Genomic DNA, 53,355 nt, shown 5'->3' with positions numbered 1-53,355 from the left:
CCTTCGGACCCCCGCCGGGGAGAAGAGGGAGCAAGCCGCTTTACCGGTTTCCACGATGGGCGCTTTGAGAGGAGTGGGGCGTTGCCGGATACCCCTTCTCCCCCGCGGGGAGAAGGTGGCCCGAAGGGTCGGATGAGGGGGCCGCACGGTAGGTCCGCCATGCCAATAACCGCCATCTCCCCGGTTCCGGCGCACTCACCCCTGCGCTATACATCGTCCCGAAAGGGAGACGAGAACCATGCTGACATTGTATTACGCTTCGGGAACCTGCGCGCTCGCAAGCCTGATCGCCCTGGAAGAATCCGGCTTGGCCTTCGAAACGAAGAAGCTCAGCTTCGCCAATAGCGAGCAGCGTTCGCCGGATTATCTGAAGATCAACCCCAAAGGACGCGTGCCGGCGCTGATCACCGACCGCGGTGTGCTGACCGAAACGCCGGCGATTCTCGGCTTTATCGCTGAAAGCGCGCCGGCCGCCAAACTGGCGCCGCTCGGCGATGTTTTCGAGATGGCGCGGCTGCAGTCCTTCAACAGCTATCTCTGCTCGACCGTGCATGTGAACCATGCCCATCGCCGGCGTGGCTCCCGCTGGTCCGACGATCCCTCAGCGATCGAGGCGATGAAGGCGAAGGTGCCGCAGAATATGGCCGATTGTTTCACCCTGATCGAAGAGACGATGTTCAAAGGCCCCTGGGTGATGGGCGAGACCTATTCGCTCGCTGACCCCTATCTCTTCGTCATAACCGACTGGCTGCCGACCGACGGCGTCGATCCCGCCCGCTTCGCAAAGGTCAGCGATCACCACGCCCGCATGCTGCAGCGCCCCGCCGTTCAGCGCGCGCTCGCTTACGATCGAGGTTGATGGCAATGCCCGAGGGTCGCGGGGCAGGCCGTTTGGTCCCGCAGCTCATGCCGAGGACTCCCAGGGGTCGATCACCGATGCGCCCGTGTCGTCGAAGTCTCCGACATTGCGGGTGACGACGATCAGATCATGGACGATGGCGGTCGCGGCTATCAGCCCGTCGATGTCGCCACGCGGCCGGATCGGGGCGATTCGGCCCCATTCCACGGCGATCTGATCTGTCACCGGCAGGATGCGGGCGCTGTGATCATGCCGCAGCTTGCGCAGCCACTCGGCTAGATGGGCCGCGGCTTTCGGGTCGGATCTCTGTTTGAGGGCAATGCCGCGCATGATCTCGCCAAGGCTCAGCGCGCTCAGGTGAATGCTCAGCGGATCGACGGAGCGTAGCCAGGAAACCGCCTGCGGCGTGCCGCGCCGCGCCTCCGAGACGATGTTCGTATCGATCAGATACATCAGAAGGTCACGCTGCGGCTTGGGATCTTGGCCCGCGCTTCCGCCGCACCGGTAAGGTCGTCGTCCCAGGCAGGGCCACCCAGCAGATCGTCGACCAGGGTCGGGCGGCCGGTACGCAAGGCGTCGTAATCGCGGGCGGACAAGACGACAGCCGTGCGCTCTCCGCGCAACGTGACCACCTGCGGCCCCTCATCTCGCGCCTTTTGCACCAATTTTGAGAACCGGTTCTTTGCGTCCTGCAATTGCCATTCCATGAGAGATCTACTGGCTAGACTGTCTAGCTATTTACACGTGAAAGGACGACGGGTCAACCCGGCCCAGCGGGAAGTGAGCCCAAGTTGAGTTTGGCGATCTCTTTGCTTCATGTCGGCGCGCCAACATCAGTCCGGGGCAAAGTCGGCGGCGGAAAGGGGAGCCGGCCTGTAGCCGTCGATATCCGCGATGCCGTATTCCCGCGCCAACGCCGCCGCTATCAGAGCGTGCCCGGATTTCAACATCAGCGCCGGGTCTCGCCACAACCCCGCTATGACATGGCCGATGAACTGAGGCGATTCCGAATTGCTCATGTCGAAATATTCGGCATTCTCAAGAACGGCTTCGGTACGGACCAGCCCCGGATAGAGAGCGATCGCCGCGACATTGTAAGAGCGCAGCTCATGCGCGAAATCCGCGGCCATCTTGTCGGCGGCAGCCTTGGCGATGCCGTAGATCGCATTGCCCTCGTAGAGCTGGGCTGCCCAGAAGGAAATGTTGACGATCAGGCCGCGTCGCGCCGGGATCATCAGCGGAGCGACCGCCCGCGACATCATGAAAGCGCCTCTCAGCGCAGTGCCGATCATCGCCTCCCATCGCCAGGCCGGCTGCTGCCAGAACGGCTGGGGCCAGGTGAAATCCCCGTCTTCGACCATGTTCTCGTAACCCGGCCAGGCATTGTTCACCAGAATATCGAGCCTGCCGCCCGCCCGTATAGCGTCAGCCACACGCTCGGTGTCGGGCGTCTTTGCCGTGATCGCATCGGTGGACGACGATGTGTCCAGGCAGTTTTGCCGCTTCAAGCTCGAGCCCCTCGAGTGAGCCCGCCGATCCGGCTTGCTCTGCCTCTGCCTCGAAACGCGTCCTGGCGGTCACATGCACCGTGAACCCTTCGGCAAGCAAAGCAAGGGCGATGCCGCGGCCAATGCCGCGGCTTGCGCCGGTGACCAAGGCGACGATGTCTTTCATGGTGGGCCTCCTGGATGGACTGTCGATCGACGCGGAGATGCGTATATTGACAGAGAGGCTCACCCTGCGCGATCGCTTTTTGCGACGCGCCGTCGCCTGAAACGGGGCGCAATTTTTCAGATTCGCTTGGCCTGCTTTCGCTTGTTGTTTTTACGCATGTCGCTGCTGCAAAACCGCTGCGCATGTTTGTGCGCTTCAAAAAGATCAGCGCCCCCACGCCCCCGGTTGCGGCGCTCGCCATTCAGCGCGCCCGCCTATGACTGCGGCTGACGCCCGAAACGATCGGCGAGCTTCTTCGGCGCACGGAACAGCCAGGCGCCGATCAGCCGCAGCCGCAATTCGTCGTCGCCGATCAGGGCGGCGCGCAGCGGCAGATGCGGCCAACCGACATAATGATCGGTCTGGAAGTAGATGTCGGGCGCCATTTCCAGGAGATGATCCTTGTCGTCGAGCGAAATCGAGATGACGATCGTCTCGGGGTTTTTCACCGCAACAAAACTCTTGCCGGCAACCTTCAGCGCCGGATTGCCGTAGGAGGTGCTCTCCTCGACGTCGGGCAGGCCGGCTTCCGCCGCCAGCCGCTTCAAGCGCTCGAAGATAAGGTCGACTTCGCCGGCCATTGTCCCGCCCTTTTTCCTCGGGCGAAACTTAGCACGATGTCACGCGCATTTCGCCAGGGGCGGTTTCGCCTCTGCATGAAAACCGGTCTCCGCCCCAAGCGGCAGATCGGCGATTTCGCGCAGCGACATACGCTCGATCTCTGGATGGCGCAGCGGATCCTCCTCGCAGGTCGGGCTATTGGCAGGTTGCGTGCTGCTGATACCAGCAATGGGCTTCAAGAAAAACTTCAGCAACGACACGGCAGGCCTCGCTTTCTCCAGCGGCGCTGGATCATGATCCTATGCTGCAATGTCGGCTTCCTCGGGCGGATTTTCAATTGAGTTTACCGCGGCTCTGCTATAGAAAAACTATATGAAGAACCTCAACACGGTCCATCTCAACGGCCTCAGGGCACTGGAGGCGGTCGGCCGTCTCGGCTCGCTGCAGGCGGCCGCCGACGAGCTTGGCGTCTCGGTCGGCGCCGTCAGCCAGCAGGTGATCAAGGCCGAGGCGCAGCTGGGGCAGGTGATCTTCGAGCGCACCGCCCGTGGCATGATCGCCACCGAAGCCGGCCGGCCGGTGCTTTCAGCACTCGACGAGGGCTTTGCCCGTCTTTCGGCGGCGGTATCGATCGCCAGCCGCAAGGACGATACGATCCTGACCATCTCGGTGGCGCCGGTCTTCGCCGCCCGCTGGCTCGTCTGCCGGCTCGATCGCTTCGCCGAGTGTCATCCCGACATCAAGCTGCGGCTGGATGCGACGACCAATCTCGTCAATCCGGCGCTGGGCGATGTCGATATCGGCATCCGCGTCGGTACCGGCAAATGGCCTGACGTGAAGGCCGAACTGCTGCTGCAACAGGAGGTCTTTCCGGTCTGCTCGCCCGAGATGGCGGCGAAATTGAAAGAGCCCGCCGATATCCTGGCATTGCCTGCCATCATCGATGGCCGCGCCATGTTCAGCTGGGAGGTCTGGATGCGGGAGGCGGGCCTGTCGGGCGCGACGCTTGCGACGCGCCACGTCTTCAACGACGCCTCTCTCTGCCTCGATGCGGCGATCGCCGGCCAGGGCGTCATGCTCGCCTGGCAGACGCTTGCTCACTTCGCACTTGCCGAAGGCCGGCTGGCGGCCCCCTTCGGCATTCGGGCGCGCACCGGCTTCGGCCATTATTTCATCACCGCCGAGGGTGCGCGCGAGCCGAAGAAGGTCAAGGATTTCAAGGCCTGGATCCGCGAGGAAATGGCCGGCACGCTCGCCTTGTTTCGATAGGATCTCGTAGCGGGTGTTCGCCTCATCCTTCCGGTTTTGATTTGTTAGGGGCGGCCTTCTTGCGACCGCGAACCTTGAAGTCCACGAGCAGCGATTTGAGTTCGATCTCGCGAACACGTCTTGCCGCCTCGTCGGGGCTGACCCATGCAAGAACCCGCTGGCCGTACTCCTTGAAGCCGTCGCTAACCTCGGTGACCTCGACCTGGAACACGTCGACGATGCAGGGGACGACGTCGCCGTCGTCCAATTCTTTCAGATAGGTATAGTGGCCGACCGGTTTCTTCCTCACCGCTCCGCTCACGCCGGCCTCCTCCCAGGCTTCGATTGCCGCCGCTTCGAAAGGCTTTTTGCCTTTCATCGGCCATCCCTTCGGAATAACCCAGCGCGCGCTTTCGCGCGATGTAATCACCAAGATCTCGATCCCGGCTCCACCTTTGGCGTGGCGGAAGCAGAGCGCGCCGTACTGTTGGCGGAAGGCACCGGAGAACAACTTGGCCGGGACGGCGGCAAGCTGCCGTAGCAATGGCTGAGACTTGTCCGGTCGGGGCTTGCTGCGTTTTTTTGCGGACTTCATGGCGATGAGTGTGCCGAATTTGCCTGTTGCTTCACCAGTCCGGGCGTGTTTATGACAGATTTATGACAATCAGCCGCACGAGGAAGGTCCGCTGGCATGATGAGCATTTTTCGCAGGCTGATGCCACGGGAAGATAAGTTCTTCGAAATGTTTTCCACCCACTCGAGAACCGTCGTTGCTGCGGCGCACGCCTTGGACGAACTTTTGAAAGGCAATGACGTCGAGAAGAACTGCGAACGCATCGTCACTTTGGAAAACGAAGCCGACGACGTCACTCGCGAGGTCCTTCTCGCCGTCCGTCGAAGCTTCATCACACCTTTTGACCGTGGCGACATCAAGGACCTGATCCAGTCGATGGATGATGCGATCGACATGATGCATAAGACGGTCAAGACCATCCGCCTGTTCGATCAGTCGAGCTTCGATCCGCTCATGCAGCAGATGGGCGGCGAAATCGTCAAGGCCGCGAAGTTGATCGCCGAAGCGATACCGCTTCTCGACAGGGTGGGCGCCAATGCGCAGCGTCTTTCCGCCATTGCGGAAGAGGTTACGCGGGTGGAAGGCCGTTCCGACGAACTCTATGATCAAGGACTGAAGGAACTGTTCTTGCATCATGGCGCCGCCGGCAATGCGATGGCCTACCTGATCGGCAGCGAAATCTACGCGGAGCTGGAGAAAGTCGTCGACCGCTTCGAGGATGTCGCCAACGAAATCAGCGGCATTCTCATCGAGAACGTCTGATGGATGCGTCTCTCGCTTTCCCGCTGCTCGCCGGGCTGGTTCTTGTCGCTCTTTTCTTCGACTTTCTCAACGGCCTCCACGATGCCGCCAATTCCATCGCCACCATCGTGTCGACCCGCGTGCTTCGACCACAATATGCAGTCGCCTGGGCGGCATTCTTCAACTTCATCGCCTTCCTGTTTTTCGGCTTGCATGTGGCCGAGACGCTGGGGACCGGCATCATCGACCCAGCGATCGTATCGCCGCAAGTGATCTTCTCCGCGCTGATGGGGGCGATCATCTGGAACATTCTCACCTGGATCTTCGGAATTCCATCCAGCTCGTCACATGCGCTTATCGGCGGACTGGTGGGCGCCGGTTTGGCCAAGGTGGGCTTCAGCGCGATTGTCTGGAGCGGCCTTCTCAAGACAGTCGGCGCGATTTTCCTTTCCCCGGCCATCGGCTTCTTTCTGGCGCTGCTGCTGGTGCTCACCGTCTCCTGGTCGTTCATTCGGCAGACGCCCTATGCGGTCGATCGAACCTTTCGCGTGATGCAGTTCGTTTCAGCATCGCTCTATTCGCTCGGTCATGGCGGAAACGATGCGCAGAAGACGATGGGCATCATCGCCGTGCTCCTGTTCAGCCAGGGATATCTCGGCTCGACCTTCTACGTGCCGTTCTGGGTGGTCATTTCCTGCCAAGCGGCGATGGCGCTTGGAACGCTTTTTGGCGGCTGGCGGATCGTTCATACCATGGGGTCGAAGATCACGCGGCTCAATCCGATGCAGGGGTTCTGCGCCGAGACGGGCGGAGCATTGACGCTGTTCGGGGCGACTTGGCTCGGCATTCCCGTCTCGACCACGCACACCATCACCGGCGCAATCATCGGAGTGGGCGCTGCACGCCGTGTTTCAGCCGTGCGCTGGGGGTTGGCTGGCAACATCGTGATCGCCTGGATCGTCACGATGCCGGCGGCTGCAGCGGTGTCTGCAGCCTTCTACGGTCTGGCATCGCTGCTGCAATAGAAGGTGGTGATGTCAGCTCGTGCCGGCCTGAATTCCGGATCGTGCCCGAGCGCACGGTACGCTGATTGCAAACCGTCGCCCTCAGACCTCGACCGGTTCCCTGCTGCGGGCCGCCTGCATTGCCTTGTAAGCGGGGCGGGACTGGCAGCGTTCGATCCACGCCTTGGTATTCGGATGCGCATCGAGAAGCTCCGCCTCGCTCTGGGCATAGCGCAGCACCTCGGCAATGTTGAGGTCGGCGACGGTGAAGCGGTCGCCGACGATCCATTGCCGGTCTGAAAGCTGGCTTTCGAGCGCCGCAAGTGGCCGGCGCAGGCCATAACAGGCGGCCGCGATCGTCTCCTTGCCCTCTGCGCTGTTTTCGAGGCCGTTGTCATAGGTCAGCACGATCTTGACCGAATGCGGCTCGACTTGCGAGGCCGCCCAGATCGTCCACATCGCCAGCAATCCGTCTTCTTCGACGGTTTGCCCGGCAAGCGGCCCGCCATGTTTGCGGGCGAGGTAAAGATTGATCGCCAGCGACTCGTGCATGACGAGGTCGCCGTCGCGGATGCTGGGGATCTGCGCCATCGGATTGACGGCTGCGAAGTCAGGCGAATGGGTGTTGAGCGGCGCTTCCTCGGATAGGGGCTCCGCGAGCCGCCTTGCCTGCAGCACCGGCACGGAGCGGAATTCGAGCCCCAGCTCATGCGCCATCCAGTAGACCCGCGAGGCGCGCGATCGATAGACTCCGTAGATTGTCAGCATGGCCATACCCCGTCGATGTGTCGGAGAAACCGTAAACGCCGGACCTCGCTCGAAAAAGTCCTCGCCGCTGATGGGACGATGAAAGCTTTTGATGCGGCTGCGTAATGCCGGAAATCGCCATCGGTCGGAAGCACATTTCCCCGGCCCGGGGAACAATGAGAAGGCCGGCGGGTTCGACCCTAAAGGCAGGGGCGCGCTGAGACAGGAGGAATGTCATGACGGGGAAGAAGACGCATGAACAGCAGCTTCGCGTCATCGAAAAACGCGAGAAAACGGCAAATGCCGACAAAGATTTCGACGCCGCAGCAGATCTGCAGCGCAGTGCGCAGGCGAGGCAGGCGCATCGGAAAGGCAATGATTTGAAGCCCGACCCGGATACGGGCAGCGACGATCGCACCATCATGCGCGGCCGCAATCAGGAAAGCGACCATAAGAAGGGAAGCGGTCGTCCCTGAAGGACAAAGGAGAAGACAAAGGAGAATGTCATGACTTTGACATTGATCAGCAAGGCCTTTGCGCAGGATCAGCCGATCCCGAAGAAATATGCGCGCGCGGGCGAGAATCTCTTTCCGCCGCTTGCCTGGAGCGGCGCCCCCGACGAGACTAGGAGCTTTGCTCTGGTGGTCGAGGATCCGGATGCCCCTCGTGGCACCTTCCGCCACTGCGGTATCGCCAATATCCCGGCGCAGTGGACTGAACTGGCCGAAAGCGTCGATACCGCACCCGAACAGGCGCCGCGCTTCTACAAGAACGATTTCGGCAATGCCCGTTACGACGGCCCGCAACCGCCGCAAGGCGATCGCCCGCACCACTATATTTTCCGCCTCGCCGCTCTCGACGTGCCGAAGCTTCTGACACCCGATGCCGCCGGCATCAGCGCCATGTGGGCGGAGGCAAAGAAACATGCCTTGGCGGAAGCGACCATCACCGGCACCTATCAGACGCAGTGACGACGCTATGAATTCAAGTGCGTGAGGTCTTATCGCCGGCAGAGCCGCTGGCGTTGAAAGCCGCCCGGTCCGTCAGGACATGCGGTTTCGCTCGATGGTGAGCTGCCCATAGGGCGAGCCGCCGTTCGCCAGCTCGCCGGAGACTTTTTTCTCCCACTCGAAGCCGAGAACCGCGCCGTCGGTGGTTTCCTGGAAGACGTTGTCGGTGATGACGGCGGTGCCGGCGCCGTCGGCGACCGAGACGGCGCAGCCGACCGGGGCCTTGCGCACCACATTGCCGCTGACGACGACATTGCGCAGATAGGCGCCCCAGCCGATCTGCAGTCCCCAGCGCGGCGCCCCTTCGATCACATTGGCCGACACCAGCGTATCGGCCTCCGCCGCGATGCCGATGCCGAAGCCGACCTCGTGCTGGTAGGGCCCCTTCAGCGTCAGGTTGCGCACGACATTGCCGGTGACGCTCGCGAGCCTGCCGCCTTCGTCGAAATTGGCGATCGAGATGCCATTGGCCGCCCCGTCGATCATGTTGGCGGAGACCACCGCACCCTCGAAGGCGAATTCGACATAGATCGCCGTCTCACCGGAGCGCCGGCACTGGTTGCTGCTGATCTGGATGTCGGAGGCGGAATTGGCGCGGATCGCCGTAAAGGCGCAGTCGGAAATATGGTTGTTCACCACCATCACCCCGTCGGCGCGGAAGATGTTGATGCCGTTGCCGTTCTGGCCGGTGCCGCCGTCATTGGCGCGGATGTTGGAAATCCGGTTGCCGGAAACGACCGTGCCGTCTTCCGACTTCTTCCAGCGATGCACGAGAATGCCGCCATTGCCGCAATCGGCGATCGTATTTCCGGTGACCGAAAGATTGGCGGAATCCACCGCGTAGAGCCCGGCTTGGGCCGCACCTGAGATGCGGCTGCGCTCGATCCGTCCGCCGCACCGCTCCAGCTGCAGGCCGTGCTTGCGGCTGCCGCCGATTTCGCAATTGTCGATCAGCACCTCGTCAACGCCGGTAAATTGCACGAGCCCGCCGGCATAATCGCCGAGCCAGCGGTTGCCGCCGTCGATGACGAGATTGGAAAGCTCGATGCGCCGCACATTCTCGGCCGCGAAGAGGTGGCCTTCGCCGGTGTAGACGATCCGTGAGGCGCCGGGCACGCCCGTGATGCGGGTATTGTCGGGCAAGGTGAGATTGGAGATCCGGTAGGTGCCGGGCGGCAGGAAGACCGGCACGTTCTCGGCCGCCGCCTGTTTGATCATCTGCTCCAGGTTGCGGGCCTTGCGGTCGCCGCTTTCGGGAATGGCGCGATATTCCACCGCGTCGATGGCGCCGCGCAGATCGGGCTGGGCGGCCGCCGTCAGCGGCGAGGCAAACGCGCGCGATGTCCCGCCCGCAACCGCCGAGGCGGCGAGAAGGAGAAGCATGTCGCGGCGTGAAGGCATTCTGGCGCTTGTCATGGCCTGCCCGTAGCAGGAAACGTGCCATCCCGCCTGTCCTCTTTTGGCACAGACTTTTCCGCCGCGCGCGAAATTGCGCTTGCAGGCGGGGTTGAGGGCAGGATCTCGCCGCTTATTTTGGCGTGTTGTTCACTCTTTCACTTAAGCAAGCCGAAGGACTTCAGGACTACTTTGAAGGGAAATGACGACTGCGGGGCCGGGGAGAATGGGGTTATGCACGAACCGAGTGCCAGGCGATGGGAATCGGCCGAAGCCCTGACGGCCGAAACGCGGCGCTTCGTCGCCGCGACGGAAGCGATGATGGCGTCGACCGCCCATCACCTCTCCGAGGGCGTCGAGAACCTGCGCCTGAAGGCGATTCTTCACGAGCTGCCGGATTTCCTCTACGTCAAGGATCGCGACAGCCGCTTCGTCTTCGCCAATGCCGTCACCGCCAGCAATCTTGGCTTCAGGAGCGCCGATGAGATCATCGGCAAGCGCGATTTCGACTTGTTCGATTTCGAGGTGGCGCGCCGTCATTTCGATATTGAGCAGCAGATCATGGCGACCGGCCAAACCCGGATCGACATGGAGGAAACGGTCGTTCTTCCAGGCAGCCCCAGGCCGGTCTGCCGGCTGACCTCGAAGATTCCGCTGCGCGATGATCGCGGCGAAATCGTCGGGCTGATCGGTGTTTCCCGCGATATCACCGAACGCAAGCTCCAGGAGGATCTCCATCGCGGCCAGGCGAAACTGCTCGAAATGATTGCCCGCAACGAGCCGTTGCCGATGATCCTCGAAGCGCTGGTGCTGATGATCGAGGCGCAGCTGAGCGGCATCGACGGATCGGTGCTGCTGCTCGACAGCGAGGGCACCAGGCTCTATCACGGGGCAGCTCCCAATCTGCCCGGCGGCTACAGCCGCCTGATCGACGGCATCACGATCGGCCCCAAGGTCGGATCCTGCGGCACCGCCGCCTGGCGCGGCCAGACCGTGATCGTCGAGGACGTGATGAGCGATCCGCTCTGGGAGGATTTCCGCGCGCTGATTGCCCCCTTCGGCTTCCGCTCCTGCTGGTCGACGCCGATCGCCACCTCCGAGAATAATGTGCTCGGCACCTTCGCTCTCTATTCCAGGGAAGTCCGCCGTCCGACCGAGCATGAAATGAAGCTGGTGGCGCTCGCCACCCACATCGCCGGCATCGCCATCGAGCGCAAGCGCGTCGATGACCGCATCCATTTCATGGCTCATCATGACGATCTCACCGGCCTGCCGAACCGCGCCTTCCTGAAGGAGCGGCTGGCCAGCATCCTCGATCAGGCGCGGCGCAACAACCGCAAGGTCACCGTCGCCTATATCGATCTCGACAATTTCAAGGACGTCAATGACGGCCGCGGCCACGCCGCCGGCGACGAGGTGTTGAAGGAGATCGCCACCCGCATGGCCAACAGCGTCCGCGCCTCGGATATGGTGGTGCGGCTCGGCGGCGACGAATTCCTCGTGGTGCTCGTCCACCAGTCGAGCCACGACGCCGGCATCGCGCGGCGCCTGCGCGAATTGCAGAAGGCGATCAATCGGCCGATGCGCGCCGTGAGCGGTGACATCGCCATCACCTCGAGCATCGGCGTTGCCGCCTTTCCCGTCGACGGCGCAACCGCCGAAGAGCTCCTCGCCAATGCCGATCGCGCCATGTACCGCGCCAAGCAGCTCGGCCGCAATACGCTGCAGCATCACGATGGCGCCGGCGCACCGGTCGGCATGCCGCTCGGCGAACAGGAGGAGCTCCACCAGGCGATAACAGGCGATCAGCTGTTCCTCGAATATCAGCCGCAGGTCGATGTCGCCACCGGCCGCATCACCGGCATCGAGGCGCTGGTCCGCTGGAACCATCCGGCCAAGGGCAGGGTGCCGCCGGTCAATTTCATCCCGCTCGCCGAGGAGACCGGCCTCATCGTTCCCCTCGGCCTCTGGGTGCTGAACGAGGCCTGCCGCCAGGCGCGCAACTGGCAGGATATCGGCCTGACGCCGCTGACGATCGCCGTCAACGTCTCGGCCAAGCAGTTCGCCGATCCTGATTTCGCAAGCCACGTCGCCGAGGCGCTGGAGCGCCACGGCCTGCAATCCCATTGGCTGGAGCTCGAGGTCACCGAAAGCGTGGTGATGCAGGATGCCGAACGCGCGCTTGCGATGATGGCATCGCTGCGGGCGCTCGGCGTGCGCCTGTCGATCGACGATTTCGGCTCCGGCTATTCCAGCCTTGCGGCGCTGAAGACCTTCCCCTTCGACCGGCTGAAGATGGATCGTTCGCTGGTCGAGGCGCTGCCGGGCGACAAGACCGCCGTCGCCATCGTCTCGGCGGTGATTTCGCTGGCGCAGACGTTGAAGCTTTCGGTGCTTGCCGAAGGCGTCGAAACCGACGCCCAGATGGATTTCCTGCGTCACGCGCGCTGCGAGGAGGCGCAGGGTTACCGCTTCTCGAAGCCCGTCTCTCCGGAAGAGATCCCGGCATTGCTGCAGGCGCGGGACCTCTGAACGTCATTTCATAAGCCTGCTGATCGCCGCGATCTAAACTCGAATGATATTGAGACGCAGAGCACTGACGACTGCCTGCGTTCTTGTCGTACAGCCGAGCTTCTTGATCGCGCTGCCGATGTGATTGTTGACCGCATTTTCGGTGAGATCGAGAAGCTTTGCAATTTCGTTGCCCTTCCTGCCGCCGGCGGTGAGCCTGAGACAGTCCAGTTCGCTCCGCGTAAACTCGATGGGTTCGTGCTTTTCGTTCAATGTCAGCTGCGAGAGCCGGTCATAGATGAGTGTGGCGATGAACAGGAGCTTCGCCATTTCGATCATGCTGAAATTCCGAGAACCCGAAATCGACATGGCGCCACGTCCGCCCGCCGCGTCGTGAACGGGGAAATAGGCCCCTTTTTCCATGCCATATCGGTTGAACAGCTCGATGACCGTCGACTTCTTGCCTCCTCCACGATTGGTATTGATCGCTTCGACATCATAGTTGAAGGGGCTGGTCGACCTCAGCATCCGGCGGATGACCGGACTGTCGATCATCAGATTATGGGCATCATAGTAATCCACCATTTCCGCCGGCCAATTGGTGATGATCTTGGCCGCGCCGATTTCGACAATGTCGACCGTCGGCAGCGTCATGAACAGGAAAGCATTCATTCCAAGGTCCTGTGTGAGGCCCTTCATATATTTGAACACTTCGTAATGCGTCTTGAAGCCTGCAGCGACTTCCTCAATTCGATTGAACTCATCCTCGAGCTTCATGTCTTTCTCCGATCAACAATCGCATCCAGCGCTTCGCGGTTGACGTGTCCTGCAACTGATTCTGCACGCTCGAAGGACGATGAAATATGCACTTGCAGCGGGAAAACAGAAAGGCCGTTCACCGCCGGAATACGAGGACAAGGGGCGGATGATTGCTTAACAAAGAGTAAACCGTTCTTAGAATTTTCAGGGCAGGTAAAGGTGAAAAAACGCTGTCTTCACGCTCGGAATCCCCGCCGGCACATGCTGTGCCGAAGCCGACCCTTCGGAAAGTGTCGTTCAAATAACTGATTCTATTTGTAATTCTTCTGTTCTTGTGCCCGGCAGCGGGGGCTCCTCTTGGGCAAAGGTGGGGTTAATGCAAACTTAAAGAATTTACCGGATTCTATTCCCAGATCGCTCCTCCAACGCAAGTCCGGTGGGGGCGCGGCAGTCTTTCCTTGAGCTGAGTTAGGGGGAACAGCATGAAGACACTAGGATTCGGCTTCGGTTCGGATGCGAAGGCCGTACTGGCGGCGATGAGCAGGTCACAGGCCATCATCGAATTTGACCTCACCGGCAAGATTCTGACGGCCAACGCCAATTTCTGCGCCGCGCTCGGTTACGAATTGTCAGAGATTGTCGGCCAGCACCACCGGATGTTCGTCCAGCCTGCAGAAGCCTCGTCGGCCGACTATCGCGAGTTTTGGGCAAAGCTCAGCCGCGGCGAGTTTGATCAGCGCCAATACAAGCGCATCGGCAAGGCGGGCAGGGAAATCTGGATTGAAGCTTCCTACAATCCCGTCTTCAGTGGCGGAAAGCCGTATAAAGTGGTGAAATTCGCGACCGATATCACCAAGCAGAAACTGCAGAGCGCCGAAGATGCCGGCAAGATAAACGCGCTGTCGCGCGCCCAGGCTGTTATCGAATTCACGCCGAAAGGAGAGATTCTGACAGCGAACGAGAATTTCCTGTCGGCGCTCGGCTATCAGCTTGCCGAGATCCAGGGCCGCCACCATTCCATGTTCTGCGAGAGCGCCTACGCAAACAGCGAGGATTATCGCCGATTCTGGGAGCGGCTGGCAGCGGGTGAATTCGTGGCGGATGAGTTCCTGCGCATCGGCAAGGGCGGCAAAAGGATCTACATCCAGGCCACCTACAATCCGATCCTCGACATGAACGGTAAGGTGTTCAAGGTCGTCAAATTCGCGACTGACGTTACCGCCCGCGTCAACAATGTCGATCAGCTTGCGGCGTCTTTGATGGGCCTGGCCGGCGGCGATTTGACCCAGGAGGTCGCAACGCCATTCATTCCGACACTGGAAAGGCTCCGCACCGATTTCAACGCCGCGGCCACCAAGCTGCGCACAGCGATGCAGGTCGTGGCTCAAAACGCGACGGGCATCGCTGCCAGCGCCCAGCAGGTTCGTTCAGCCTCGGACGATTTGTCGAAGCGTACGGAACAGCAGGCGGCTTCCGTCGAGGAAACCGCAGCCGCCCTTGAAGAGATCACCACAACAGTCTCCGATTCGAGCAACCGTGCCCAGGAAGCCGGCCAGCTGGTTCGAAGGACCCGCGAGAACGCCGAGCGTTCCGGCGCGGTGGTCCGCAGCGCCGTCGATGCGATGGGCAAGATCGAAACATCGTCCGCAGAGATCGGCAACATCATCGGCGTCATCGACGAAATCGCCTTCCAGACCAATCTCCTGGCACTGAACGCGGGCGTCGAGGCGGCGCGCGCCGGCGATGCCGGCAAGGGTTTTGCAGTGGTCGCGCAAGAGGTTCGCGAGCTTGCTCAGAGATCGGCCAAGGCGGCAAAGGAGATCAAGGAGCTGATCGGGGCCTCCAACGAGCATGTGAAGCGCGGGGTGACGCTGGTCGGCGAAACCGGCAAGGCTCTCGAAGAGATCGTCGCCCAGGTTCAGCAGGTCAACAGCAATGTTCTTGCGATCGTCGAGAGTTCCAAGGAGCAAGCGACGGGGTTGAAGGAAATCAACACCGCGGTAAACACCATGGACCAGGGCACGCAGCAGAACGCCGCTATGGTCGAGGAATCGACGGCTGCCGCACATAGCCTCGCCAAGGAAGCCGACGCGCTTTTCCAGCTGCTGGGCCAGTTCAATATCGGCGGCCCAGCCTCACGCCAGCAGCGCCCCGCCGTGGCAACTGCCGCTTCCAGGCCCGTCGCATCGGCGCCGCGGGCAATGGCTGCAAAGGTGGGCGCAGCCTTCCATGGCAACGCGGCAGTCGCCGGCGGTGACTGGGAGGAGTTCTGAGGCGGGTGGCGCTCCCTCATTCCAGGAGCCGTCCGATCGTCTCGATCTCATTCGTCCAAATGCCTGCCGCATAGTTTTGCGGCAGCCGCGCCAACTGCGCGGGGTCGTCGATACCGGTGGAAAATTCGCCGCCGCGATAAGGGCCGAGCACGAAAACTTCGGTGCCGGCATCCTGCATCCGGTTGAGGAAACGGTCCGGCCAGCCCCAGAGCCAGGGCGCGATATTGATCGGCACCAGCATCATCCGCTGCTTGCAGGCATCCGGTAGCAGGCCGGTCCAGCCATAGCCGATATAGCCGGTGAGGCAGCCCTTCAGGCTCTGGCGCGAGGCCGTTTTGATATCGGGCACGCGCCGGCGGATGACGTCGATCGGTTCGTCGCCGCCATAGACGATGATCTCGGCCCGTCGTGCCGCCGAAAGCCGGTTGAGCACGGCGGCGAGCTTTTCGCCCTCGAAAGGATCGCGGCTCTTGACGTTGATCAGGAAGCGCCGATCCGGAAAGGTCGACAGCACTTGCGCCAGCGTCGGCATCATGCCGATGCCGCGGCCGCGAAAGGGAAAGCTCTTGCCGCCATCGGCGGTGTAGCCATAGCCGATGTCGAGCTTCTTCATGTCGGCCATCGCATGCTCGCGGGTGACACCGTGCCCATCGGTGCGGCAGTCGAGCGTCCAGTCGTGGAAGACGGCGAACTGCCCGTCCGTCGTCGGATGCACGTCGATCTCGACGATATCGGCGCCGGCGGCAAAGCCCGCCTGCATCGAGCGGATGGTGTTCTCGAGATAATCGTGTTTCGGCTGCAGCATGCGGCTCGCCGTGCAGGTATCATTCTTCAAATCGGTCTCGTCGAAGCGTTGGGCGATGCCGCGATGGGCGAGCAGCACCGGGCTTCCCGGCCGATGCGCGGCAAGCAGGCTGCTATTGTTGAGGTAGATGCCGGCCGCGGCGAGCGCGATTGCGCCGGCGCAATAGAAAAGCATCCTGCCCATATTGCTCCCCCTGATTGCATCGAAGGACGCAACAGCTAGAAAGCGATTCTGGTTGTTCTTGGGCTGTTTTCCGGCTTTTCTATGCTGGCTGCCTATAAACCCGAAAGGACTGTCATCGCCATGGAACGACACGACGACGAGCTCATCCATTTCGAAGCCCAAGGCGCTGACCCCTTGCCGCCGGCCGCAGTCGAAGGCCATGTCGGGCGCGAGGGCGCCCGCATCTGGTATGCGAGCTACGGCGCCGGGCCGGCCGTCATCCTGCTGCACGGCGGCCTCGGCCATAGCGGCAACTGGGGCTATCAGGTCCCGGCGCTGCTCCAGAGTGGCCGCCGCGTTGTGCTGATCGACAGCCGCGGTCATGGCCGCAGCACCCGCGATGCCCGTCCCTATACCTATGAGCTGATGGCCGCCGACGTGCTTGCGGTCATGGATGAGTTGCGCCTGGAGCAGGCTGCATTCATCGGCTGGAGCGACGGCGCCTGTATCGCCCTAACCCTCGCAATGACGTCGCCGTCGCGTGTCGAGGGCGTGTTCTTCTTCGCCTGCAACATGGATCCGAGCGGCACGCTGGAATTCGTTGCGACCCCGGTCATCGACCGATGCTTCAGCCGTCACGCCAAGGATTATGCGGCCTTGTCCGCCACGCCGGACGATTTCAATGCCTTCGTCGAGGCGGTGAGCCTGATGATGCGCACCGAGCCGAACTATCAGGCCGACGACCTCGGCCGCATCGGCGTGCCGGTCGCAATCGTGCTCGGCGAACACGACGAATTCATCAAAGCCGAACATGCCGAATATCTCGCCCGCAGCATTCCGGACGCTCAGATGATCTACTTGCCCGGCGTCAGCCATTTCGCGCCGCTGCAGCGTCCCGCGCAGTTCAACGCCGCAATTTTATCCTTCCTCGACGGGATAAGGTGATGAAGCTCGCTTCCTCTGGCCTCGCGCCCTTTTGCCTCTATCTCTTGCTGCATGAGAGCTGACGCGCTGCTTTATCCCGCCCCGGAAGGGCTCTATTGCCCGGAAGGCGGATTCTATGTCGATCCTGTGCGGCCGGTGGAACGGGCGCTCGTCACCCACGGCCATTCCGATCACGCCCGGCCCGGTCACGTGAACGTGCTCGCCACCCGCCAGACGCTCGACATCATGCGCCTGCGTTACGGCGACGGTTTCTGCGCCAGCGAGCAGGCGGTCGGTTTCAATGAGGAGCTGCTGGTCAACGGCGTCAAGGTGAGCTTTCATCCTGCCGGCCATGTGCTCGGCTCGGCCCAGATCGCCATCGAGAAGAACGGTACCCGCATCGTCGTCTCCGGTGATTACAAGCGCCGCCCCGACCCGACCTGCGCACCCTATGTGCCGGTTGCCTGCGATGTCTTCATCACCGAGGCGACCTTCGGCCTGCCGGTCTTCCATCATCCCGATCCGCTCGATGAGACCGGCAAGCTGCTGGCCTCGCTCCGCCAATTTCCCGAGCGCACCCATCTCGTCGGCGCCTATGCGCTGGGCAAGGCCCAGCGCGTCATCCGGCTGCTGCGCGATGCCGGTTACGGCGAGCCGATCTATATCCACGGCGCCATGGAAAAACTCTGCGATTATTATATCGGCCAGGGCATCGATCTCGGCGCGCTGCTGCCGGCGACCATCGAAAGCAGCGACAAATCCGCCTTCAGGGGCGCCGTCGTCATCGGCCCGTCCTCGGCCTTCGCCGATCGCTGGGCGCGCCGCTTCAACGAACCGCTGCCGGCCTTCGCCTCCGGCTGGATGATGGTGCGCCAGCGCGCCAAACAGCTCGGCGTCGAACTGCCGCTCGTCATCTCCGACCATTGCGACTGGCCGGAATTGACCGAAACGATCCGCGAGCTGCAGCCGGCCGAGGTCTGGGTGACCCACGGCCGCGAGGAGGCGTTGGTGCGCTGGTGCCAGTTGCAGGGCATCAAAGCCAAACCGCTGCACCTGGTGGGTTATGAGGATGAGGCGGATTGAGATGAGCTGCGTGCGGGATCAAAACCCCTCCCCAACCCCTCCCCACAAGGGGGAGGGGCTTAACGTGTCGCGCCGTCCTGCCGCAAAATCACCGCCGGGAACGCTGAGGTTGAAAAAGGGCAGGGCAGTGCCGCGGATTAGTCCCTCCCCCTTGTGGGGAGGGGTTGGGGAGGGGGCTTTTTGCCAAGCCCGGAGGCCGACATGAAAGCCTTCGCCGACCTCCTCGACCGCCTCGTGCTCACCCCCAGCCGCAACGGCAAGCTGAAGCTGCTGACCGATTATTTCCGCGATACGCCCGATCCCGACCGCGGCTATGGGCTTGCTGCCATCGCCGGCACGCTGGAGGTGCGCAATGTCAAGCCGGCCATGCTGCGTGAACTGGTGCTGGAGCGCATGGACGAGGTGCTATTCCGTTATTCCTACGATTATGTCGGCGATCTCGCCGAAACCATCTCGCTGGTCTGGGACAATGAGCGGGATATCGACCGCTCCGCCCTTTCCCAGCCGCGCCTCGGCGAGGTCGTCACCCGCATGAACGGGCTCGGCCGCACCGAAGTGCGCGGCTATGTCCGCGACCTGCTCGACCGGCTGGATTCCTCCGGCCGCTTCGCCTTCATCAAGCTTGCGACCGGCGCCATGCGCATCGGCGTCTCCGCCCGTCTTGCCAAGCAGGCGCTGGCCGATCTCGGCGGCAAGGACGTCACCGAGATCGAAACCCTCTGGCACGGGCTGCAGCCGCCTTACGAGACGTTGTTTCAATGGCTGGCGGGCGGCGGCGAGAAACCGGCGCTGGCGACACCGGCGATCTTCCATTCCGTCATGCTCGCCAATGCGGTGGAGGAGGGCGACCTTACCGCTCTCGCCGCGGCCGACTATGCCGCCGAATGGAAATGGGACGGCATCCGCGTCCAGCTTTCCCGCTCCGGCGATCGGCGCAAGATCTATTCCCGCTCCGGCGACGATATTTCCGGCGCCTTTCCCGATATTCTCGATGCGATCAATTTTTCCGGGGTCGTCGACGGCGAGCTCTTGGTCGGCGGCACCGCCCGCTCCAACAGCCCGACGCGCACCTTCTCCGACCTGCAGCAGCGGCTCAACCGCAAGACGGTGACGGCGAGGATGCTCGATGACTACCCCGCCTTCATCCGCGCCTATGACCTGCTGTTTGACGGCGAGGAGGATATTCGCGGCCGCGCCTATGTCGATCGCCGCGAGCATCTGGCCGGGGTCATCGACCGCGCCCCCCATGACCGTTTCGATCTCTCGCCGCTCGTGCCTTTCTCGTCCTGGGAGGAGCTCGACGCTTTGCGCGCCGCGCCGCCCGATCCGGTTATCGAGGGGGTGATGATCAAGCGGCGCGACAGCATCTACCAGGCCGGTCGCATGAAAGGCCCCTGGTTCAAGTGGAAGCGCAATCCTTATAACGTCGATGCGGTGCTGATGTACGCCCAGCGCGGCCACGGCAAGCGCTCGAGCTACTATTCCGATTTCACCTTCGGCGTCTGGGCCGACGACGAGGACGGCGAACAGCTGGTGCCGGTCGGCAAGGCCTATTTCGGTTTCACCGATGCCGAGCTCGAGCTGCTCGACAAGTTCGTGCGCAACAACACCACCGAGCGCTTCGGGCCGGTGCGGGCCGTGCGCGCCGACAGGGATTTCGGCTTCGTCGTCGAGGTGGCCTTCGAGGGCATCAATCGCTCGACGCGGCACAAATCAGGGGTGGCGATGCGCTTTCCCCGCATCGCCCGCCTTCGCCCCGACAAGCCTCCCTACGAGGCCGACCGGCTGCGCACGCTGATCGCCATGATCGAGGCCAAGCCCGGGTGAGCGGTTGGCCTGCGCAACAATGACGCAGGGCGATATTTTCAACAGGATGTGTATTGGCGCCAGCGCGTTTTCCGGTGCAAATCTTGCGGGCCGGGGAAATGATTTGGGTGCTGCGTCATGAGCTCGCATGAACAAAATTCCTTTTTCCGGCAACGCCGTGCCGTGCTGGCGGGTCTTGCCGGCGCGATCATCCTGCCGCGCGTGGCGGCCGCTTTCGATGTCCCGGATGAACCACGCCTTGCCAGGCACGACTACGCCGAGGTTCGCCGCCACTTTCGTACGAAGCTCCTGCAGAAGGGCCCGGCGCCCGATAAATACGAACCGCTGACCGCGCCTGCCGATGCCGAGAAGATCTTCTACCGCTCCGGCTATGGCGGCGAGCTGGAGCTGGTCGCCTGGGTGTCGAAATACAAGCGCGAGCGCGCGGCGAAGCCCGCCGTGCTCTTCCTGCATGGCGGCAATGCCATCGGCATCGGCCATTGGCAGCTGATGAAGCCCTATATGGATGCCGGCTATGTCGTGATGATGCCGTCGCTGCGCGGCGAAAACGGCCAGAGGGGCAATTTCTCCGGCTTTTACGACGAGGTCGATGACGTTCTCGCCGCCACCGAGCGCCTGGCGCATCTGCCGGGCGTCGATCCCCAGCGCCTGTTCATCGCCGGCCATAGTATCGGCGGCACTTTGACCATGCTGACGGCGATGAGCACCCATAAATTCCGCGCCGCCGCGCCGATTTCCGGCAATCCGAACGCCTTCCGCTTCTTCAGCCGCTATCCTCAGGACATTCGCTTCGACGACAGCAATGCGCATGAATTCGAGGTGCGTTCGGCGCTCTGTTACGCCCACAGCTTCAAATGCCCCATCCGAGTGGTTCACGGCACGGAAGAGGCGCATTTCAACGACCGCGCCGACCTGCTCGCCCGCCGTGCCCGCGCCGCCGGCACCCATATCGAAACCGACACCGTCGCCGGCAACCACACCTCCGCGCTACCGGTCGAGATCGAACAGAGCATCCGCTTCTTCCACGGGGTGGCGGCCTGATTTCGCCGCCGCTTCAAATGGAGGGCAATCGGCCCTATATTGCTAGAATGACGACGGATGCAGAAACCATGATCGTGCCGAACGACTTCCCCGAACTGAGATCGCTCGCTTGGAATCGCGATCCCGCGCGCGCCATGCCTGCCAACGAGGCCTTCGCGCTTTATGAGCGGAATTGGCGTTTCATCGATACCGGCAGGTTGACCGAACGGGAGAAGCAGCTGATCCGCGATCTCACAGCGACATACGGCAACGGCGTCCTGCTCGTCTCCTGATTTTCCGTTTTTTTATCCTTCACCTTTAGGCTGGACGGAAATTGGGTGGTCATCATGGAATTCAGACGTCCGGAACATCGCACCATCGCTGCGGCCCTTCGGCTGGTGGAGGCTGATTTTTTGTTGGCCAACAAGTGTTGGTTTGCCGGCGGAACAGCCATTGTCATGCATCTCGATGAATATCGGTTGTCGCTCGATGTCGATTTTCTCTGCGCGGATGGCGAGGGATATCGCGTCTTGCGTATGGCGGCGGTCGAAAGCGGAGTAGGGGCTTTTTTTGGGGCGCCGGTCACAACGCTCAGGGACTTCAGGACAGACCAATACGGGCTGCGTACGGTCCTTACCCTCGAAGGCCAGCCTATTCGCTTCGAAATCGTGCGCGAGGCGCGGATCGCCCTTGAAGGTACTTTCGATTCGCGACTGAACGTTCCAACGCTGTCGCTGCCCGACACGTTCGCCGAAAAACTGCTCGCCAATGCTGACCGCTGTCAGGACAGGTCTGTGGCCTATCGCGATGCTATCGATCTCGGCATGCTTCTCGCCCGCTATGGGGAGATTCCCGCTATTGCCGTTCGGAAGGCGACGGAAGCTTATGGCCAGGACATTGAACGCAAGATCGGCTGGGTTCTCACCAGGCTTGAGGACGAGACGGAATTGAAACATGCCGCAAGCGTTCTGCAGATGGACGGCGATCTTGCGGTACAGGCGATCACCGCCCTTCGCGGCGAAGCGCAGCGGCTCTGGTCGTTTTAATCTCGCGGCTTTTCCCGCGCCCACACCAGCCTCGCGCCAGCCGCGCATGCCATCGTCGCGGCAGATATCGCTGTCTCGCCGATCGTTGATAAGGGTGGTTCGATGAATTTTCTGCGCCGGGTCTTCCCGATTGCCGGGCTCGTGATGATCGCTGCCTCGCTCAGCGGCTGCAACATCCTCATTCCCGATGTCGCCGCCGATTCGCCCGCCCGCTTCGTCCAGGAAACCTCGCCGGTCTTCTATCAGCCGCCCGGCGTTGATCCGCGCCGGGTGCGGCCGATCCCCGATCAGCCGGTGCCGCAGACGCGCGAGCTTTACAAGACCCAGTTCCACCAGACCTATGGCCTGCCGGTGACCAATCCGGTGCATGCGGCAATGTATGGCGAGCTGCGCGACGAGGATTTCACCCTGCCGTCGATCCCGGTCAGCCGCGTACAGCCGCAATTCTTGCGCCAGGAGGTCGATTACCAGACGACCGAGCGTCCCGGCACCGTCGTCGTCGATACCAAGGCGCGCTTCCTTTATTTCGTCGAGGCGGGCGGCAAGGCGATGCGCTATGGCGTCGGCCTCGGCCGCGACGGTTACGCCTGGTCGGGCCGCGGCGTCGTCCAGTGGAAGCAGAAATGGCCGCGCTGGACGCCGCCGGCCGAAATGGTCTCGCGCCAGCCCGATGTTCGCGCTTTTTCCGCCGAAAACGGCGGCATGAATCCGGGGCTCCAGAACCCGCTCGGTGCGCGCGCCATGTACATCTTCAAGGACGGGCAGGATACGCTCTATCGCATCCACGGTACGCCCGACTGGCAGTCGATCGGCAAGGCCACATCGTCCGGCTGCGTGCGCATGCTGAACCAGGACGTCGTCGATCTCTATGATCGCCTTCCCGCCAAGGCCGAGATCGTTGTGATGTAGCGCTGCAACAGCGCTGCCCATATCGTCGGCTCCATCAGGAACACGTCTGCGTGAAGCTATGGTTTATTTGGCGCAAGCCGATAGATTTCCTTATGTCGTTATCCCAGGATTCCCGCATCAAAAGGAAATCAGTCCCGCGTCATGAGTTCCGATAGACATCTTTCCCGCCGTAGCTTTCTTTCCCTTTCGGCTTTGACCGCAGCCTCTGCGCTCACCGGTTGCGCCTCCTCCGCCAACACCGTGACATCGGGCGGCACCTCGATCATCTACCGTTCGCCCATGCGCCTATTCCGGTCGCCGGGAGCGTCGAGCGTTCCGAGCGGGCCCGAACTTGCCGTCATGTACGGCCCGGTCGAGGACGGCGGTTTCCTCATTCCCGCCGTTCCCTATGAGGAGATCGATCCGCGCTACTATCGCCAGCGCGTCGTCGATCCCACCGGCCAGCCGCCCGGCACCATCGTCGTCGATACGCCGTCTCGCTTCCTCTATCTCGTCCAGGCCGATGGCATGGCGATGCGTTACGGCGTCGGCATCGGCCGCGAAGGATTTGCCTGGCAGGGATCGGGCGTCATTCAATGGCGTCAGAAATGGCCGCGCTGGAAGCCGCCGAACGAAATGGTCGCCCGCCAGCCGGAACTCGTCAAATATTCGATCGAGAATGGCGGCATGGAGCCCGGCCTGAAGAACCCGCTCGGTGCCCGCGCGCTCTATATCTTCTCGAACGGCGAGGACACGCTCTACCGCCTGCACGGCAATCCCGACTGGCGCTCGATCGGCAAGGCCGTCTCCTCGGGCTGTGTCCGGCTGCTGAACCAGGATATCATCGATCTCTATGACCGCGTTCCGACGAAGGCGCCGATTGTCGTCTGGCAATGATGCCGCCGGGGCGGCCGCCGGCCGGCCGCCTCTGCCTCTCTTTCGCCTGGCAATTCCCCGCTCGGAAAAGTTTTATTTCTGATTTAGCATTGCTTAATTCGACAAAAGGCCTACATGGTGCCTATCGAATTTTGCTTGTGACCTTTGCCCATGCGCCAAGAGCGCTTCGTCAGATCTCGTCTCAACATCGATATTGCCCGCGGACATCCTTCCCGGGCGCACACAAACGGTTGAAAGGAGATCGTTATGAATTCAGGCGTCGTCAAGTGGTTCAATGGTACCAAGGGTTTCGGCTTCATCCAGCCCGATGATGGTTCCACGGACGTTTTCGTCCACATTTCGGCAGTCGAACGCGCCGGCATGCGCGAACTCACCGAAGGTCAGAAGGTCCGTTACGACCTCGTCCGCGACAAGCGCTCGGGCAAGAACGCGGCCGACAACCTTCAGGCCGCATGATTTGTCATTCGCCCTACAGCGCCGCGCGTCTTTTTAAGACGGGCAAAGGACGCTGTAGCACTTTGGCTGGCCACGGATGTGACAGCGAGCTGACCACGGATGTACTGGCAGCGAGCTTACCAGACTGGCAGCGGAAGGGCTGAGTGACGGGAAGAGGTCGGGTCCGCGCCCGGCCTTTTTGCTTTGATCGCGGCCTTTGATCGACCAATTGAACAGCCGAAGAGTTGAGGGACACTGCAATGGGCAGGCCAAACTACAAAGTCGGCGACACGATCGTGCTGAAATCCGGCCTCACGCGCACCGCGAAAGCCGAGAAGCGATGCCGGATCGCCAGCATTCTGCCCAACGACCACGGGCATGTGCAATATCGCGTCCGGTTTGACGCCGAGAATTTCGAACGCCGCATCACCGAGGCCGACATCGATACCGGGAAATCACCATGCGAGGCGTCCCCCGAGGCGGTGGCCAAGTCGGACGGCGCCGGGTCCTGGCTCAAACTATCGAGCATCAGGATCGGGAAATAGCCCCGCGTTTTATTATGGACAGTGCGGCGTCGCCGCCGAAGAAAGGATATCATCTTGCAGGTACTCGTCAGGGATAACAACGTCGATCAGGCACTGCGCGTGCTCAAGAAAAAGATGCAGCGGGAAGGTCTGTTCCGGGAAATGAAAGCGCGCAGCGCCTTCGAGAAGCCCTCCGAGAAACGCGCCCGCGAAAAAGCCGAAGCCATTCGCCGCCAGCGCAAGCTTGCCCGCAAGAAGCTGCAGCGTGAAGGCCTGCTGCCGGCGCCGAAGAAGGTTCTTCGCGCCCGCTAATCCCCGGCCGCGGCATCGCGGCCAACGTGGAATCCCGGCCGGCCGTGGATTGCGGCCCGGCCAAGGAATCACGGCTCTTGCGCTACGGAGCCACGGCTCAAACACTGTCGTTACCTGGGAAAGGGGCACATGACCGCCACCAAGGGAGAATTCTTCAATCCCGCCAAGCTGTCGCCCCGCGACAAGGCGGAAGCCACCGATCACACGGCACGCGCCATTATCGCGGCCGAGGCCTCCGCCCGCGACAAGAAGACGGAAAAGCTGCGGGCGCTCCGTCTGCAGCAGGCGGCCGAAAACGGCGCGGAAGCGACGCCGGCAAAGAAGCGCCGGTCGCCGGCCAAACCCGCTCAGCCGCGGTCGTAATCTTCGGCGCGGAAGGTTCGGGAGGAGGGCTCAGCCCCCGGCGAGGCCGGCCCGGCCGAGATTGGCCCGCAGCCGATGCAGCATGTCGCGCATCTCACCCAGTTCCTCCAGCGTGCAGCCGGCGGCTTGTCCGATCGCCGTCATGATCGTATCGACCTCGGCCTTCATCGCCTGGCCCTTCGGGGTCAGCGACACGATCACCTGGCGCTCGTCGCGCAGGTCGCGGATGCGCTTGATCAGCCCGCCCTGTTCCAGTCGCTTCAACAATGGCGACAGCGTCCCGGAATCGAGATCCAGCTGCTCGCCGATCGTCTTCACCGGCAGTTCGCTGCGCTCCCACAGTACCAGCATCACCAGATATTGCGGATAGGTGAGGCCGACCCTGTCGAGGATCGGCTTGTAGGCGCGGGTGAATGCGTGCGCCGTCGCGTAGACCGCGAAGCACAGCTGCTTTTCCAGCCGCTTCTCCTCCTCCGGTATCTCCATCGTCTTTGCCGTTTGCGCTTTCATATCCACCATCCCAGAGCATGATGCCGAAAAGTGTGAGCGGTTTTCGGACGACATCATGCTCTCACTTTGACGTAGAGCAGGATTCAGATTTTAGGCCGAGCCTGCCTGAAATCATCCTGCTCTGAGGCTGCGATTGTCTTCCTTTCGACGTCCAAATGCAATTTGCAAAATTCACTTGCGTACAATTTAATTGTTCGATATTAAAAATCCAACCCCGATCGAAGGGCCAACCAAAGGAGATTGTCATGCCTATTCTCTATACGACCCAAGCCTCTGCCACCGGCGGTCGCGCCGGCCGCGCCGTTTCCGATAACGGCGTCCTGGACGTGACGCTGACCGTTCCCAAGGAGCTCGGTGGCGACGGTGCGACGGGCACCAATCCCGAACAGCTTTTCGCCGCCGGCTATTCCGCCTGCTTCCTCGGTGCCCTGAAATTTGTCGCGGGCCAGCAGAAGGTCAAGATTCCGGAGGAAACGACGGTCTCCGCCAAAGTCGGCATCGGCCCGCGCGAAGACGGCGCCGGCTTCGGCATCGAAGTGGCCCTGACCGTCAACATTCCCGGCCTCGACCGCGAAACCGCCGAAAAGCTCGCCGCCGCCGCCCACATCGTCTGCCCCTACAGCCACGCCATGCGCACTTCGACCGAAGTTCCGGTGACGGTTGCCTGATCCCGCTCAGCAAAACTGCGGCGACGGTCTGCGGCTTCGGTCGGGGCCGTCGCTTTCTTGCTGCTGACATGAAAGCAGGGCTCGCAGCATGGGTCCTCGGGTCAAGCCCGAGGACGACGGAGCAAGGGGAGGCCTCTCGCCTCCAGCCGATCCTGCTCCTCAATCTCCGTCGTGCTCGGGTTGACCCGAGCACCCACACTCCGGTCGCATCGCTGGAAACGAAGCGATTTCTCGACTCCAAGGCATGCTCAGTGAGCTCTACTCGGCCATCACGCGCGCTGTGACTCGGCCGGCACGGCGAGCGGCCGGCTTCGGCGTCTCGTCCGTCATCCCCGACACCGTCTGCAGATCCTGCCGCAGCCGCGCGGAACTTCCATCCGGGAGCTTTTGGTCGAGCGCCGCATGCGTCTCTTTCCAGATCGGCAGCGCCCTTGCCAGCGCCGCCTTGCCCTCGCCGGTGAGCACGAGCAGCCGGCCGCGCCTGTCCTTCGGATTTTCCATCACGCTCACCCAGCCCTTGCGCTGTAAGGGCTTCAGCGCCGCCGTCAGCGTCGTCTGGTCCATGGCGAGCAGGGCTGCGACCGGCCCCATCGGCGGCGGCTCCGGTCGGTTCAGCGACATCATCAGCGAAAACTGCCCGTTGGTCAGCCCCGCCGGCCGCAATGCGTCGTCGAACAGCCGGGCGAGCGCCCGCGCCGCTCGTTGCGCATGCAGGCAGAGGCAGGTGTCGCGCACCAGCAGCGTTGTAGAAAAAGGAATTTCAACCGAATTTGACATGGCCATTTTATATTGATATCAATCTTTCTAGTCAAGGAGAAGGAGATGGGCCGGCTCGCCGGCGACGCCGGAGGAGGGCGCATTCCATGCAGAACGAACTTGTTTCTCGCGAGCAATGGCTGGAGGCCCGCCGCGCCCTGCTCTTGAAGGAAAAGGAGGCGACGAAGCTGCGCGACAGCGTCAACGCCGCCCGTATGGCGCTGCCCTGGGTGAGGGTCGACAAGGATTATGTCTTCGATACGCCCGAGGGAAAGAAGTCGCTCGCCGATCTCTTCGACGGCCGCAGCCAGCTGCTGATCTATCATTTCATGCTCGGCCCGGATTGGGAGGCCGGCTGCCCCGGCTGCTCGTTCCTCGCCGATCACGTGGACGGCGCCCTGCCGCATCTGAACCATCACGACGTCACCTGGGTCGCCGTTTCGCGGGCGCCGCTTGAGAAGATCGCCGCCTATAAGAGGCGAATGGGCTGGAAATTTCCCTGGGTCTCGTCCTTCGGCAGCGATTTCAATTTCGATTATCACGTCTCTTTCACCCCCGAGGACCTTGCCAAAGACAAGGTCTTCTACAATTTCACTGCTATTGAGCCGGCAGAGGCCCACGACGAACTGCCGGGCCTCAGCGCCTTCTACCGCAACGACAAGGGCGAGGTCTTTCATACCTATTCGAGTTATGCCCGCGGGCCGGAGGAACTGATCAGCACTTTGATGATCCTCGACCGCGCGCCGAAGGGCCGCAACGAGCAGGGCACGATGGATTTCGTGCGCCGCCATGACGAATATGAGGACGCTCAAACGGCGCCATCCTGCTGTCACTGAGCAGGCACATGATGCCGAAATCCGTGGGGCGGTTTCCGGACGACGCATGCTCTAAGAACAGGCGTCGCCATCACCTGAAGGGAGAAGAGGATGATGAAGACGGCTGAAGTGCTGAAGGAACATTCCTTCCTGGAACGACTGGTCGGCGACTGGAGCGTCACCGCACCCGAGATGGGCGGCAGCGACGACTGGACGGAGACCGTCCGCTCGCTGCACGGAATCTGGTTCGTCGCCGAAGGGCACGGCCGCATGCCCGACGGTAAACAGGCCACCACGATCCTGACGCTCGGCTACAACGCCGAAAAGGGCAAGTATGTCGGCAGCTGGATCGGCTCGATGATGGACTTCATGTGGGTCTATGAAGGCGAGGTCGATGCCTCCGGCAACGTGCTCGACCTCTATACGACGGGACCCGACCTCAATGGCGAGGGCCTGGCCGATTACCGCGAGCAGATCACCTTCATCAACCCCGATCACCGCACCTTCACCTCCAGCGCCAGACAGGCCGACGGCTCCTGGAAGCAGTTCATGGAAGCGCATTACACCCGCAAGATCTGACAATCACGGCGCCGCAAGCATCGCAGAGGCGTCAGAAAAGGGAGAGTTCTATGTCGAAGACGCATGGAAAGTTTATCTGGTGCGAGCTGATGACCCCCGACACCGCAGCCGCCGCGAAATTCTACAGCTCCGTCGTCGGCTGGACCACCTCGGAAATGAAGGTCGAGGGCATGCCGACCTATACGGTCTTCGAGGCGAACGGCATCGGCGTCGGCGGCCTGATGGAATTTCCGGCCGAACTCGAAGGCCAGGGCATTCCGCCGAACTGGACGGGCTATGTCGGCGTCGATGACGTCGACCAGTCGGCAAAGGATTTCGCCGCCAATGGCGGTGCTGTCCGCCGTCCGCCGGAAGACATCCCGACCATCGGCCGTTTCGCCGTCGTTGCCGATCCGCATGGCGCGGTGCTCTGCATCATGACGCCGGCGCCGATGGAACAGAGCTGGCCTGAACTGGCCTTCGACGCGCCAGGCAACATCGGCTGGCGCGAGCTTTATTCCGGCAACGGCAAGGACGCACTTGCCTTCTATACCAAGCTGTTCGGCTGGACCAAGGACAGCGAGATGGATATGGGCGCGATGGGCGTCTACTACATCTTCGCCCATGACGGCCGGCAGACCGGCGGCATGATGACCAAGCCCGACAACATGCCGATGCCCTTCTGGTGCTATTATTTCATCGTGCCCACCCTCGATGCCGCGATCGAACGCGTCACCTCGGGCGGCGGCAAGGTCGTCAACGGCCCGATGGAAGTCCCCGGCGGCAGCTGGATCATCCAGGCCACCGACCCGCAGGGCGCCTTCTTCTGCCTCGTCGCGCCGAAGCGGTAATTGATCTACTTTTGATCGAAAGCGGCCCCCTCATCCGCCTGCTGGCACCTTCTCCCCGAGGGGAGAAGGGATATGCCGCGACGTCTCGATTCCCCTTCTCCCCACGGGGGTCCGAAGGACGGGTCGAGACGCGTGGCTCGACCCCGGCAAAGGTGCCCGTAGGGGGGATGAGGGGGCCACACGGCACGCCGCCAACAACAATCACGCTCCGGATCCCACCATCCATCACCCCGCCACCGAAGCAAAGAACCCTTCCGGGCTCTCCACTTCCACCAGCCGCTTCTTCTCGATCAGCCAGAAGCGGTTGCCCACCGCCCGCACGAAACTGCGGTCGTGCGAGACCAGCAGGCAGCTCGCCTCCCGCGCCATCAGCTCGCTTTCGAGCGCTTCCTGTCCCTCGATGTCGAGGTGGTTGGTCGGCTCGTCGAGCAGATAGAAATTCGGTTCCGTCAACCGCAGCACCAGCATGCCGAGCCGCGCCTTCTGGCCGCCGGAGAGCTGGCCGATCGGTTTTGCCTGCATGTCGATCGTCATGCCGGCGCCGGCCAGCAGGGCGCGCGCCCTCTGGTCGCCGACATCGAAACGGCGGATGATCGTGCCGATCGGCGTGTCGCCGTCGGCAAGATCGGCGAGCGCCTGGTCGCCATAGCCGAGAACCAGCGACGGCGTCGCCTTGATGCCGCCTGGCGTCTCCGGCCTTTCGATCGCTTGCTTCAGCATCGAGACCAGCCGCGACTTGCCGACGCCGTTAAGGCCGAGGAGCACGATGCGGTCACCCTGGCAGATGAATTGCCGGCCGGTCCTGAACAGCAGCGTTCCATCCGGCGTCGCCACCGCCGCATCCTCCAGCGTCACCAGCACCTTGGCATGCGTGCCGCGGTTGGCAAGCCGGATGGCGCCGGCCGAGCGCTCCAGATGCGCCGGTTTTGCCGTATCCTCCAGCTTCTCCGCCCGCTGTTTCAGCTGCTTCGTCTTGACGACGAGCAGGTCGCTGCCGGAATTGATGCCGATATTGTTGAGCTTGGCCGCCTGTTTGCGCAGCTGTTCCGCTGTCTTCATATCGCGCTCGTAGCGCCGCGCTTCGGCAGCGTCGGCCTCGTCGAGGGCGGCGCGCGCCCTGGAATAGGGGAGGGCAAAGACCGGCGATTGTTCCGGCCGCAGGAACAGCGTCCGGTTGGTCGTCGCATCGAGAAAGGCGCGGTCATGGCTGGAGAGGATCACCGGCACGTCGCGCGGAAGCGCATTCAGCCAGGCCTCCAGCTGCGCGATCTTTTCGAGATCGAGATGGTTGGTCGGCTCGTCGAGCAGAAGTACGTCGGGTTCGCTCACCCAGGCGCGGGCCAGCATGGCAAGCCGCTGCCAACCGCCGCTCAACTGCTGCAGCGGCCGCCGCCGCATGGCCTCCGGCACCTCGAGCGATTCCAGCACCACATCAACGCGCCAGCTCTCGCTTTCGGCCTGATCGGCCGGCAGAGCCTGCAGCACCGCATCGTAAAACGCCGTGTCGAAAAGAGCGGCCGGCACATTCTGGGCGACATGGCCGACGGTCAGCCCGCGCGCCTTGGTGATTTCGCCCTCGCTCGGCTCGAGCGCGCCGGTGATGCAGGCGAGCAGCGTCGATTTTCCCCGCCCGTTGGCGGCGACGAGGCCGATGCGGTCGCCGGCATTGACGACGAGGTTAAGCTTGGAAAACAACGGGTTGCCCAACGTCACGCCGAGATTGCGGATGGTGATGAGTGTCATGATCGTTCTCTGGTCTTGACCGGGAGCGGGGCATCCGGGGCATCAGCCATCACGGAATTGCGCCTTTCAGGCCCGGGACGTTACAGAAATGCACGCGCAGCTTGGAGACGGCGCCGCATTGGCCACGAAGGGCAGACCAGGAAGAGATGTCGAGAAACGGTCTCTGGTCAGCCCTGCAAACGCATTTGCAGGGCGTCGACGGGACCACGCTGGCGATGATGCCGGAAGTAAGTTTGCATAGCGTGATCCTCCTTTCTCGAATGGGTTGCAGGATTTGAAATACCATCGCCCGCAGGAAGAGGCAAGAGAACCCCGGTTCCCGGGATTTCCGGTGGCCAGGGTGCTCGATGCCCAAGAGAGACTCATCCTGAGGTGCCTCAGGTGGCCCCGAAGGGCGAGGCGGGTGCGTTGACGCCGATGGATGCAAGGAGCAGCGCAGGAGCGTGTCCTTCGAGGCTTCGGCCTTCGGCCTGCGCGCCTCAGGATGAGGGAGGTTGGTGGGTGCCGCGCCCTCTCTCCGACCTCATCTTGAGGTGCCCGGCAGGGGCCTCGAAGGACGAGGTCGACCACCGGCAGTTGATAGCTGCAAGGAGCATCGTTGGAGCGTGTCCTTCGAGGCTCCGGCCTCTGGCCTACGCACCTCAGGATGAGGGAGCTTGGAGGGTGCCGCCTAACCCACTGCATCACCCCCAACCAATTCCAGCCGCCGCTCTATCCCGATGCTCTCAAGAATTCTTTCGTCATGGCTGACGACGATGAGCGCCCCGTCATAGGCGCTGAGCCCGGCCTCGACCGCTGATATCGAGTCGATGTCGAGGTGGTTGGTCGGCTCGTCGAGGATCAGGAGCGGCGGCGGCGCGGCGCCGAGCGTGCAGGCAAGGCCGGCGCGCAGCAATTGCCCGCCGCTGAGCGTCGAGACCGTCTGCAGCGCCGCATCGGCCCGGAACATGAAGCGGGCAAGGGCGGCGCGGCAGGTGTTTTCATCGGAAAGCGGATTGATCCGGCGAAAATTATCGCGGATCGATGCCGACGGATCGAGAAGGCTGACCTTCTGATCGAGCATTGCAAAGCCGGTCATCACGGCGACCGTGCCGGCCCAGGGCTTCAACGCGCCGGTTACAAGCGCCAACAGCGTCGTCTTGCCCGAACCGTTGCGGCCGGCGAGGGCGATCCGTTCCGGCCCCGTCACATCGAAGGAGAGATCGCGGATGACGGGATCTCCCGGCCGATAGCCCGCCGTCACGGCCTCCATCTTCAGCACGACCTTGCTGGCGGGCAGCCCGGTTGGCGGCAGGTTGACCGACAGGGGCTGGAGGATCTCGATCTTCTCGCGCGCCGCTTTTGCCTCGTCCAGCGCCTCAGTGCGCCGGCGTTCGGCGAGCCGGGCATTGTCGCCGCCGGTCGTCTCGCTCCGCTCCTTCATGCCGCCGAGCAGGATGCGGGGAACGCCGCCCTTGGCCGCCTTCTTCCGCCCGGCGCTGTCCCGGTGCGCTTGGCGTTCCACCGTCGCCTGCGTCTTCCTTGCGACCTCGGCCATGCGCTTTTCGGCATCGGCGAGGTCATGTTCGGCTGCCGCAAGCTCCAGCGCCTTGCGCTCGCGATAATGGCTCCAGTTGCCGCCATAGCGGGTGGCGCCGAGCGAGGTCAGTTCGACGATCTGATCGACGCTTTCGAGCAGTTCCCGGTCATGGCTGACGATGATCGCGCCGGCCCGCCAGCCTGACATCAGCGCGATCACCGCCGCGCGGCCGTCGCGATCGAGATTGTTGGTGGGTTCGTCGAGCAGCAGGAAATCCGGCTCGGTGAATACAAGCGCGGCAAGCCCGGCCCGCGTGCGCTGCCCGCCGGAGAGTGCGGCAAGCGGCGTCTGCGGTTCCGCGTCGAGCCCGGTGCGGCCGAGTGCTGCGGCGATGCGCGCCGGGAGCATCCAGTCCGCCGACGCAAGCTCGTCGGCGGTTGCCTGGCCGGCTTCGGCACGGTGGAGAACAGCGAGCGCCTCGGTGATACCGAAGAGATCGGCGATGGTTTCCTCCGGCGCGACCTGCACGCTCTGGCGCAGAGTGCCGAGGCTGCCGCTGACCGATATCGTCCCGGACTGCGGCCGGAGCTCACCGGAGACGAGCTTCAGCAGCGTCGTCTTGCCGACGCCGTTGCGTCCGACAAGGCCGGTGCGGTCTCTGCCGAAACTGAGATCGAGATTTGAAAAAAGCGGCCGTCCGTCAGGCGCGGACCACGAGATCTGGGAAAGGGTGATGGATGCAGGCATGGATCTGAATATCCCCGTTGGCAAGGCGAATTGGCGTTGCGATCGGGTTGAAATCCATTGCGGCACACATCCTGTTGAAATGATCGATGGCAGGGAATTTAGGGAATGAAGGCGTCAGGTTCAAGGTAAGGCGCCGATCCGGCGGGAGGCTGCGATCCCGCTTTCCTCCCTCGGTCCGCCGTTAGCCTACCTCGCTGTGGCATTCGGGTGCTCTGCAGCTACACGGTCGGCTTCACGTAAATCTCAGGGTCAAAATCAACGCGCCTGGCTTTCCCGTCAGGCGTTTTCAAGACAAGCTCGACGCCGCCACCAAGAGAATGCATGTAACGCACGATTGACGATAGCAGGACATCGTCGGCGCTTTCGATTTTCGAAACAGTATTTTGCGTCATGGCGGCGCGCGCGGCAACCTCTTGCTGCGTGGTATCCATCGCTTTGCGTACTTCCGCCAAGGCCTTGCCCAGACGGCGCTGTTGCCGCTTCATGTCGAGCCGGGCGCGAACATCTTCAGGAAGTTCGGCGCGTAGCGTCTTCCAATCAGCGCTCATTTTTCTTCTCCTTCAGCCAGGCATCGAAGCGAGCGTCGGCCTTGTTGATCAGCTGTTTGTAAAAGAGCGCTTTATTCATGCCTTGCTTGTCACCTCCACAAAGAATGATGGCGCTTTGCGCGGGGTCGAAGGCGAATGCAAAACGCCTCTGCCGGTGCTAGTAATGCACATTTGGCTCGCTCTTATCCCAGCGAGGGAGAACGAAGCTACCGCTTCAAGCTCCCCAGGATCCCGCGCACCAGGGCCCGGCCGACCTGGGTCGCCACCGTGCGGGCCACGCTTTTCATCGCCGCTTCCACCACGGTTTCGCGCTGGTAGCCGGACGACCTGCCGCGCGACTGGCCGCGGCGCTGCTGACTGTCGTCATTGCCGCCGAAGCCCGGCAGCGTCCAGCCGGAGGTGCTGCCGGGCTGTTCGGCGGCTTCCTCCTGCGCCCGCTTGGCAGCGTCGGCTTCCGCCGCCTTCCTGGCGCGCGCCGCCAGCATCTCGAAGGCGGATTCGCGGTCGAGATCCTCGTCATAGACGCCGAGCACCGGGCTTCTGTCCATCACCTGCTGGCGCTCGGCATCCGTCACCGGGCCGACGCGGCCGGAGGGCGGGCGGATCAGCGTGCGCTCGACGATCGAGGGCGCGCCCTTGATCTCCAGCGTCGAGACCAGCGCCTCGCCGGTGCCGAGATTGGTGATGACGGTGGCGCAGTCGAAGGCCGGGTTGGGGCGGAAGGTCTCGGCCGCCGTCTTCACCGCCTTCTGCTCGCGCGGCGAATAGGCACGCAACGCGTGCTGCGCCCGGTTGCCGAGCTGGGCGAGCACCGTTTCCGGCACGTCGAGCGGGTTCTGCGTCACGAAATAGACGCCGACACCCTTGGAGCGGATCAGCCGCACCACCTGCTCGACGCGTTCGACCAGCACCTTCGGCGCGTCGTTGAACAGCAGATGCGCTTCGTCGAAGAAGAAGACGAGTTTCGGCTTTTCCGGGTCGCCGATCTCGGGCAGTTCCTCGAACAGCTCCGACAGCAGCCAGAGCAGGAAGGTGGCGTAAAGGCGCGGGTTCATCATCAGTTTGTCGGCGGCCAGCACCGAGATCTGGCCATAGCCGTTATTGCTGGTGCGCATGATGTCGGAGATCTTCAGCGCCGGCTCGCCGAAGAAATGCTCCGCACCCTGCTGTTCGAGAACGAGCAGCGCCCGCTGGATCGAGCCGACCGAGGCCCTGGAGATCAGGCCGTACTGGTTGGAAAGTTCGCTGGCATTCTCGCCCATATAGTTGAGCAGCGAGGTGAAATCCTTAAGGTCGAGCAGCGGTAGCCCGGCCTCGTCGGCGATCTTGAAGGCGATGTTGATGACGCCTTCCTGCGGTTCGGAGGCATCCATCAGCCGGGCGAGCAGCAGCGGCCCCATCTCGGCGACGGTGGTGCGCACCCGGTGGCCCTTCTGACCGAACAGATCCCAGAAGATCACCGGAAACAGGTCGAATTCATAATCGGCAAAGCCGATCTGCTCGGCCCTTTTGGTGAGGAAATCCTTGGGCTCGCCCCTGGCGGCGATGCCGGAAAGATCGCCCTTGATGTCGGCCGCAAACACCGGCACGCCGGCCCGCGAAAAACCTTCGGCCAGCACTTGCAGCGTCACCGTCTTGCCGGTGCCGGTGGCGCCGGTGACCAAGCCGTGGCGGTTGCCGAATTTCAGGTCGAGATATTCCGGCTTGTTGATGCTGTCGTCGGGATTGCGGCTCGCGCCGATGAAAATCTTGCCGTCCTCGATCATCCGCAACTCTCCCTTCGGCGCCGCCGCCATTTGTTGAGAAGGCTTGGGCTTGCGCCGCCTTCATCGAACCATCGTTTCCCTGTTATAAGCAGGCGGAAGGATGCGGACAACTGTTTGCATGGAAAGCAAAACCGCCGTTTGAAAGCGCAGCTTGAGTTGCGATCGAACTTCGAATAACGTTGACGTTAACGTCAATATAACAGGAGGCTGACATGAATGAAATTGTAACCCAGATCGCCGATCGCGTGGGTATTGCGCCGGATCTGGCCGAAAAGGCGCTCGGCATGATGCTCGGCTTCCTGCAGCGCGAGGCGGCCGACGGCCCTGTCGCGCGGATGATCGAAGCGATCCCCGGCGGCGCCGATCTCGTCGCCCAGTTCAACGGCGCCGGCGCCGGCGGCGGCGGCCTGCTTGGCGGGCTGATGAGCTCGCTCGGCGGCGGCGGCATCATGGGCCTCGGCCAGCAGCTGATGGGCGAGGGCCTCGGCATGGGCGAAATCACTTCGCTCGCCAAGGAAACCATCGCCATCGCCAAGCAATATGCCGGCGAAGAGGTCGTCGACGAGGTCGTCGCCTCCGTCCCCGGCCTCAGCCAGTTCGTCTGAACGACGGCGGCCAGAAGCCTCCGCGGCCTTGCCGCGTGTTGGCTTCTGGTCACCCTTGCCATGCAGCCTCTTTCGGCTAGTTAAGGATTTCCGTCGAAAAGAAGGAGAGCCGCATGACTGTCTGGCGTCCGCCGCAGCAGATCAGGGTGAAGGTGATCGGCCTTGCCTGGAGGCAAGATCGGCTGCTCGCCGCGGAAGTGGAGGATGACGGCGGCCGCATCAAGGGCATTCGCCCGCTTGGCGGCTCGATCGAATTCGGCGAGACGCGCGAACAGGCCCTGCAACGCGAATTCCGGGAGGAACTCGAAACGGCGATCCGCATCGCCGGCCCCTGGCATCTGCTCGAAAACATCTTCGAGCATCATGGCGCGACCGGTCACGAATATATCTTCGCCGCCGATATCGAACTCGCCGATGCATCGCTCTATGCGCGTGACGAAATCCGCTATGCCGAGCTCGACGAGACGGCGGCGACGGCGCGCTGGTTCGGCCGCGACATGGTGCGCGATGCCGACATCGATCTCTATCCGACAGGGCTGGAGAAAGTGCTGTCACGCTGGCGCGATTGAGCCTTAATGCATGTCGCCCGGAAGTGTGCAGCGGTTCTGGGACAACGACATGCATCAAAACAAAGAGCTTTAGAAAGCGTTTCCACACGCAGCCGGTAGTCTGTTCGCCAAACTTTGATCGCCGGCGCCCGTTCCATAGGGAACAAGCAAAGCCGGATCGCTGTTTCTGTCGCATCGCCGACACCAGAAGGAACAGCATCATGCGCAGGTTTATTGCAGCAACGTCGATCGCTCTCCTCAGCCTTTCCGCGCCGGTCCTCGCCCAGTCGAACATGGGCATGGATGCCAGCGGCCGGATCGACGGCACGCCGCCGCTCGGCACGTCGCCGGGCGCCGAGACACAAAGGGGGCTGGTCATCCCGCTCGATTCGATCGAAACCGGCAGCATCGACAACGGCGCCCCGAGCGGCCGCGTCGACTGGGCGCGCTGCCCGCCGCCGAAGGCCCGCGGCGCGCTGGCCACCGAAGGCGGCAATAGCGGCGCCTCCGTCAGCCCCGCCTGCCGTGAAGATCGATAAAGGAGAAGGGCGCTATTTGCCGTTCTTCGCCTGGCTGTGCAGGATGACGCCGAGTTCATGCCATTTGCGTCCGTCGCGCTCGATGAGGCGGTCGGCGCAGGCCGGCCCCATGCTGCCCGGGGCGTAAGTTTCGGGCACGCCCTCATCCTTTGCCCAGATGTCGAGGAAGGGCTGCACCGCCGCCCAGCCGGCCTCGATGCCGTCGGCGCGCTGGAAGAGCGTCTGGTCGCCGATGAAGAGATCGTAGAGCAGCGATTCATAGCCTGTGGTCTTGCCGATATCGAACTTGTCGGCATAGCGGAAGTCGAGGGAAACAGGCGTGGTATCGACCGAAAGCCCCGGTGACTTGATCGAGATCTCCATGCTCATGCCCTCATCCGGCTGAACCTGGATCACCAGCCGGTTCGGCGGCAGGCGGCGATTGACCTCGGTCTCGCGGAACTGCGCGAAGGGCACCGGCTGGAAGGTGATGACGATCTCGGTGTCGCGCGCCGTCAGCGCCTTGCCGGTTCTCAAGTAGAAGGGTACGCCGGCCCAGCGCCAGGTATCGGCATAGAGCTTCAGCGCCACATAGGTCTCGGTCCGGCTGTCCGGCGAGACGTCCTTGGTGTCGCGATAGGCCGGAAGCTCGACGCCGTTCAGCGGACCGGCCGTATAGGCGCCGCGCACGCCGTGCGTCTTTGCCTCCTCGGGCGTATAGATGCGCAGCGCCTTCAGCACCTTGCTTTTCTCGTTGCGGATCGCTTCGGCGTCGAAGCTGTTCGGCGGCTCCATGGCGATCATCGCCAGCAGCTGGAAGAGATGGTTCGGCACCATGTCGCGCATCGCGCCTGTGGCATCGTAGAATTTGCCACGGCTGCCGACATCGACGATCTCGGCGGCGGTGATCTGCACATGATCGATATAGCGGCTGTTCCACAGCGACTCGATGATCATATTGGCAAAACGCGCCGTCATCAGGTTCTGCACGGTCTCCTTGCCGAGGAAATGGTCGAGCCGGTAGACTTGATTTTCCTCGATCTGGGCGAGGATCTGGGCATTGAGCGCCCGTGCCGAGGCAAGGTCGGTGCCGAACGGCTTCTCGATCGCGACACGGCGGAAAGTGCCGTCCTTTTCGTCGGTCAGGCCATGGGCGGCGAGTTTTTCGACGATTGAGCCGAAGAAGGATGGTGGCACGGCAAGATAGAAGGCGGCATTGGCATGCGGCCCCAGACGCTTGCCGATCTCGACGAAAATATCGTCCTTGGTGAAATCACCCGATGTGTAGCTTATGCGCCGGCGCAGGCTCTCCCAGGCTTCGTCCTTGACCGTCTGCTCCTCGCCGTTGAGGTGGTTGAGGAATGCGTCGAGCCGGCCGCGCAGGAATTCATCGTTGCCCGGCTCGATGCCGATGCCGAGAATATTGAGATCCTCGCCGACGAGGCGCTGGCGCGTCAGGTTGATGATCGCCGGCACGAGCAGCCGGCGCGTCAGATCGCCGGTGGCGCCGAAGATGACGAGGGTGACCGGCGGGGTAGGGGCAGCGTCCATAAGTGTCATCTCCCTGAGATTGTCCGGCCGACTATAATGCCCGCCGGTTTCGCCGCAACATATGAGGGTGAGGGATAACAGGCATTTGACAGCATATCGGGGCGGCCTGGGTGTCAGGGGTCCCATCCGACCGCCCAAGACCCCTCCCCACCCCCCACAAGGGAGGGGCTAAGGTGCCGCACCGCTTCAGATAACCTCCATCGTAACAGTCCCTGGAGCCGTCACAGCCAGCAGGACTTCTCGTTTTGGTCGCCGCCGGGACCGCAGCTTAGTCCCTCCCCCTTGTGGGGAGGGGTTGGGGAGGGGTCTTGGATCCGAACCGGACAGCAGTGATCAGCGGCGGACTACCTCTTCACCGCCACCATAAAAATCCTGGGAAACCGCAGCAGCACCCGGCCATCCGACATCCGGGGAAAGGCCTTTTCAATCCGCTGAAGATAATCCGCCAGAAACGCCTCGCGATAGTCCTCACCGGCCTGCGCGAGATAGGGCATCAGCCCGGTGCCTTTGACCCATTCGACGATCGCCGCCGCATCCGCCATCGGGTGGTTGTAGATGGTGTGCCAGATATCGACGCGCGCGGACTTGGCGATCAGCCTGGAATAATAGGCGGAGGGCGGAGCCAATGGCTGGCGGCGCACGCCCTTTTCCTCGAAGGCGGCCTTCCACGGGCCGGCATGGGCGCTCTCCTCCATTGCCAGATGCGAGGGTTCGCCGAGATTGTCGGGCATCTGCACGGCCAGCACGCCGCCCGGGGAAAGCCCGTCCATCAGCCGGTCGAAAATGTCGAGATGATCGGGCAACCATTGGAAGACGGCATTGGCGAAGAGCAGATCGACGGGCTCGGTCGGCTGCCAGCTGCCGAGATCGGCCTCGACGAAGGCAGTGCCGGGAAGCCGCTTGTGGGCCGCCTCTAGCATATTGACGTCGCTGTCGAGGCCGGAGACGCCTTCGGCGCCATACCGCTCGATGATGAGTTCGGTCGAATTGCCCGGCCCGCAGCCGAGGTCGACGGCGCTACCGATGCTCTGCAGCGGCACCTGCGCCAGAAGGTCACGTGCCGGTCGTGTGCGCTCGTCCTCGAATTTCACATATTGGCTGGCGGACCATGCCATGGCGGTACCTCCTGATGTCGGGCCACATTTCCCTGTGGCCGATGCCGATCTTGTCGATGTTGCTCCGTCGGGCTCGACGATCTCAACGGCGCCGGCTTTCACTCCGCAGATACAAGTATCTTGTCCACGCGCCTGCCATCGAGATCGATGACCTCGAAGCGCCATCCGTCTCGCGTGAAGCTCTCACCCAGTTCCGGCAGATGTTTCAGCTCTTCCAGCACCAGGCCGGCCACAGTCTGATATTCGAGATCGTCATCGAGCTTGAGATTCAGGAATTCGGCGAATTCGTCGATCGGCGTCCAGCCGGACACCAGGTAGGAGCCGTCGTCGCGGCGGGCGATTGCCTGCTCGTCGACCGGTCCCTCCTGCAGAGCGCCCATGATCGCTTCCAGAATGTCGCCTGACGAAACAATGCCCTCGAAATGGCCGTACTCGTCAAAAACCAGCACCATGTGCACCGGCGATTTCCGGATCGCTTCGATCACATGAATGGCGGTTGAAAGGTCTGAAACCACAGGAACGTCTTGCGTCAGGGCCTTGATATCGACGCTGCCGTGTTCGGACATCGAATCGTAGAAATCCTTGACCGGAAGAATGCCGATCACCTCGTCCGAACTGCCCTTGCGAACGGGCAGCCGGGACCGTTTCGTCCGGTGCAGCTGCGCGCGAATTTCGTCAAGGCTGTCGTCGATATCAATGATTTCGACGTCGCGCCGCGGCGTCATCAGCGCCCGGGCGGTACGGTCCGCCAGCCGCATGACGCCCGATATCATCGCCGACTCTTCGCTTTCGATCACGCCGGCCGACTGCGCCTCGGCGAGAACGGTTTTAATCTCTGCATCAGAGACATTATCGCCGCCTTTTCCTGATTGGCCCAAGAGTTTAAGCACAAGATTCCCGGAGGCGTTCAGAAGCCACACGAGGGGCAGGGCGATTTTTGAAAGCACCGCCATGGCGGGTGCGACCTTCGCCGCGACTGCTTCGGGTTCCCGCAACGCGATCTGCTTCGGCACAAGTTCGCCGACGATGAGAGAAAGATAGGTGATGGCGACGACGACCGAACCGACGCCGACAGCGTCGGCAGCCGCCGACGACATGCCCTGTGCTTCCAGCCATCCGGACAGACGGCCGCCGAGCGTGGCCCCTGAGAAGGCGCCTGAGAGAACGCCGACCAGGGTGATGCCGATCTGAACCGTGGAGAGAAAGCGGCCGGGGTGTTCGGCAAGTTTGATGGCCTGGGCCGCACCCTTGCTGCCATTGTCGGAGAGAACCTTCAGGCGGGCTGTTCGAGAAGACACGACAGCCAGCTCAGACATGGCGAGCACACCATTGAGAATGGTGAGAAACGCCACAATTCCAATTTCCAGAAACACAGGGACCCTATTCGTTATTGATCAGGCGACGCGGCGAGGCATTCGACGAGAGGCTATATATACGCATCGCCGATCGTCTTCCATCATCGTGTTAAGATCGATGTCGGTTCCCTCAGTCTTTGGAAATGCCTGAGACGGCGAGCGCGATCCGGGCGGAAGGTCTCATCACGCCGCCAGGATCGTAATCCCATAGGCATTGGCGGTCGCCGTCATGCGGGCGATGGTTTCCGCCGAAGGGCTGGACTGCGGTGGCTCGCTCGTGCCTTCCGCTTCGATGAACTCAGCCATGTCGCGACCGACGATAGCGGAAAAGACCGCTGGAACGCTTCCGCGGTTGGCATAGCCGTGCACCATGAAGGGCGCGACGGTGACGATGTCGCCGGCACCGGCCTCGATCTCTTCGGGACCGTTGTCGGTCAGCCGCCAGATCGCCAGGCGTCCCTCGAGGATGCGGAACACCTCAGGGCTTGCATGCGCATGCTTCGGCGTCCGGCTGCCGGGCGGCACGGTGACGTCGAAGATGTTGAGCCAGGTTCCGCGGATGCGGACCTGTCGTTCGATCCGGTCGCCGAGGACGAAAAAGCGTCTTGCCTCTTTGCCGGCAGGCATTGTCACAAATGAGTTGGACATCATGTCTCTTTCTTCTTCTTGGTTTTTGTTTGCGGGGCAGCCGTTAAAGCTTGCCGCCGCCTTTGACAACAGCCCTGTCGTCGTGGCTTGCGACGATCTCCGTCGGCAAGCCGGTGACGGCGATATCGGTGCGGCCTGCCATTTTCGCAAGGCCCGCCGGCTGCGACAAATATGCGGAGGCAGCAGTTCCGGCCGCCCGCGCCTGTAATACCGGCGACACAGAAGAGGCGCATAGAACGCGGCGGCTGTTCCGGCCGTCCTCTGAGGCCGTCTCTCTCCACGCCGTCCCGGCACCCACCTTGATGGAGCCCATCCATGTCTTCTCTTCCCGTCGTCGGCGCCGCCATGACGCTCGATGAGCTCGAACTTCACCGCGGCTGGCTGTTCGAAAAGTCGCGCGATCTCGAATTGCAGAGTTTCGTCGATGCCGAAATTTTGAACGGCGACTGGACGCCGCTTGCCGCGCGCGCCAGGAGGCTTCTCGACGGGCATACCGGCCGCCTCGGCATTCATGGGCCGTTCTGGGGCCTCACCATCGCCTCGGAGGATCCCGATATTCGCGCCGTCGTTGTCAGGCGCCTGCTGCAGGGTCTCGAGGTCTGCGCCGCCATCGGCGCCACGCAGATGGTCATCCACAGCCCTTACACCTCCTGGTCCTACAACAATCTCGACAACAATGCCGGCGCCCGCGAGGCGTTGGTCGAGCGCGTGCATCTGACGCTGCGCGATGCCGTCCGGCGCGCCGAGGAGATCGGCTGCACCATGGTCATCGAGAATATCGAGGACAAGGATCCGCATATCCGCGTGGCGCTCGCCGAAAGCTTCAATTCGCCCGCCGTCGCCGTCTCGATCGATACCGGCCACGCCCATTATGCCCATGGTTACACCGGCGCGCCGCCGGTGGATTATTACGTCAAGGCCGCCAGCAACCGGCTGCAGCATGTCCATCTGCAGGATGCCGACGGCTATGCCGACCGCCACTGGAGCCTCGGCGAAGGCTCGATCCATTGGCGCGCCGTCTTCGCAGCCCTTGCCGAAATCAACAGCAATCCGCGCCTGATCATCGAGATCAAGGACAAGTCGAAAATCCCGGCGTCCGCCGCCTATCTCGCATCGATTGGGGTGGCGGAATAACGTCTGTTGCAAAGGTCGCGGCTGGGCTCCCTCTTCTCCCCAGCGGGGGTCCGAAGGACGGGTTGAGACCCGCGGCTCAACCCAGGTAAAGGTGGCCCGAAGGGTCGGAAGAGGGGGCCACATGGCACATCCTATCCATTGCCCTTCGCTTGCGCTCAGCGCATTCGCGGCCGTGCCGCTCACCCCCTCATCTGCCTGCCGGCATCGACCGGGGCGAGCCACGGGTCTCGCCCGTCCTTCGGACTCCCGCTGGGGAGAAGGGAATCGTGGCAGCGCCTCACGAAAACTGCGTAATCACGCTGATTCCCGTCCCCTCTGCCTTGTCGAGCACCATCAGCGCCGGCACGGCCTCCTCGAGGTTGATGCGCCGTCCGATCAGCTTCTGCGGCGCGATCTTGCCGGCCGCCAGCATCGACAGCATGGCGTCGTAGCGCCAGGCCTGCATGCCGTGGCTGCCGTAGATCTCCAGCTCGTTGCTGATCACTTGGGCCATCGGGATTTGCGGTGTCGCGTGCTCGGCGAGCATCAGCCCCACCTGCACGTGACGTCCGCGGCGGCGCAGGTTCTTGATCGAGTTGAAGCAGGTGACGGGATGGCCGAGCGCGTCGATCGAGACATGCGCGCCGCCCTTGGTGATCTCGCGCACCGCCTCGGCCACGTCGGCAACGCTTGAGGCATTGACCGTCGCCACCGCCCCGCACTCTCTGGCGAAGGCGAGTTTCTCCTCCGATATGTCGATGCCGATCGCATTGGCGCCGAGCGCGGTGGCGATCATGATCGCCGACAGGCCGACGCCACCGCAGCCATGCACGGCGATCCATTCGCCGGGGCCGGTGCGCGCATGGTCGGCGACGGCGCGAAACGAGGTGGCGAAGCGGCAGCCGAGGCTCGCCGCCGTCGCATCGTCGATCGTATCCGGCAGGTGCACCAGATTGGTGTCGGCATAGTCGATCGCCACATATTCGGCAAAGGAGCCCCAATGGGTGAAGCCCGGCTGGAATTGGTTCGGGCAGATCTGCTGGTTGCCGGAATGGCATTCGCTGCAATGGCCGCAGCCGGAAACGAAGGGCACGGTCACCCGGTCGCCGACTTTGAAGCGCATCACACCGCGGCCGGTGGCGACGACTTTTCCGGCAAGCTCGTGCCCCGGCACATGCGGCAGGCGGATATCGGGATCGTGCCCCATCCAGCCGTGCCAGTCGCTGCGGCAGAGCCCGCTGGCGCCGACCGCGATGACGACGCCATCCTCTGTCGGCGTCGGATCGGGCAGGGTGCGGATTTCGGGCGCCTGCTCGAAGGCTTCGTAATACATGGCTTTCATCGGCGTCCTCCTTCACGTCTCTCCGCTCAAGCGTCCATGATGCCATGCGGCAGGCGCCCGTTCCAACAAAGATTCCATCGTTTTTGCTGATGCACCCATCGCCGACGCTGCAGCTGTCGCGCACGAATATTGCGGCCGGACGTTGTCCCCCGGCATTTTCTTGCTTCCGTATTTCCGGCCGGGATTTGTCCTTGACCCGGCTTGCGGACGGGGCTTTTGCTTTCCCGGCTTCGCAAGGGAGAGCAGCAATGGCCGTCGATACATCACCGCGTTCCACCACCTGGACTCACGTCGATGGGGAATGGCTTCCCGGCAATCCGCCGCTGATCGGGCCGACCTCGCATGCCATGTGGCTCGGCTCCACGGTCTTCGACGGCGCCCGTTGGTTCGACGGCATCGCCCCGGATCTCGATCTACACTGCCAACGCATCAACCGCTCGGCGCTTGCCATGGGCCTGAAGCCGGTGAAGTCGGCCGAGGAGATTGCCGCGCTTGCCTGGGAAGGCGTTGGCAAATTCGACGGCGCGACGGCGATCTACATCAAGCCGATGTATTGGGGCGAACACGGTTTGCCTGGCAGCATCGTCTCCGTCGACGCGGCATCGACCCGCTTCGCGCTCTGCCTGTTCGAGGCGCCGATGGGCGGCCATGCCGGCACCAGCCTCACCGTTTCGCCCTATCGCCGTCCGTCGCCGGAAACGGCAATGACCGAGGCGAAGACCGGCTCGCTCTATCCGAATAGCGGCCGCATGATCGCCGAGGCCCGCAGCCGTGGCTTCGACAATGCGCTGGTGCGCGACCTGAACGGCAATGTCGTCGAGACCGCTTCTTCGAACGTCTTCATGGTCCGCGACGGCGTGGTGATGACTCCGGCCGCCAACCGCACCTTCCTCGCCGGCATCACCCGCGCCCGCGTCATCGGCCTGCTCCGCAAGGCCGGTTTCGACGTCGTGGAAGCAACCCTCTCCGTCGAGGATTTCCTCGCCGCCGCCGAAATCTTCACCACCGGCAACTACTCCAAAGTCGTCGGCGTCACCCGCCTCGACGACCGCGATTTCCAGGAGGGCCCGGTCACCCGCAAGGCGCTGGAGCTCTACATGAACTGGGCCCACGGAAGAAGCGAGAGTGAAGAGTGAGCCACGATCCCGCGAAGCGGGAGCAATCGATCCAGTGAATCGATTGCAGTGGCGAACGCCCGGAGCGTAAGCGCAGGGTCGGGGCGCGGTCCCGTGCAACAGAGCCCGGTCCGGCGAAGTCAGCTACGGCAATATCGGTTCCGGCCGCCGCCTCGACTTCACCCTGATCGGCCGCGACGTCAACCTGGTCGGCCGCATCCAGACCGCCTGCGGCGAACTGGGAGAGGCCTTGCTGATGTCGGCGCCGTTCCGCCGGGACGCCGGGGCAGGGGATGTGGTGTCGGTCGGGGCTCATAGGCTGAAGGGGTTTGCCGATCCGGCGGAGCTGTTCACGCTCGTGCCGTAGGTGTGCGGTGGATGCATGGCAGGTCTGCCCGAAACGGTTTCGTCTTCTCCCATCTTTTCGCCATAGTGGCGCCGGAATTCCGTAAGCGGGGAGGAGGAGCTTATGACCGTGCTGTTCGACGAACAAGGCGAGATCATCCGCGAACTGGGTGTCGCCGCCGATATCGATCCTGAGCGGGAGATCGAACGGCGAACCGCTTTCCTCAAGGATTATCTCGTCGCTTCGCGCATGCGCGGCTACGTCCTCGGCATCAGCGGCGGCGTCGATTCGCTGACGGCGGCCTTGCTGGCTCAGAAGGCCGTGCGCGAGCTGCGTGACAGCGGCCATGCGGCCGAATTCATCGCCGTACGCCTTCCTTATGGTGTCCAGGCGGACGAGGCTGATGCGGTCAAGGCGCTGGAAACGATCGGCGCCGACCGCTCGATGGTGGTCAACATCAAGGCGGCGGCGGATGCGATGCTAGCCGCCGCTCAAGATGGCGGTCTTGCCTTCGCAGATGCCGGCCGGCAGGATTTCATCCTCGGCAACATCAAGGCCCGCCAGCGGATGATCGCCCAGTTCGCTTTGGCCGGCGCGCTCGGCGGCCTCGTCATCGGCACCGATCATGCGGCCGAAGCGGTCATGGGCTTCTTCACCAAATTCGGCGATGGTGCCGCCGATATCCTGCCGCTTGCCGGCCTCAACAAACGCCGCGTCCGCCTCTTGGCAAAGCGGCTCGGCGCCCCCGACGAGCTGATCTTCAAGGTGCCGACCGCCGATCTGGAAGACCAGCGGCCGCTGCGCCCCGACGAGGAGGCCTATGGCGTCAGCTATGACGAGATCGACGATTTTCTCGAAGGCCGGCCGGTCGGCGAGATCGCCCGCCGCCGCATTCTCGCCGCCTATCGCGCCACCGCCCATAAGCGCGCGCTGCCGGTAGCCGTCAACGCACTCTGAGCAGCGTTTAAAGCTGCACCGGCACGCCCGTCCAGTCCGACGCGGCGAGATAGACATTCGGCGCAAAATAGACGCCGTCGGCATCGAAGGCCTCGAGATCTTCGGCCCGTAGCGCTTCGCGCACCTTCGGGCGTGCCGCCACACGGGCCATGAAACTGTGCAGTGCCGGCCATTGCTTGAGATTGATTCCCGTCCAGGGCGACCAGTTCAGGCAGACGAAGAGATAGACGTCCGCCACAGTGAAGGCCTCGCCGGTCAGATAGGGTCCGGCAAAACGGCCGCTCAGCCAGGAGAGCCGCTTTGCGACCTGGGCGCGGATCTGCGCATGCACGCTGGCATAAGCCGGGTCGAACAGCAGCACCATCGGCTTGTGCAGTTCGGCGGATATGAAATTAAGATAGGATTGCACCTCGTTGCGTCTGAGGTTGCCGACTTCGGGCAGCATCACGGCGCCTTGCGGCACGCTGTCGGCGAGGAACTGCGCGATTGCCGGTCCCTCGGTCAGCACCTTGCCATCGTCGAGCATCAGCGCCGGCACATAGCCGTTGCCGTTGATGGCGAGATAGTCCTTGCCGTCGCTCGTCCGGTGCGTTTCCCGGTCGACCTGGACGAGCTCGATATCAAGCCCCAGCTCCCGGCAGACGATATGCGGCGAAAGCGAGCAGGCAGCGGCGTTCATATAGAGTTTCATGGCGATTCCTCTCTCATGCGGGCGGTCGGCGCCCGCCTGTCCGATGTCATTGAACATCTGTACTGTTTCGCATAAAATAACCTTCGTCAAGAATTTAATGCGAAACGGTACAAAATATGAAGGATGAGAAGAAGCGCGGCCGCCCGAGGGCCTTCGACGCCAAGGCAACGCTCGCCAAGGCGCGGGACGTCTTCTGGGACAGGGGTTTTGCCGCCGCCTCGCTCGACAATCTGAGTGCGGCGACCAACCTCAACCGCCCGAGCCTCTACGGCGCCTTCGGCGACAAGGAGGACCTCTATCTCGATACGTTAGAGGGGTATCGGCAGGACGGCATGTATGCGCTGGCCCAGGCGCTCGACCCGTCGCTGCCGCTGCGCGACAATCTCGCCCGCGTCTATGAAGGCGCGCTGGCGGTCTATCTGCACGGTGAAACGGCCGCGCGCGGCTGTCTGCTGATCGGCACGGCAACGGTCGAGGCGGTCGAGCGTGAACGGGTCCGCGAGGTGCTTGGCCGCAGCCTCAGCGATTTCGACGGCGAGATCGAAAAGCGCATGCGCCTTGCCGTCGAACGCGGCGAGCTTCCCGAGAGCGCCGATCCGCAGATGCTGGCAAGGCTCGCCTCCGCCGTCATGCATTCGCTCGCCGTGCGCGCCCGCGCCGGCGACAGCCGCGAGACGCTGGAGGCAATCGCCCGCTCAGGCGTCGAGCTGATCTGCGGCAGCGCGCGCAGCTGATCCCGATCCGGCCTCAGTCGTCCTGGGCCGCACCATCCAGGCATAGGCCGCACCGGCGACAAGCAGCACCGCGGTGCCGAGGAAGACCGCCCGCATGCCGATATGGCCGCCGACGAAGCCGCCGAGGACGGGGCCGGCCACCTGGCCGACATATTGCGAGGAGATCGAAAGTCCGAGAATGCTGCCGGCCGCGCTATCGGGCACGCTGTGGCGGATGACGGCAGCAATGCAGGGCAGCAGCCCGCCGAGGGCGGCGCCCATCAGGAAGCGCAGGACGATCAGCTGCCAGGAGCTGGTGACGAAGGCCTGCGGGATCAGCAGCAGCCCGGCGACGGCGAGCGCGCCTGCAATGACTGGCCAGTGACCGATCCTGTCGGCAAGCCTTCCGAGCCAGGAGGCCGAGAGAATGCTGCCGAGGGCGGCGGCCGACATCACGAGGCCCGAGATCATCGTCACCTCAGTTGCGACCGGCACGATCTGCGCGACATAGACGGTGATGATCGGCTCGATCGACATATTGGCGAACATCAACAGCAGGCCGGTCGCCAGCATGGCGACGACAGGCCGCTTGTCGCTGATGGCTTTCCAGCCGCCGCTCGCCTTGGCCGCCTGTTTGCGGGCCGGTGTTTTCTCCTCCTTGATCAGCAGGATCGTGGCGAGAAAGGCGAGGAAAATCATGCTGCCGGCGGCGAGAAACGTGCCGCGAATGCCGATGACAGGCGGCAGCGCCCCGCCGATGAGCGGTCCGACGAGATTGCCGGCCATGATGCCGGAGGAAAGCACGCCGAGCGCCCAGGCCGAGCGCTCCTTCGGCGTCTGCGTCGCCACCAGCACCATCGAGCCGGAGGCATAGCCGCCGGCCAGGCCGACGAAGAGGCGCAGCGCCACCAGCTGCCAGACATTGCCGGCCATGCCCATCAGCGAGATCGCCACCGTCATGCCGAGACTGGCGCGCACCAGCATCAGCTTGCGGCCATAGATATCGCCGAGCCGGCCCCAGAGCGGCGCGACAAGAGCCGCGGCGAAGAAGGTGGCACCATAGGCGATGCCCGACCACTGCACGATCGCCGCATGATCGCTGACACCGAGTTCCTCGACATAGAGCGGCAGGAAGGGCAGCAGCAGTGTCATCGCCACGATTGTCGTGAAGGAGCCGATCAGCGAGACGGCGAGATTGCGCTTCCAGTAGATTGAGCCTGCGCTGGCGCTCGCCGCGTCCAATTGCGTATGGGTCATTCCTTGCCTCGGCATCGATCCTGCCGGCGCAGTTGAGCCGCAATCTGGATCATCTCAGGTAAAAGTGCTAGACTGATTGCGCGGTGCAATCAGTAATCGGAGGATATTGCCGTGAGCGACATGCACACGAGGCAACAGACAGTTCGCGATCTCTACGCCGCCTATCTCGACGACCGCAAGGACAAAGTCGGCGCCATGCTGACGGAGGATTTCACCTTCTCCAGTCCGCGCGACGATCACATCGACCGGGCGACCTATTTCGAGCGTTGCTGGCCGAAGGAACCGTTCTTCCGCGATATCCACATCGAATTCCTGGCCGTCGACGGCGAGGAGGCAGTCGTTCGCTACCGCGCCGAAAAACTGGACGGCGGCAGCTTCGGCAATATGGAAAGCCTGCGCTTCCGCGGCGACAAAATCGCCTCCGTGGAGGTCTATTTCGGGCGGAATCTCTGATCGCGGCTGAGGCGGTTACAGGAGCCGTATTGCCGAGGTCGTGATGATGATCATCGAGACCGCCACCATCAGCGCCCGCACCGGCAGCCGCTTGACGAGGATGGCGCCGAACGGGGCGGCGACGACGCCGCCGATGATCAGGCCGATCGCCGAATTGAGCTCCGACCAGCCGAGCGTCAGGATGAAGGTCAGCGAAATCGTCAGGGTCACCGCGAATTCGGTGAAATTGGTCGAGCCGATCACCCGCTTGAGATCATGGCCGCGCCCGACGAGCGTGCTGGTGACGACCGGTCCCCATCCGCCGCCGCCGATCGCATCGAGGATGCCGCCGCAAAGCCCGACGGGCGGCACGGCCCAGTCGCGCACCTCGCGCCTGCCCGGCGGCCGAAAGGCTTTGTAGAGAATCAACAAGCCGATCGCGATCAGATAGGCCGACACGAAGGGCTCGATCACCTTGCCGTCGACATTGGCCAGCAGATAGGCGCCGATCGCGCCGCCGATCATGCCGGCCGGAGCCAGCCGCGCCACCAGCCGCCAGTCGATATTGCGGTGATAGGCATGCGACAGGCCGGATGCTGCCGTCGTGAACATTTCGGTCACATGCGTCATGGCGCTGGCATTGGCGGCCGGCACCCCGAAAGCCAGCAGACTCGTCGTCGACAGCACGCCGAAGGCCATGCCGAGCGCGCCGTCGACGATCTGGGCGCAGAAGCCGACGGCGATGAAGAAGAAGATATCCGATGTCATGCAGTCCCCTCTGACGAACGGTAGCATCAGAATCCACGATGCGGGATTTTTTTTTGCTCAGGCGGAAAGTCCGCGCTGCTTCAACCGCACGATCTTGAAAAAGCCGTTCGGAAAGACCGGCAGAATATCGGCCGCGGAAAAATCGCCGCGACGCTCGGCCCAGGCGATGATGCGGTGGATGCGGAAGGCGGAGGACCAGCCGATGTGGCGCACCAGCGGCGCCACCGCCGCTTCGATTGCGCCCTGTAGGCCGGCGCCGTCGCCGAGCTTGCTCGCCAGGATGATTTCGCCGCCCGGCCGCAGCACCCGGGCGCATTCGTCCAGCGCCCGCTCGGGCTCGGGAATGAGCGTGATGACGAAGGGCAGGCAGACCACGTCGAAAGACTGGTCGGCAAAGGCGAGCGCATGCGCATCCATCACCTCGAGCGCCCGGACATGCTGCAGCTTTTCGCGCCGTACCTTTTCGCGCGCCCGGGCGATCATATGTTCGGAAATGTCGATGCCGGTCACCCGGCAACGGCTGGGATAGTGCCCGAGCGTCAGGCCGGTGCCGACGCCGATTTCCAGAATATCGGTGCCGGCCGCAGCGGCAAGGGCGGCAAGCTTGCGGTGGCCGTCGCGCAGGATGCCGCGGTAGACGCGGTCATAGACCGGTGCCCAGCGCTGATAGATTTTCTGCTGATCTTCCGCCCGGTTGCGAAGTTCCGACATGCCTAAGCCTCCTGCGCACAACCCCAAGAATCGGAATCAATTTTGAAAACGATCATGCATTTATCACAAACATAGAGCGCCTCGGCGCCTCTCACAGACGCACGGCGCTCTAAAAACCCGGAACGTCAACTCCTAAGGGTGGGCTTGGGTTCCGCTCGGAATGTGACTGGAGTCGCAAACCGTGACGGCGGCCGGCTATTTGGCCGGCGCCAGCCCCATCTTCTTGGCATCCATCGCGCTGCCGATCTCGACCGACTTTTCCTGCTTGTCATAGACGCAGATCTGGGCGACGAGCCCCTTGGCGCCTTTCGGCTTTCCCGTCACCAAAGCGAGCCCGTAATGGGAGGTGCCGAAAGGATCGACACTGACGACAGGCTTCTCCAGCGCGACCGCCGCCTTCCTGCATTTGGCCTCGACATCGGCCGCGAACTGCTGCCAGGCCTCGTCGGAGGAGGCATGGGCCGCGCCTGCGAGACAAGCAAGCGCTGCTGCGGCCGGAAGCTGGATTATATTCCTGTTCATATCGGATCTCCCTTGTTGTGCGTTGCGCTCGAAGCGGTTCTCCGCGCGGGTATGTCAGGCGATTTGAGCGTGCGATTCCAGCTCTGAAACTGAGGCAAATTTTCCTCCGGCCGGTCGTTTTTTGATATTTCGCCGGTTGCCTCTCCCCCGTTCCCCTCCTATGTTCCGCCTCACCTGCCGATGACGCAATCTATTGCCAAGAGGAGATCTGACATGGCTTTCGAATTGCCTGAACTTCCCTATGATTACGAAGCCCTTGCCCCCTTCATGTCGAAGGAAACGCTGGAGTTTCACCACGACAAGCACCATAAGGCCTATGTCGACAACGGCAACAAGCTCGCCGCCGAAGCCGGCCTTTCGGATCTGTCGCTCGAAGACGTCGTGAAGAAGTCCTTCGGCACCAATGCCGGCCTCTTCAACAACGCCGCGCAGCACTACAACCACATCCATTTCTGGAAGTGGATGAAGAAGGGCGGCGGCGGCAACAAGCTGCCGGGCAAGCTCGAAGCGGCTTTCGCCTCCGATCTCGGCGGCTACGACAAGTTCAAGGCCGATTTCGCCAATGCCGGCGCTACCCAGTTCGGCTCCGGCTGGGCCTGGGTTTCCGTCAAGAACGGCAAGCTCGAAATCTCCAAGACCCCGAACGGCGAAAACCCACTCGTCCACGGCGCCACGCCGATCCTCGGCGTCGACGTCTGGGAACACTCCTATTACATCGACTATCGCAACGCCCGCCCGAAATATCTCGAGGCCTTCGTCGACAGCCTGATCAACTGGGACTACGTCCTGGAACGCTACGAAGAAGCCACGAAGTAAGCGGCACCGGACTTGCCGCCATCCGCGGCGATGTCTTGGCCTCTTTGATCTTGCACCCGGCGTTCTCCCG

At 62.8% G+C, this 53,355-nt stretch carries 60 protein-coding genes and 1 pseudogene; 34 read left to right on the top strand and 27 right to left on the bottom strand.

Annotated elements, in window-relative coordinates:
* Positions 1 to 238: 238 nt before the first annotated feature.
* Positions 239 to 859: a glutathione S-transferase family protein gene (locus tag K6M89_RS05495; protein ID WP_222138687.1), complete on the top strand. Its 621-nt coding sequence runs from the start codon at positions 239 to 241 to the stop codon at positions 857 to 859.
* 45 nt (positions 860 to 904) lie between these two features.
* Here the strand turns inward: K6M89_RS05495 and K6M89_RS05490 are convergent, their stop codons facing one another.
* The 6 genes from K6M89_RS05490 to K6M89_RS05470 form a co-directional block, all read right to left on the bottom strand.
* On the bottom strand, positions 905 to 1,312 hold the full coding sequence (locus K6M89_RS05490) for a type II toxin-antitoxin system VapC family toxin (RefSeq protein WP_222138686.1): 408 nt from the start codon (positions 1,310 to 1,312) through the stop codon (positions 905 to 907).
* A complete protein-coding gene (locus K6M89_RS05485) occupies positions 1,312 to 1,566 on the bottom strand; it encodes a type II toxin-antitoxin system Phd/YefM family antitoxin (protein ID WP_222138685.1) in 255 nt (84 codons plus the stop codon). The genes K6M89_RS05490 and K6M89_RS05485 overlap by 1 nt, the downstream gene beginning before the upstream one ends.
* Positions 1,567 to 1,692: 126 nt before the next feature.
* A complete protein-coding gene (locus K6M89_RS05480; RefSeq protein WP_312038600.1) occupies positions 1,693 to 2,292 on the bottom strand; it encodes an SDR family NAD(P)-dependent oxidoreductase in 600 nt (199 codons plus the stop codon).
* The gene (locus tag K6M89_RS31470; protein WP_281428463.1) at positions 2,285 to 2,533 is read right to left on the bottom strand and encodes an SDR family NAD(P)-dependent oxidoreductase; all 249 of its coding nucleotides are present in this window, start codon (positions 2,531 to 2,533) and stop codon (positions 2,285 to 2,287) included. Before K6M89_RS31470 ends, K6M89_RS05480 begins: the two co-directional genes overlap by 8 nt.
* Positions 2,534 to 2,787: 254 nt before the next feature.
* Positions 2,788 to 3,153 (bottom strand): MmcQ/YjbR family DNA-binding protein, encoded by a 366-nt coding sequence (locus K6M89_RS05475; protein WP_222138684.1) that lies wholly within the window; start codon positions 3,151 to 3,153, stop codon positions 2,788 to 2,790.
* A gap of 39 nt (positions 3,154 to 3,192) precedes the next feature.
* Positions 3,193 to 3,393 carry a hypothetical protein gene (locus K6M89_RS05470; RefSeq protein WP_222138683.1) on the bottom strand — a complete coding sequence of 67 codons (201 nt, stop codon included), beginning with the start codon at positions 3,391 to 3,393 and terminating at the stop codon, positions 3,193 to 3,195.
* Positions 3,394 to 3,505: 112 nt separating this feature from the next.
* Between K6M89_RS05470 and K6M89_RS05465 the strand changes: the two genes are divergently transcribed.
* Entirely contained in the window at positions 3,506 to 4,402 is an 897-nt protein-coding gene (locus K6M89_RS05465) for a LysR substrate-binding domain-containing protein (RefSeq protein ID WP_222138682.1), read from the top strand.
* Positions 4,403 to 4,424: 22 nt separating this feature from the next.
* Here K6M89_RS05465 and K6M89_RS05460 read toward each other — a convergent pair whose 3' ends face one another.
* Positions 4,425 to 4,976, bottom strand: coding sequence for an NUDIX hydrolase (locus tag K6M89_RS05460; RefSeq protein ID WP_222138681.1), 552 nt, complete (start codon positions 4,974 to 4,976; stop codon positions 4,425 to 4,427).
* A 96-nt stretch (positions 4,977 to 5,072) separates the two neighbouring features.
* Here K6M89_RS05460 and K6M89_RS05455 point away from each other — a divergent pair, with 96 nt between their 5' ends.
* Both K6M89_RS05455 and K6M89_RS05450 read left to right on the top strand, forming a co-directional pair.
* On the top strand, positions 5,073 to 5,717 hold the full coding sequence (locus K6M89_RS05455) for a DUF47 domain-containing protein (RefSeq protein WP_222138680.1): 645 nt from the start codon (positions 5,073 to 5,075) through the stop codon (positions 5,715 to 5,717).
* The gene (locus K6M89_RS05450; RefSeq protein ID WP_183840983.1) at positions 5,717 to 6,721 is read left to right on the top strand and encodes an inorganic phosphate transporter; all 1,005 of its coding nucleotides are present in this window, start codon (positions 5,717 to 5,719) and stop codon (positions 6,719 to 6,721) included. Before K6M89_RS05455 ends, K6M89_RS05450 begins: the two co-directional genes overlap by 1 nt.
* A gap of 81 nt (positions 6,722 to 6,802) precedes the next feature.
* Here the strand turns inward: K6M89_RS05450 and K6M89_RS05445 are convergent, their stop codons facing one another.
* The gene (locus K6M89_RS05445; protein WP_222138679.1) at positions 6,803 to 7,468 is read right to left on the bottom strand and encodes a glutathione S-transferase family protein; all 666 of its coding nucleotides are present in this window, start codon (positions 7,466 to 7,468) and stop codon (positions 6,803 to 6,805) included.
* 215 nt (positions 7,469 to 7,683) lie between these two features.
* Here K6M89_RS05445 and K6M89_RS05440 point away from each other — a divergent pair, with 215 nt between their 5' ends.
* Both K6M89_RS05440 and K6M89_RS05435 read left to right on the top strand, forming a co-directional pair.
* Complete coding sequence (locus K6M89_RS05440; RefSeq protein WP_222138678.1) at positions 7,684 to 7,923, top strand: hypothetical protein; 240 nt, start codon at positions 7,684 to 7,686, stop codon at positions 7,921 to 7,923.
* Positions 7,924 to 7,953: 30 nt separating this feature from the next.
* Entirely contained in the window at positions 7,954 to 8,418 is a 465-nt protein-coding gene (locus K6M89_RS05435) for a YbhB/YbcL family Raf kinase inhibitor-like protein (protein ID WP_222138677.1), read from the top strand.
* Positions 8,419 to 8,490: 72 nt separating this feature from the next.
* Here K6M89_RS05435 and K6M89_RS05430 read toward each other — a convergent pair whose 3' ends face one another.
* On the bottom strand, positions 8,491 to 9,858 hold the full coding sequence (locus K6M89_RS05430) for a TIGR03808 family TAT-translocated repetitive protein (RefSeq protein WP_222138719.1): 1,368 nt from the start codon (positions 9,856 to 9,858) through the stop codon (positions 8,491 to 8,493).
* Positions 9,859 to 10,086: 228 nt separating this feature from the next.
* Between K6M89_RS05430 and K6M89_RS05425 the strand changes: the two genes are divergently transcribed.
* Positions 10,087 to 12,384, top strand: a complete 2,298-nt coding sequence (locus K6M89_RS05425) for a sensor domain-containing protein (RefSeq protein ID WP_222138676.1) — start codon at positions 10,087 to 10,089, stop codon at positions 12,382 to 12,384.
* Between the two features lie 33 nt (positions 12,385 to 12,417).
* Here K6M89_RS05425 and K6M89_RS05420 read toward each other — a convergent pair whose 3' ends face one another.
* Positions 12,418 to 13,140, bottom strand: coding sequence for a LuxR family transcriptional regulator (locus tag K6M89_RS05420; protein WP_222138675.1), 723 nt, complete (start codon positions 13,138 to 13,140; stop codon positions 12,418 to 12,420).
* A gap of 464 nt (positions 13,141 to 13,604) precedes the next feature.
* On the opposite strand from K6M89_RS05420, the gene K6M89_RS05415 reads away from it, so the two are divergent.
* Positions 13,605 to 15,395, top strand: coding sequence for a methyl-accepting chemotaxis protein (locus K6M89_RS05415; protein ID WP_222138674.1), 1,791 nt, complete (start codon positions 13,605 to 13,607; stop codon positions 15,393 to 15,395).
* Between the two features lie 16 nt (positions 15,396 to 15,411).
* On the opposite strand, the gene K6M89_RS05410 is transcribed toward K6M89_RS05415, so the two are convergent.
* On the bottom strand, positions 15,412 to 16,383 hold the full coding sequence (locus K6M89_RS05410) for a glycerophosphodiester phosphodiesterase family protein (RefSeq protein WP_222138673.1): 972 nt from the start codon (positions 16,381 to 16,383) through the stop codon (positions 15,412 to 15,414).
* A 120-nt stretch (positions 16,384 to 16,503) separates the two neighbouring features.
* Here K6M89_RS05410 and K6M89_RS05405 point away from each other — a divergent pair, with 120 nt between their 5' ends.
* The 12 genes from K6M89_RS05405 to K6M89_RS05350 all read left to right on the top strand — a co-directional run bounded on the left by K6M89_RS05405 (position 16,504) and on the right by K6M89_RS05350 (position 25,681).
* Complete coding sequence (locus tag K6M89_RS05405) at positions 16,504 to 17,307, top strand: alpha/beta fold hydrolase (RefSeq protein ID WP_222138672.1); 804 nt, start codon at positions 16,504 to 16,506, stop codon at positions 17,305 to 17,307.
* A 51-nt stretch (positions 17,308 to 17,358) separates the two neighbouring features.
* Entirely contained in the window at positions 17,359 to 18,369 is a 1,011-nt protein-coding gene (locus K6M89_RS05400; protein ID WP_222138671.1) for a ligase-associated DNA damage response exonuclease, read from the top strand.
* 201 nt (positions 18,370 to 18,570) lie between these two features.
* Positions 18,571 to 20,196: a cisplatin damage response ATP-dependent DNA ligase gene (locus K6M89_RS05395; RefSeq protein ID WP_222138670.1), complete on the top strand. Its 1,626-nt coding sequence runs from the start codon at positions 18,571 to 18,573 to the stop codon at positions 20,194 to 20,196.
* Between the two features lie 117 nt (positions 20,197 to 20,313).
* Complete coding sequence (locus K6M89_RS05390; protein ID WP_222138669.1) at positions 20,314 to 21,237, top strand: alpha/beta hydrolase family protein; 924 nt, start codon at positions 20,314 to 20,316, stop codon at positions 21,235 to 21,237.
* 47 nt (positions 21,238 to 21,284) lie between these two features.
* Positions 21,285 to 21,509, top strand: coding sequence for a hypothetical protein (locus K6M89_RS05385; protein WP_097582789.1), 225 nt, complete (start codon positions 21,285 to 21,287; stop codon positions 21,507 to 21,509).
* Positions 21,510 to 21,563: 54 nt separating this feature from the next.
* Entirely contained in the window at positions 21,564 to 22,262 is a 699-nt protein-coding gene (locus K6M89_RS05380) for a nucleotidyl transferase AbiEii/AbiGii toxin family protein (protein WP_222138668.1), read from the top strand.
* A gap of 102 nt (positions 22,263 to 22,364) precedes the next feature.
* Positions 22,365 to 23,171 carry a L,D-transpeptidase gene (locus K6M89_RS05375; RefSeq protein WP_222138667.1) on the top strand — a complete coding sequence of 269 codons (807 nt, stop codon included), beginning with the start codon at positions 22,365 to 22,367 and terminating at the stop codon, positions 23,169 to 23,171.
* Between the two features lie 141 nt (positions 23,172 to 23,312).
* Positions 23,313 to 24,047, top strand: coding sequence for a L,D-transpeptidase family protein (locus tag K6M89_RS05370; RefSeq protein WP_222138666.1), 735 nt, complete (start codon positions 23,313 to 23,315; stop codon positions 24,045 to 24,047).
* A 246-nt stretch (positions 24,048 to 24,293) separates the two neighbouring features.
* A complete protein-coding gene (locus tag K6M89_RS05365) occupies positions 24,294 to 24,503 on the top strand; it encodes a cold-shock protein (protein ID WP_004676036.1) in 210 nt (69 codons plus the stop codon).
* A 239-nt stretch (positions 24,504 to 24,742) separates the two neighbouring features.
* On the top strand, positions 24,743 to 25,027 hold the full coding sequence (locus tag K6M89_RS05360) for a cold-shock protein (protein WP_097582792.1): 285 nt from the start codon (positions 24,743 to 24,745) through the stop codon (positions 25,025 to 25,027).
* Positions 25,028 to 25,081: 54 nt separating this feature from the next.
* Positions 25,082 to 25,318: a 30S ribosomal protein S21 gene (rpsU, locus tag K6M89_RS05355; RefSeq protein WP_003569533.1), complete on the top strand. Its 237-nt coding sequence runs from the start codon at positions 25,082 to 25,084 to the stop codon at positions 25,316 to 25,318.
* Between the two features lie 129 nt (positions 25,319 to 25,447).
* A complete protein-coding gene (locus K6M89_RS05350) occupies positions 25,448 to 25,681 on the top strand; it encodes a hypothetical protein (protein WP_097582794.1) in 234 nt (77 codons plus the stop codon).
* Between the two features lie 30 nt (positions 25,682 to 25,711).
* Here the strand turns inward: K6M89_RS05350 and K6M89_RS05345 are convergent, their stop codons facing one another.
* Complete coding sequence (locus tag K6M89_RS05345) at positions 25,712 to 26,200, bottom strand: MarR family winged helix-turn-helix transcriptional regulator (protein ID WP_097582796.1); 489 nt, start codon at positions 26,198 to 26,200, stop codon at positions 25,712 to 25,714.
* Positions 26,201 to 26,436: 236 nt separating this feature from the next.
* On the opposite strand from K6M89_RS05345, the gene K6M89_RS05340 reads away from it, so the two are divergent.
* Positions 26,437 to 26,859, top strand: a complete 423-nt coding sequence (locus K6M89_RS05340) for an organic hydroperoxide resistance protein (RefSeq protein WP_222138665.1) — start codon at positions 26,437 to 26,439, stop codon at positions 26,857 to 26,859.
* Positions 26,860 to 27,117: 258 nt separating this feature from the next.
* Here the strand turns inward: K6M89_RS05340 and K6M89_RS05335 are convergent, their stop codons facing one another.
* Positions 27,118 to 27,636, bottom strand: a complete 519-nt coding sequence (locus tag K6M89_RS05335; RefSeq protein ID WP_097582861.1) for a MarR family winged helix-turn-helix transcriptional regulator — start codon at positions 27,634 to 27,636, stop codon at positions 27,118 to 27,120.
* A gap of 86 nt (positions 27,637 to 27,722) precedes the next feature.
* On the opposite strand from K6M89_RS05335, the gene K6M89_RS05330 reads away from it, so the two are divergent.
* The 3 genes from K6M89_RS05330 (at position 27,723) to K6M89_RS05320 (ending at position 29,839) form a co-directional block, all read left to right on the top strand.
* Complete coding sequence (locus K6M89_RS05330) at positions 27,723 to 28,451, top strand: DUF899 domain-containing protein (protein WP_222138664.1); 729 nt, start codon at positions 27,723 to 27,725, stop codon at positions 28,449 to 28,451.
* Between the two features lie 90 nt (positions 28,452 to 28,541).
* Positions 28,542 to 29,009: a DUF1579 domain-containing protein gene (locus K6M89_RS05325; RefSeq protein ID WP_097582799.1), complete on the top strand. Its 468-nt coding sequence runs from the start codon at positions 28,542 to 28,544 to the stop codon at positions 29,007 to 29,009.
* A 50-nt stretch (positions 29,010 to 29,059) separates the two neighbouring features.
* Positions 29,060 to 29,839, top strand: coding sequence for a VOC family protein (locus K6M89_RS05320; RefSeq protein ID WP_097667433.1), 780 nt, complete (start codon positions 29,060 to 29,062; stop codon positions 29,837 to 29,839).
* Between the two features lie 225 nt (positions 29,840 to 30,064).
* Here K6M89_RS05320 and K6M89_RS05315 read toward each other — a convergent pair whose 3' ends face one another.
* The 4 genes from K6M89_RS05315 to K6M89_RS05295 all read right to left on the bottom strand — a co-directional run bounded on the left by K6M89_RS05315 (position 30,065) and on the right by K6M89_RS05295 (position 36,162).
* Positions 30,065 to 31,582 carry an ABC-F family ATP-binding cassette domain-containing protein gene (locus K6M89_RS05315; protein WP_222138663.1) on the bottom strand — a complete coding sequence of 506 codons (1,518 nt, stop codon included), beginning with the start codon at positions 31,580 to 31,582 and terminating at the stop codon, positions 30,065 to 30,067.
* A 670-nt stretch (positions 31,583 to 32,252) separates the two neighbouring features.
* Positions 32,253 to 33,848, bottom strand: coding sequence for an ABC-F family ATP-binding cassette domain-containing protein (locus tag K6M89_RS05310; protein ID WP_222138662.1), 1,596 nt, complete (start codon positions 33,846 to 33,848; stop codon positions 32,253 to 32,255).
* 218 nt (positions 33,849 to 34,066) lie between these two features.
* Positions 34,067 to 34,396 carry a type II toxin-antitoxin system RelB family anti-toxin gene (locus K6M89_RS05305; RefSeq protein ID WP_222138661.1) on the bottom strand — a complete coding sequence of 110 codons (330 nt, stop codon included), beginning with the start codon at positions 34,394 to 34,396 and terminating at the stop codon, positions 34,067 to 34,069.
* 206 nt (positions 34,397 to 34,602) lie between these two features.
* Positions 34,603 to 36,162 (bottom strand): helicase HerA-like C-terminal domain-containing protein, encoded by a 1,560-nt coding sequence (locus K6M89_RS05295; RefSeq protein WP_097582827.1) that lies wholly within the window; start codon positions 36,160 to 36,162, stop codon positions 34,603 to 34,605.
* Between the two features lie 212 nt (positions 36,163 to 36,374).
* On the opposite strand from K6M89_RS05295, the gene K6M89_RS05290 reads away from it, so the two are divergent.
* From K6M89_RS05290 to K6M89_RS05280, 3 genes are all read left to right on the top strand, one after another.
* The gene (locus tag K6M89_RS05290; protein ID WP_004679798.1) at positions 36,375 to 36,767 is read left to right on the top strand and encodes a hypothetical protein; all 393 of its coding nucleotides are present in this window, start codon (positions 36,375 to 36,377) and stop codon (positions 36,765 to 36,767) included.
* Positions 36,768 to 36,880: 113 nt separating this feature from the next.
* On the top strand, positions 36,881 to 37,336 hold the full coding sequence (locus K6M89_RS05285) for an NUDIX hydrolase (RefSeq protein ID WP_222138660.1): 456 nt from the start codon (positions 36,881 to 36,883) through the stop codon (positions 37,334 to 37,336).
* Between the two features lie 200 nt (positions 37,337 to 37,536).
* A complete protein-coding gene (locus K6M89_RS05280) occupies positions 37,537 to 37,854 on the top strand; it encodes a hypothetical protein (RefSeq protein WP_222138659.1) in 318 nt (105 codons plus the stop codon).
* Between the two features lie 12 nt (positions 37,855 to 37,866).
* On the opposite strand, the gene zwf is transcribed toward K6M89_RS05280, so the two are convergent.
* The 4 genes from zwf to K6M89_RS05260 all read right to left on the bottom strand — a co-directional run bounded on the left by zwf (position 37,867) and on the right by K6M89_RS05260 (position 42,505).
* Positions 37,867 to 39,384 carry a glucose-6-phosphate dehydrogenase gene (gene zwf, locus K6M89_RS05275; protein ID WP_222138658.1) on the bottom strand — a complete coding sequence of 506 codons (1,518 nt, stop codon included), beginning with the start codon at positions 39,382 to 39,384 and terminating at the stop codon, positions 37,867 to 37,869.
* A 344-nt stretch (positions 39,385 to 39,728) separates the two neighbouring features.
* Entirely contained in the window at positions 39,729 to 40,499 is a 771-nt protein-coding gene (gene tam, locus K6M89_RS05270) for a trans-aconitate 2-methyltransferase (RefSeq protein WP_222138657.1), read from the bottom strand.
* A gap of 98 nt (positions 40,500 to 40,597) precedes the next feature.
* Positions 40,598 to 41,872: a hemolysin family protein gene (locus K6M89_RS05265; RefSeq protein ID WP_222138656.1), complete on the bottom strand. Its 1,275-nt coding sequence runs from the start codon at positions 41,870 to 41,872 to the stop codon at positions 40,598 to 40,600.
* A gap of 165 nt (positions 41,873 to 42,037) precedes the next feature.
* Complete coding sequence (locus tag K6M89_RS05260) at positions 42,038 to 42,505, bottom strand: cupin domain-containing protein (protein ID WP_222138655.1); 468 nt, start codon at positions 42,503 to 42,505, stop codon at positions 42,038 to 42,040.
* A 312-nt stretch (positions 42,506 to 42,817) separates the two neighbouring features.
* Between K6M89_RS05260 and K6M89_RS05255 the strand changes: the two genes are divergently transcribed.
* Positions 42,818 to 43,636: a sugar phosphate isomerase/epimerase family protein gene (locus K6M89_RS05255; protein ID WP_222138654.1), complete on the top strand. Its 819-nt coding sequence runs from the start codon at positions 42,818 to 42,820 to the stop codon at positions 43,634 to 43,636.
* A gap of 277 nt (positions 43,637 to 43,913) precedes the next feature.
* Here the strand turns inward: K6M89_RS05255 and K6M89_RS05250 are convergent, their stop codons facing one another.
* A complete protein-coding gene (locus tag K6M89_RS05250) occupies positions 43,914 to 44,957 on the bottom strand; it encodes a zinc-dependent alcohol dehydrogenase family protein (RefSeq protein ID WP_222138653.1) in 1,044 nt (347 codons plus the stop codon).
* A 248-nt stretch (positions 44,958 to 45,205) separates the two neighbouring features.
* On the opposite strand from K6M89_RS05250, the gene K6M89_RS05245 reads away from it, so the two are divergent.
* From K6M89_RS05245 to nadE, 3 genes and pseudogenes are all read left to right on the top strand, one after another.
* On the top strand, positions 45,206 to 46,093 hold the full coding sequence (locus tag K6M89_RS05245; protein WP_222138652.1) for a branched-chain amino acid aminotransferase: 888 nt from the start codon (positions 45,206 to 45,208) through the stop codon (positions 46,091 to 46,093).
* A 112-nt stretch (positions 46,094 to 46,205) separates the two neighbouring features.
* Positions 46,206 to 46,439 (top strand): annotated as a pseudogene (locus tag K6M89_RS05240) (nucleotidyl cyclase domain-containing protein); the annotation flags it as partial.
* A gap of 102 nt (positions 46,440 to 46,541) precedes the next feature.
* Positions 46,542 to 47,375 carry an NAD(+) synthase gene (gene nadE / locus K6M89_RS05235; protein WP_097580114.1) on the top strand — a complete coding sequence of 278 codons (834 nt, stop codon included), beginning with the start codon at positions 46,542 to 46,544 and terminating at the stop codon, positions 47,373 to 47,375.
* Between the two features lie 7 nt (positions 47,376 to 47,382).
* Here nadE and K6M89_RS05230 read toward each other — a convergent pair whose 3' ends face one another.
* Entirely contained in the window at positions 47,383 to 48,066 is a 684-nt protein-coding gene (locus tag K6M89_RS05230) for a glutathione binding-like protein (protein ID WP_222138651.1), read from the bottom strand.
* 116 nt (positions 48,067 to 48,182) lie between these two features.
* Between K6M89_RS05230 and K6M89_RS05225 the strand changes: the two genes are divergently transcribed.
* Positions 48,183 to 48,800: a TetR/AcrR family transcriptional regulator gene (locus K6M89_RS05225; RefSeq protein WP_222138650.1), complete on the top strand. Its 618-nt coding sequence runs from the start codon at positions 48,183 to 48,185 to the stop codon at positions 48,798 to 48,800.
* On the opposite strand, the gene K6M89_RS05220 is transcribed toward K6M89_RS05225, so the two are convergent.
* A complete protein-coding gene (locus K6M89_RS05220) occupies positions 48,762 to 50,036 on the bottom strand; it encodes a multidrug efflux MFS transporter (protein ID WP_222138649.1) in 1,275 nt (424 codons plus the stop codon). The two genes, K6M89_RS05225 and K6M89_RS05220, sit on opposite strands and share 39 nt — an antisense overlap.
* Before the next feature lie 111 nt (positions 50,037 to 50,147).
* Here K6M89_RS05220 and K6M89_RS05215 point away from each other — a divergent pair, with 111 nt between their 5' ends.
* A complete protein-coding gene (locus tag K6M89_RS05215) occupies positions 50,148 to 50,489 on the top strand; it encodes a nuclear transport factor 2 family protein (RefSeq protein WP_222138648.1) in 342 nt (113 codons plus the stop codon).
* A gap of 15 nt (positions 50,490 to 50,504) precedes the next feature.
* On the opposite strand, the gene K6M89_RS05210 is transcribed toward K6M89_RS05215, so the two are convergent.
* The 3 genes from K6M89_RS05210 to K6M89_RS05200 form a co-directional block, all read right to left on the bottom strand.
* Positions 50,505 to 51,236, bottom strand: coding sequence for a sulfite exporter TauE/SafE family protein (locus tag K6M89_RS05210; protein WP_097580119.1), 732 nt, complete (start codon positions 51,234 to 51,236; stop codon positions 50,505 to 50,507).
* A gap of 57 nt (positions 51,237 to 51,293) precedes the next feature.
* On the bottom strand, positions 51,294 to 51,947 hold the full coding sequence (locus K6M89_RS05205) for a class I SAM-dependent methyltransferase (protein ID WP_222138647.1): 654 nt from the start codon (positions 51,945 to 51,947) through the stop codon (positions 51,294 to 51,296).
* Positions 51,948 to 52,142: 195 nt separating this feature from the next.
* Entirely contained in the window at positions 52,143 to 52,469 is a 327-nt protein-coding gene (locus tag K6M89_RS05200; RefSeq protein ID WP_222138646.1) for a hypothetical protein, read from the bottom strand.
* Between the two features lie 213 nt (positions 52,470 to 52,682).
* Between K6M89_RS05200 and K6M89_RS05195 the strand changes: the two genes are divergently transcribed.
* The gene (locus K6M89_RS05195; protein ID WP_003569477.1) at positions 52,683 to 53,285 is read left to right on the top strand and encodes a superoxide dismutase; all 603 of its coding nucleotides are present in this window, start codon (positions 52,683 to 52,685) and stop codon (positions 53,283 to 53,285) included.
* Positions 53,286 to 53,355 lie beyond the last annotated feature (70 nt).

The sequence above is a fragment of the Rhizobium croatiense genome (assembly GCF_019793465.1).
GTDB classification, from domain to species: Bacteria; Pseudomonadota; Alphaproteobacteria; order Rhizobiales; family Rhizobiaceae; genus Rhizobium; species Rhizobium croatiense.
This window is presented reverse-complemented; position numbering and strand designations above follow the sequence as displayed.

Bases quoted from the DNA above. Each gene is read 5' to 3' on its own strand.
- K6M89_RS05495 (WP_222138687.1), top strand. From the start codon at position 239: ATGCTGACATTGTATTACGCTTCGGGAACCTGCGCGCTCGCAAGCCTG.
- K6M89_RS05490 (WP_222138686.1), bottom strand. From the start codon at position 1,312: ATGTATCTGATCGATACGAACATCGTCTCGGAGGCGCGGCGCGGCACG.
- K6M89_RS05485 (WP_222138685.1), bottom strand. From the start codon at position 1,566: ATGGAATGGCAATTGCAGGACGCAAAGAACCGGTTCTCAAAATTGGTG.
- K6M89_RS31470 (WP_281428463.1), bottom strand. From the start codon at position 2,533: ATGAAAGACATCGTCGCCTTGGTCACCGGCGCAAGCCGCGGCATTGGC.
- K6M89_RS05475 (WP_222138684.1), bottom strand. From the start codon at position 3,153: ATGGCCGGCGAAGTCGACCTTATCTTCGAGCGCTTGAAGCGGCTGGCG.
- K6M89_RS05465 (WP_222138682.1), top strand. From the start codon at position 3,506: ATGAAGAACCTCAACACGGTCCATCTCAACGGCCTCAGGGCACTGGAG.
- K6M89_RS05460 (WP_222138681.1), bottom strand. From the start codon at position 4,976: ATGAAGTCCGCAAAAAAACGCAGCAAGCCCCGACCGGACAAGTCTCAG.
- K6M89_RS05455 (WP_222138680.1), top strand. From the start codon at position 5,073: ATGATGAGCATTTTTCGCAGGCTGATGCCACGGGAAGATAAGTTCTTC.
- K6M89_RS05450 (WP_183840983.1), top strand. From the start codon at position 5,717: ATGGATGCGTCTCTCGCTTTCCCGCTGCTCGCCGGGCTGGTTCTTGTC.
- K6M89_RS05445 (WP_222138679.1), bottom strand. From the start codon at position 7,468: ATGCTGACAATCTACGGAGTCTATCGATCGCGCGCCTCGCGGGTCTAC.
- K6M89_RS05440 (WP_222138678.1), top strand. From the start codon at position 7,684: ATGACGGGGAAGAAGACGCATGAACAGCAGCTTCGCGTCATCGAAAAA.
- K6M89_RS05435 (WP_222138677.1), top strand. From the start codon at position 7,954: ATGACTTTGACATTGATCAGCAAGGCCTTTGCGCAGGATCAGCCGATC.
- K6M89_RS05430 (WP_222138719.1), bottom strand. From the start codon at position 9,858: ATGCCTTCACGCCGCGACATGCTTCTCCTTCTCGCCGCCTCGGCGGTT.
- K6M89_RS05425 (WP_222138676.1), top strand. From the start codon at position 10,087: ATGCACGAACCGAGTGCCAGGCGATGGGAATCGGCCGAAGCCCTGACG.
- K6M89_RS05420 (WP_222138675.1), bottom strand. From the start codon at position 13,140: ATGAAGCTCGAGGATGAGTTCAATCGAATTGAGGAAGTCGCTGCAGGC.
- K6M89_RS05415 (WP_222138674.1), top strand. From the start codon at position 13,605: ATGAAGACACTAGGATTCGGCTTCGGTTCGGATGCGAAGGCCGTACTG.
- K6M89_RS05410 (WP_222138673.1), bottom strand. From the start codon at position 16,383: ATGGGCAGGATGCTTTTCTATTGCGCCGGCGCAATCGCGCTCGCCGCG.
- K6M89_RS05405 (WP_222138672.1), top strand. From the start codon at position 16,504: ATGGAACGACACGACGACGAGCTCATCCATTTCGAAGCCCAAGGCGCT.
- K6M89_RS05400 (WP_222138671.1), top strand. From the start codon at position 17,359: ATGAGAGCTGACGCGCTGCTTTATCCCGCCCCGGAAGGGCTCTATTGC.
- K6M89_RS05395 (WP_222138670.1), top strand. From the start codon at position 18,571: ATGAAAGCCTTCGCCGACCTCCTCGACCGCCTCGTGCTCACCCCCAGC.
- K6M89_RS05390 (WP_222138669.1), top strand. From the start codon at position 20,314: ATGAGCTCGCATGAACAAAATTCCTTTTTCCGGCAACGCCGTGCCGTG.
- K6M89_RS05385 (WP_097582789.1), top strand. From the start codon at position 21,285: ATGACGACGGATGCAGAAACCATGATCGTGCCGAACGACTTCCCCGAA.
- K6M89_RS05380 (WP_222138668.1), top strand. From the start codon at position 21,564: ATGGAATTCAGACGTCCGGAACATCGCACCATCGCTGCGGCCCTTCGG.
- K6M89_RS05375 (WP_222138667.1), top strand. From the start codon at position 22,365: ATGAATTTTCTGCGCCGGGTCTTCCCGATTGCCGGGCTCGTGATGATC.
- K6M89_RS05370 (WP_222138666.1), top strand. From the start codon at position 23,313: ATGAGTTCCGATAGACATCTTTCCCGCCGTAGCTTTCTTTCCCTTTCG.
- K6M89_RS05365 (WP_004676036.1), top strand. From the start codon at position 24,294: ATGAATTCAGGCGTCGTCAAGTGGTTCAATGGTACCAAGGGTTTCGGC.
- K6M89_RS05360 (WP_097582792.1), top strand. From the start codon at position 24,743: ATGGGCAGGCCAAACTACAAAGTCGGCGACACGATCGTGCTGAAATCC.
- K6M89_RS05350 (WP_097582794.1), top strand. From the start codon at position 25,448: ATGACCGCCACCAAGGGAGAATTCTTCAATCCCGCCAAGCTGTCGCCC.
- K6M89_RS05345 (WP_097582796.1), bottom strand. From the start codon at position 26,200: ATGGTGGATATGAAAGCGCAAACGGCAAAGACGATGGAGATACCGGAG.
- K6M89_RS05340 (WP_222138665.1), top strand. From the start codon at position 26,437: ATGCCTATTCTCTATACGACCCAAGCCTCTGCCACCGGCGGTCGCGCC.
- K6M89_RS05335 (WP_097582861.1), bottom strand. From the start codon at position 27,636: ATGTCAAATTCGGTTGAAATTCCTTTTTCTACAACGCTGCTGGTGCGC.
- K6M89_RS05330 (WP_222138664.1), top strand. From the start codon at position 27,723: ATGCAGAACGAACTTGTTTCTCGCGAGCAATGGCTGGAGGCCCGCCGC.
- K6M89_RS05325 (WP_097582799.1), top strand. From the start codon at position 28,542: ATGATGAAGACGGCTGAAGTGCTGAAGGAACATTCCTTCCTGGAACGA.
- K6M89_RS05320 (WP_097667433.1), top strand. From the start codon at position 29,060: ATGTCGAAGACGCATGGAAAGTTTATCTGGTGCGAGCTGATGACCCCC.
- K6M89_RS05315 (WP_222138663.1), bottom strand. From the start codon at position 31,582: ATGACACTCATCACCATCCGCAATCTCGGCGTGACGTTGGGCAACCCG.
- K6M89_RS05310 (WP_222138662.1), bottom strand. From the start codon at position 33,848: ATGCCTGCATCCATCACCCTTTCCCAGATCTCGTGGTCCGCGCCTGAC.
- K6M89_RS05305 (WP_222138661.1), bottom strand. From the start codon at position 34,396: ATGAGCGCTGATTGGAAGACGCTACGCGCCGAACTTCCTGAAGATGTT.
- K6M89_RS05295 (WP_097582827.1), bottom strand. From the start codon at position 36,162: ATGATCGAGGACGGCAAGATTTTCATCGGCGCGAGCCGCAATCCCGAC.
- K6M89_RS05290 (WP_004679798.1), top strand. From the start codon at position 36,375: ATGAATGAAATTGTAACCCAGATCGCCGATCGCGTGGGTATTGCGCCG.
- K6M89_RS05285 (WP_222138660.1), top strand. From the start codon at position 36,881: ATGACTGTCTGGCGTCCGCCGCAGCAGATCAGGGTGAAGGTGATCGGC.
- K6M89_RS05280 (WP_222138659.1), top strand. From the start codon at position 37,537: ATGCGCAGGTTTATTGCAGCAACGTCGATCGCTCTCCTCAGCCTTTCC.
- zwf (WP_222138658.1), bottom strand. From the start codon at position 39,384: ATGGACGCTGCCCCTACCCCGCCGGTCACCCTCGTCATCTTCGGCGCC.
- tam (WP_222138657.1), bottom strand. From the start codon at position 40,499: ATGGCATGGTCCGCCAGCCAATATGTGAAATTCGAGGACGAGCGCACA.
- K6M89_RS05260 (WP_222138655.1), bottom strand. From the start codon at position 42,505: ATGATGTCCAACTCATTTGTGACAATGCCTGCCGGCAAAGAGGCAAGA.
- K6M89_RS05255 (WP_222138654.1), top strand. From the start codon at position 42,818: ATGTCTTCTCTTCCCGTCGTCGGCGCCGCCATGACGCTCGATGAGCTC.
- K6M89_RS05250 (WP_222138653.1), bottom strand. From the start codon at position 44,957: ATGAAAGCCATGTATTACGAAGCCTTCGAGCAGGCGCCCGAAATCCGC.
- K6M89_RS05245 (WP_222138652.1), top strand. From the start codon at position 45,206: ATGGCCGTCGATACATCACCGCGTTCCACCACCTGGACTCACGTCGAT.
- nadE (WP_097580114.1), top strand. From the start codon at position 46,542: ATGACCGTGCTGTTCGACGAACAAGGCGAGATCATCCGCGAACTGGGT.
- K6M89_RS05230 (WP_222138651.1), bottom strand. From the start codon at position 48,066: ATGAAACTCTATATGAACGCCGCTGCCTGCTCGCTTTCGCCGCATATC.
- K6M89_RS05225 (WP_222138650.1), top strand. From the start codon at position 48,183: ATGAAGGATGAGAAGAAGCGCGGCCGCCCGAGGGCCTTCGACGCCAAG.
- K6M89_RS05220 (WP_222138649.1), bottom strand. From the start codon at position 50,036: ATGACCCATACGCAATTGGACGCGGCGAGCGCCAGCGCAGGCTCAATC.
- K6M89_RS05210 (WP_097580119.1), bottom strand. From the start codon at position 51,236: ATGACATCGGATATCTTCTTCTTCATCGCCGTCGGCTTCTGCGCCCAG.
- K6M89_RS05205 (WP_222138647.1), bottom strand. From the start codon at position 51,947: ATGTCGGAACTTCGCAACCGGGCGGAAGATCAGCAGAAAATCTATCAG.
- K6M89_RS05200 (WP_222138646.1), bottom strand. From the start codon at position 52,469: ATGAACAGGAATATAATCCAGCTTCCGGCCGCAGCAGCGCTTGCTTGT.
- K6M89_RS05195 (WP_003569477.1), top strand. From the start codon at position 52,683: ATGGCTTTCGAATTGCCTGAACTTCCCTATGATTACGAAGCCCTTGCC.